Annotated in this window: 45 protein-coding genes (2 of these 45 running past the window's edge); 15 read left to right on the top strand and 30 right to left on the bottom strand. The window is 59.4% G+C overall.

Annotated features, from left to right (window positions below):
• The 4 genes from J7447_RS00825 to J7447_RS00840 form a co-directional block, all read right to left on the bottom strand.
• Positions 1-240, bottom strand: partial view of a glyoxalase superfamily protein gene (locus J7447_RS00825; protein ID WP_023001881.1) — the 5' portion only. It extends 192 nt beyond the left edge of the window; the window shows 240 of its 432 coding nt (coding positions 1-240); it begins with the start codon at positions 238-240; its stop codon lies off the left edge, out of view.
• 418 nt (positions 241-658) lie between these two features.
• The gene (dnaA, locus tag J7447_RS00830; RefSeq protein WP_209168471.1) at positions 659-2,122 is read right to left on the bottom strand and encodes a chromosomal replication initiator protein DnaA; all 1,464 of its coding nucleotides are present in this window, start codon (positions 2,120-2,122) and stop codon (positions 659-661) included.
• A gap of 946 nt (positions 2,123-3,068) precedes the next feature.
• A complete protein-coding gene (locus J7447_RS00835) occupies positions 3,069-4,349 on the bottom strand; it encodes a hypothetical protein (protein ID WP_062490122.1) in 1,281 nt (426 codons plus the stop codon).
• A gap of 303 nt (positions 4,350-4,652) precedes the next feature.
• Positions 4,653-6,065, bottom strand: coding sequence for an FAD-binding oxidoreductase (locus tag J7447_RS00840; RefSeq protein WP_152511754.1), 1,413 nt, complete (start codon positions 6,063-6,065; stop codon positions 4,653-4,655).
• Between the two features lie 169 nt (positions 6,066-6,234).
• Here J7447_RS00840 and fabI point away from each other — a divergent pair, with 169 nt between their 5' ends.
• Both fabI and J7447_RS00850 read left to right on the top strand, forming a co-directional pair.
• Complete coding sequence (fabI, locus tag J7447_RS00845) at positions 6,235-7,053, top strand: enoyl-ACP reductase FabI (protein WP_023001876.1); 819 nt, start codon at positions 6,235-6,237, stop codon at positions 7,051-7,053.
• An 87-nt stretch (positions 7,054-7,140) separates the two neighbouring features.
• A complete protein-coding gene (locus J7447_RS00850) occupies positions 7,141-7,785 on the top strand; it encodes a histidine phosphatase family protein (protein WP_209168472.1) in 645 nt (214 codons plus the stop codon).
• Positions 7,786-7,937: 152 nt separating this feature from the next.
• Here the strand turns inward: J7447_RS00850 and J7447_RS00855 are convergent, their stop codons facing one another.
• On the bottom strand, positions 7,938-8,591 hold the full coding sequence (locus J7447_RS00855) for a hypothetical protein (RefSeq protein ID WP_023001874.1): 654 nt from the start codon (positions 8,589-8,591) through the stop codon (positions 7,938-7,940).
• Positions 8,592-8,804: 213 nt separating this feature from the next.
• Between J7447_RS00855 and J7447_RS00860 the strand changes: the two genes are divergently transcribed.
• The gene (locus tag J7447_RS00860) at positions 8,805-9,989 is read left to right on the top strand and encodes a DUF3095 domain-containing protein (RefSeq protein WP_075283314.1); all 1,185 of its coding nucleotides are present in this window, start codon (positions 8,805-8,807) and stop codon (positions 9,987-9,989) included.
• Here the strand turns inward: J7447_RS00860 and J7447_RS00865 are convergent.
• Complete coding sequence (locus tag J7447_RS00865) at positions 9,980-12,253, bottom strand: bifunctional diguanylate cyclase/phosphodiesterase (protein ID WP_209168473.1); 2,274 nt, start codon at positions 12,251-12,253, stop codon at positions 9,980-9,982. The two genes, J7447_RS00860 and J7447_RS00865, sit on opposite strands and share 10 nt — an antisense overlap.
• Before the next feature lie 312 nt (positions 12,254-12,565).
• Between J7447_RS00865 and aroC the strand changes: the two genes are divergently transcribed.
• Both aroC and yghX read left to right on the top strand, forming a co-directional pair.
• Complete coding sequence (gene aroC / locus J7447_RS00870) at positions 12,566-13,651, top strand: chorismate synthase (RefSeq protein WP_209168474.1); 1,086 nt, start codon at positions 12,566-12,568, stop codon at positions 13,649-13,651.
• 140 nt (positions 13,652-13,791) lie between these two features.
• Positions 13,792-14,679: a YghX family hydrolase gene (gene yghX, locus J7447_RS00875; protein ID WP_031269684.1), complete on the top strand. Its 888-nt coding sequence runs from the start codon at positions 13,792-13,794 to the stop codon at positions 14,677-14,679.
• 133 nt (positions 14,680-14,812) lie between these two features.
• On the opposite strand, the gene J7447_RS00880 is transcribed toward yghX, so the two are convergent.
• The 15 genes from J7447_RS00880 to J7447_RS00945 all read right to left on the bottom strand — a co-directional run bounded on the left by J7447_RS00880 (position 14,813) and on the right by J7447_RS00945 (position 30,663).
• Positions 14,813-15,367 (bottom strand): hypothetical protein, encoded by a 555-nt coding sequence (locus J7447_RS00880; RefSeq protein WP_023001869.1) that lies wholly within the window; start codon positions 15,365-15,367, stop codon positions 14,813-14,815.
• 23 nt (positions 15,368-15,390) lie between these two features.
• Positions 15,391-16,710, bottom strand: coding sequence for a 3,4-dihydroxy-2-butanone-4-phosphate synthase (gene ribB / locus J7447_RS00885; protein ID WP_031269683.1), 1,320 nt, complete (start codon positions 16,708-16,710; stop codon positions 15,391-15,393).
• Positions 16,711-16,781: 71 nt separating this feature from the next.
• Positions 16,782-17,891, bottom strand: a complete 1,110-nt coding sequence (locus tag J7447_RS00890) for a class I SAM-dependent methyltransferase (RefSeq protein ID WP_209168475.1) — start codon at positions 17,889-17,891, stop codon at positions 16,782-16,784.
• Between the two features lie 14 nt (positions 17,892-17,905).
• Positions 17,906-19,138 carry a class I SAM-dependent RNA methyltransferase gene (locus J7447_RS00895; RefSeq protein ID WP_209168476.1) on the bottom strand — a complete coding sequence of 411 codons (1,233 nt, stop codon included), beginning with the start codon at positions 19,136-19,138 and terminating at the stop codon, positions 17,906-17,908.
• Positions 19,139-19,265: 127 nt separating this feature from the next.
• Complete coding sequence (locus J7447_RS00900; protein WP_209168477.1) at positions 19,266-20,006, bottom strand: TlyA family RNA methyltransferase; 741 nt, start codon at positions 20,004-20,006, stop codon at positions 19,266-19,268.
• Positions 20,007-20,013: 7 nt separating this feature from the next.
• Complete coding sequence (locus J7447_RS31195; protein WP_286145701.1) at positions 20,014-20,148, bottom strand: hypothetical protein; 135 nt, start codon at positions 20,146-20,148, stop codon at positions 20,014-20,016.
• A 27-nt stretch (positions 20,149-20,175) separates the two neighbouring features.
• Entirely contained in the window at positions 20,176-20,802 is a 627-nt protein-coding gene (locus J7447_RS00905; protein ID WP_075283310.1) for an SCO family protein, read from the bottom strand.
• Between the two features lie 123 nt (positions 20,803-20,925).
• Entirely contained in the window at positions 20,926-21,444 is a 519-nt protein-coding gene (locus J7447_RS00910; protein WP_023001863.1) for a copper chaperone PCu(A)C, read from the bottom strand.
• A gap of 38 nt (positions 21,445-21,482) precedes the next feature.
• A complete protein-coding gene (locus tag J7447_RS00915; RefSeq protein WP_209168478.1) occupies positions 21,483-21,875 on the bottom strand; it encodes a hypothetical protein in 393 nt (130 codons plus the stop codon).
• A gap of 92 nt (positions 21,876-21,967) precedes the next feature.
• Positions 21,968-23,365: an MFS transporter gene (locus tag J7447_RS00920; RefSeq protein WP_209168479.1), complete on the bottom strand. Its 1,398-nt coding sequence runs from the start codon at positions 23,363-23,365 to the stop codon at positions 21,968-21,970.
• A gap of 225 nt (positions 23,366-23,590) precedes the next feature.
• The gene (gene dxs, locus J7447_RS00925) at positions 23,591-25,510 is read right to left on the bottom strand and encodes a 1-deoxy-D-xylulose-5-phosphate synthase (RefSeq protein WP_023001860.1); all 1,920 of its coding nucleotides are present in this window, start codon (positions 25,508-25,510) and stop codon (positions 23,591-23,593) included.
• 388 nt (positions 25,511-25,898) lie between these two features.
• The gene (locus J7447_RS00930) at positions 25,899-27,065 is read right to left on the bottom strand and encodes a hypothetical protein (RefSeq protein WP_209168480.1); all 1,167 of its coding nucleotides are present in this window, start codon (positions 27,063-27,065) and stop codon (positions 25,899-25,901) included.
• A gap of 452 nt (positions 27,066-27,517) precedes the next feature.
• Complete coding sequence (locus J7447_RS00935; protein WP_006933521.1) at positions 27,518-27,766, bottom strand: exodeoxyribonuclease VII small subunit; 249 nt, start codon at positions 27,764-27,766, stop codon at positions 27,518-27,520.
• A gap of 139 nt (positions 27,767-27,905) precedes the next feature.
• Positions 27,906-28,835 carry a histone deacetylase family protein gene (locus J7447_RS00940; protein ID WP_031269678.1) on the bottom strand — a complete coding sequence of 310 codons (930 nt, stop codon included), beginning with the start codon at positions 28,833-28,835 and terminating at the stop codon, positions 27,906-27,908.
• Positions 28,836-29,667: 832 nt separating this feature from the next.
• The gene (locus J7447_RS00945) at positions 29,668-30,663 is read right to left on the bottom strand and encodes an L-threonylcarbamoyladenylate synthase (protein ID WP_209168481.1); all 996 of its coding nucleotides are present in this window, start codon (positions 30,661-30,663) and stop codon (positions 29,668-29,670) included.
• 314 nt (positions 30,664-30,977) lie between these two features.
• On the opposite strand from J7447_RS00945, the gene J7447_RS00950 reads away from it, so the two are divergent.
• From J7447_RS00950 to J7447_RS00960, 3 genes are all read left to right on the top strand, one after another.
• On the top strand, positions 30,978-32,759 hold the full coding sequence (locus tag J7447_RS00950) for an acyl-CoA dehydrogenase (protein ID WP_209168482.1): 1,782 nt from the start codon (positions 30,978-30,980) through the stop codon (positions 32,757-32,759).
• A 21-nt stretch (positions 32,760-32,780) separates the two neighbouring features.
• Entirely contained in the window at positions 32,781-33,524 is a 744-nt protein-coding gene (locus tag J7447_RS00955; protein WP_206904754.1) for a crotonase/enoyl-CoA hydratase family protein, read from the top strand.
• 73 nt (positions 33,525-33,597) lie between these two features.
• Positions 33,598-34,461: an NAD(P)-dependent oxidoreductase gene (locus tag J7447_RS00960; protein ID WP_209168483.1), complete on the top strand. Its 864-nt coding sequence runs from the start codon at positions 33,598-33,600 to the stop codon at positions 34,459-34,461.
• 67 nt (positions 34,462-34,528) lie between these two features.
• On the opposite strand, the gene J7447_RS00965 is transcribed toward J7447_RS00960, so the two are convergent.
• On the bottom strand, positions 34,529-35,095 hold the full coding sequence (locus J7447_RS00965; RefSeq protein WP_209168484.1) for an NADPH-dependent FMN reductase: 567 nt from the start codon (positions 35,093-35,095) through the stop codon (positions 34,529-34,531).
• A 135-nt stretch (positions 35,096-35,230) separates the two neighbouring features.
• On the opposite strand from J7447_RS00965, the gene J7447_RS00970 reads away from it, so the two are divergent.
• The 3 genes from J7447_RS00970 to J7447_RS00980 all read left to right on the top strand — a co-directional run bounded on the left by J7447_RS00970 (position 35,231) and on the right by J7447_RS00980 (position 38,262).
• On the top strand, positions 35,231-35,641 hold the full coding sequence (locus tag J7447_RS00970; RefSeq protein WP_023001852.1) for a helix-turn-helix domain-containing protein: 411 nt from the start codon (positions 35,231-35,233) through the stop codon (positions 35,639-35,641).
• A 170-nt stretch (positions 35,642-35,811) separates the two neighbouring features.
• Complete coding sequence (locus J7447_RS00975; protein WP_209168485.1) at positions 35,812-37,359, top strand: ankyrin repeat domain-containing protein; 1,548 nt, start codon at positions 35,812-35,814, stop codon at positions 37,357-37,359.
• A gap of 96 nt (positions 37,360-37,455) precedes the next feature.
• Entirely contained in the window at positions 37,456-38,262 is an 807-nt protein-coding gene (locus J7447_RS00980) for a mechanosensitive ion channel domain-containing protein (protein WP_023001850.1), read from the top strand.
• 60 nt (positions 38,263-38,322) lie between these two features.
• Here the strand turns inward: J7447_RS00980 and J7447_RS00985 are convergent, their stop codons facing one another.
• From J7447_RS00985 to J7447_RS00995, 3 genes are all read right to left on the bottom strand, one after another.
• Positions 38,323-41,307, bottom strand: a complete 2,985-nt coding sequence (locus tag J7447_RS00985) for a cation:proton antiporter (protein ID WP_209168486.1) — start codon at positions 41,305-41,307, stop codon at positions 38,323-38,325.
• Between the two features lie 96 nt (positions 41,308-41,403).
• Positions 41,404-42,912, bottom strand: coding sequence for a hypothetical protein (locus J7447_RS00990; protein WP_209168487.1), 1,509 nt, complete (start codon positions 42,910-42,912; stop codon positions 41,404-41,406).
• A 139-nt stretch (positions 42,913-43,051) separates the two neighbouring features.
• Positions 43,052-43,963, bottom strand: coding sequence for a DMT family transporter (locus tag J7447_RS00995; protein ID WP_209168488.1), 912 nt, complete (start codon positions 43,961-43,963; stop codon positions 43,052-43,054).
• A 229-nt stretch (positions 43,964-44,192) separates the two neighbouring features.
• Here J7447_RS00995 and J7447_RS01000 point away from each other — a divergent pair, with 229 nt between their 5' ends.
• Together J7447_RS01000 and J7447_RS01005 are read left to right on the top strand one after the other, a co-directional pair.
• Positions 44,193-46,355, top strand: a complete 2,163-nt coding sequence (locus tag J7447_RS01000) for a malate synthase G (RefSeq protein ID WP_209168489.1) — start codon at positions 44,193-44,195, stop codon at positions 46,353-46,355.
• A gap of 298 nt (positions 46,356-46,653) precedes the next feature.
• The gene (locus tag J7447_RS01005) at positions 46,654-48,756 is read left to right on the top strand and encodes an EAL domain-containing protein (RefSeq protein WP_082809826.1); all 2,103 of its coding nucleotides are present in this window, start codon (positions 46,654-46,656) and stop codon (positions 48,754-48,756) included.
• 94 nt (positions 48,757-48,850) lie between these two features.
• Here J7447_RS01005 and J7447_RS01010 read toward each other — a convergent pair whose 3' ends face one another.
• Genes J7447_RS01010 through J7447_RS01020 form a run of 3 tightly spaced genes read right to left on the bottom strand, consistent with a single transcriptional unit; the run spans position 48,851 to position 53,173 of the window.
• The gene (locus tag J7447_RS01010; RefSeq protein ID WP_209168490.1) at positions 48,851-50,062 is read right to left on the bottom strand and encodes a mandelate racemase/muconate lactonizing enzyme family protein; all 1,212 of its coding nucleotides are present in this window, start codon (positions 50,060-50,062) and stop codon (positions 48,851-48,853) included.
• 10 nt (positions 50,063-50,072) lie between these two features.
• Positions 50,073-51,560 (bottom strand): aldehyde dehydrogenase family protein, encoded by a 1,488-nt coding sequence (locus J7447_RS01015; RefSeq protein WP_209168491.1) that lies wholly within the window; start codon positions 51,558-51,560, stop codon positions 50,073-50,075.
• Entirely contained in the window at positions 51,557-53,173 is a 1,617-nt protein-coding gene (locus tag J7447_RS01020; protein ID WP_209168492.1) for a GMC family oxidoreductase N-terminal domain-containing protein, read from the bottom strand. The genes J7447_RS01015 and J7447_RS01020 overlap by 4 nt, the downstream gene beginning before the upstream one ends.
• Positions 53,174-53,352: 179 nt before the next feature.
• On the opposite strand from J7447_RS01020, the gene J7447_RS01025 reads away from it, so the two are divergent.
• Complete coding sequence (locus J7447_RS01025) at positions 53,353-54,246, top strand: LysR substrate-binding domain-containing protein (RefSeq protein ID WP_023001841.1); 894 nt, start codon at positions 53,353-53,355, stop codon at positions 54,244-54,246.
• A gap of 245 nt (positions 54,247-54,491) precedes the next feature.
• On the opposite strand, the gene J7447_RS01030 is transcribed toward J7447_RS01025, so the two are convergent.
• Together J7447_RS01030 and J7447_RS01035 are read right to left on the bottom strand one after the other, a co-directional pair.
• Positions 54,492-56,864 (bottom strand): fatty acid cis/trans isomerase, encoded by a 2,373-nt coding sequence (locus J7447_RS01030; RefSeq protein ID WP_209168493.1) that lies wholly within the window; start codon positions 56,862-56,864, stop codon positions 54,492-54,494.
• Complete coding sequence (locus tag J7447_RS01035; RefSeq protein WP_208984440.1) at positions 56,854-57,084, bottom strand: hypothetical protein; 231 nt, start codon at positions 57,082-57,084, stop codon at positions 56,854-56,856. The genes J7447_RS01030 and J7447_RS01035 overlap by 11 nt, the downstream gene beginning before the upstream one ends.
• Before the next feature lie 202 nt (positions 57,085-57,286).
• Here J7447_RS01035 and J7447_RS01040 point away from each other — a divergent pair, with 202 nt between their 5' ends.
• Positions 57,287-57,671 carry the 5' portion of an FAD-binding oxidoreductase gene (locus tag J7447_RS01040; RefSeq protein ID WP_209168494.1) on the top strand. Its footprint extends 941 nt past the window's final position, so the window shows 385 of its 1,326 coding nt (coding positions 1-385); its start codon is at positions 57,287-57,289; its stop codon lies beyond the right edge, outside the window.

Below are 57,671 nucleotides of genomic sequence, written 5' to 3' on the forward strand. Positions count from 1 at the left end.
CAGCACCTCTCCTTCGAAAGGCTGCTTCATGTAGGTGCCCGAGACACGGTTGCCGACGGCAAACTGCATCTGGTTTGGTCTGGCGGCTGTCGCGGATACGGTGTTCCAGTCCTTGAAGCCGTATTGGGCGGACAGGAGTTCGAGCGCCTGGCTGTGGGAGATATCCTGCCCCTTGGCAGCTAGCGCGGCGCGCAGGCGCTTGGCCTGTGCTTTGAGATTGGCAACGCTGGGCAGCGTCATGGGATTACCTTTCCAAGAAAGGCAGGCGGTAAGGTGTTCGCCAATTGGCGGCGACCCTTCATGGGGCCCGCGTTGCCATCAGCCTGCACTGTCTCGTGAAGGTCGATCAAAGCTGCAAGATGTCTTGCGCAAGGGAATTCACCATGGCCGAAGCCTGCGGGCGGCCGGTTCCCTCAAACCGGCGCAAGGCATACGCCCCGGCTCCAGGTCTGTCAACACGGCAAAAAGAAAGCCGCTGGCGCGGCTTCAAGGAGAGGGAGGTTAAGATGAAACACCCGGCGGTTCTTACCGCCTGAGTTCGACCGCGCCCCGTCGGACGCAGAAGGGTGATTGCCCTGAATTGGGGGCAGGGCAATCGCGGAGACGGGCAAGCCCGCCGCCGCAGGTTTTCCGAGGGAGGGGTGTCCCCGGAAACAGATCAGGCGTGGACCAGCCGCTTCAGGAGTTCGACTTCCTGTGCAAGGGCCTTGTCCTTGGACACCATGTCCTCGATCTTGCGGACCGCATGCAGCACGGTGGTGTGATCACGGTTGCCGAACCGCCGGCCGATTTCCGGCAGCGAGCGTCCGGTCATCACCTTGGCGATATACATCGCGATCTGGCGCGGACGGACCAATGTGCGCGCCCGGCACGACGACAGGAGATCCGCCTTGGTAACGCTGAAATGCTTGCACACCACCTGCTGGATCTCTTCCACCTTGATGGAGCGCGGCTCGCCGATCCGCACCAGGTCGTGCAGGGTCTTTTCCGCCAGGTCCATCGTCACCGGCTGTTTCGTAAGCTGGTTGTGAGCGAACAGGCGATTGAGAGCGCCTTCCAGGTCGCGGGCCGAAGCGATCACGTAGCGGGCAATGTAGTCGGCTACATCTTCGGGAACGGAGAAGCCCGGATGTGTGCGGCGCGCCGCGGTGATCCGCTTCTTCAGGATGTCGTGGCGCAGCGCATAATCGGTTGACTGGATGCCGACGACTTCACCTTTCTGGATCCGGTAGCGCAATGCATCGCCAAGCGTATCGAGGTCTTCAGGGGAGCGGTCGGCTGCCATGATGATCTGGGTCGGCGACTCCATGAGCAGTTCCAGCGTCTTGCTGAACTCGTCCGCGGCCTGCTTGCCATGCAGGAACTGGAGATCGTCAACCAGGAGCAGGTCGATGGAGCGCATTGCCTGGCGCAGCACCGGGAAGGCCGGCGTTCTGAGAGCAGGCACCAGGTGGTACATGAAGAATTCAGCCGACAGATAGGCAACCTGCCGTCCCGTCTTGCGAGCTTCGGCCGCCGCTGCTTGCAGCAGGTGGGTCTTGCCGATGCCGGTGGACGAATGGATATAGAGCAAGTCCAGCGTGCCCTGGTGGCCGGCAGCCATCTGGCGCACGGCGGCACAGGCAAGGCTGTTCGAGGCGCCTTCGGCAAAGGTGTCGAAGGTCAGCTTCGGATTGAGAGACGCACCGTTCAGGAATTCGGCCGCCGCATCCTCGTTGCTGTCCGCAAGGCACGGAATGACCGACATGCCATGGGACGCGCCGAATTGAGGCGTGCTGCTGAAGGGGCCGGGACGGCCGCTGATCCGCCGGGCGGAGATCGCCTTGGGGGCAAGACCGACATTGAGTTGACGGGGACGCAGAGCACCGCGAACGGTCAGCTCGATACGGTTGATATCGTCCTGCTCGCGTTTCCAGAGGCCGACGAGCTGCTTCTCGTAGTTGTTCTGGATCCAGTTTTTCAGGAAGCGGGTGGGCACCGACAGGCGGACTGCATCGCCCGTGGTTTCTTCGTGGTTTACTCTGCCGAACCAGTTGGAAAATACATCGTCACCGAGCTCGTTTCTCAGTTCCTTTTTCACACGATCCCATTGATCCGAACCAGCTAAGTTCTGAACCTGCATTGTGGCCTCCATTGGAGGGACCGTTTGGAACCGCTCCCCCCCTGTGCACTGTCTATGAGCAACGACGTTCCGCCTCGCTGCCCGTTTCTTTCGTTAGGTCTTTTGCCCATTTTGGGTCTCCAGACCGGATGGCTTATTAGCGCCTATGAAACACCATTAACCTTTTGCTTACCATATTTACAAATAGCTTATTTTTATGAGGTCATAGACGTTTCATATTGTAATTTTTGTAGATGACGGGCGCTGCGCATGTAAATTTTACATAGCGAATCTTGCGTTTCGTCATCGTCAGGACATGCCGCAAGTCCCGACTCAGTTGTTCTCCTGTTGCTGTTTCCGCTCTGCCTGTGAGCTTGAAGACGATTTTAGGAAAAAATTAACTTTTCAGGATTTTTTCTGCGAGTTTTCAAAAGGACGCTGTCAAATTAAGAAGTTTAGCCAAGGAAAAAGCCGGCTTAAATCGAAAGATCATGTCGTTTATGACAGGGGTGCGTACGCGCCGGTTCTCCCGTCACATGGTCACTGAATCGGCAAACGTCCCACCTAACCGGTCTGTCAGGTCCGTATGGTGGTGGAAGCTGGGGAAAATGGGGCGCCTGAAAACAGGCTTTATGACCGGCAAAACCAGAACCCGGGCCTGGTTGCCGTTCCCGTAAACTGCTGACAGATCAGGATCCTGGCCGTATCAATGCATACGTTGATGGGGCGTCGTATTTGGCAGATCGAACGAACCTTATCCCCAGCACCGAAGAAACTTCGGCAACATGCCAGTTTTGACAATTGATCCCTTGAGGCTGTTGCGGGCGGGGCAGGCCTCCTCGGCACTAGGTGCTTTTACATAGCTGAGACCTGGCGCCTTCCAAGTAGAGATCAGTAAATCACGAAGTTCGGCTACGCCGACGTGGCGAAACCGGCTTGGGGTGCGCCGGCTCCGCAGCTTGTCAGCTCAAGTTGTCGTCTTGAAAACATTCGCAACAGTCGAGAACAGATTGTTTCTGTTCGTGTGCACATCTATCGGAAACTTTGGGCCGGTGTTCTCCCAGATGGGCGCGTCGTTGGGCAGGCCGGGACCCCGTTGCACCGAAACGAGGCCAAAGCCGTCGTTGTCCCAGTATCCGTTCGGGAAACCGGGCGCAGGCGGACCGCCCCACCAGGTGTAGATGTTGGGGGCTTCAGGCTGGTTCCACAGTTCATCGCAATATTCGAAGTAGTAAAGCCCGATACAAAGCGGATGAGCAAAGGCCTGAGGCAGCATTTTCTGCGCAACTTGCGCCGCCTTGCTGCAGGTCTGATCGTCGGCATAAATGGTTCCGGGGTTGTTCGGGTCCCGGTGACTGGTTGCCGGCATGCCCCACTCGGTGAAGAGAACGGGTTTCAACGCCTTTGGCGGCAGGCTGCCGTAGTCCTTGAAGATGCTTTCAAAGGTCTCGGTCTGGTAGGTGTTGACGCCCCAGAAGTCGATGCTCGGGCAGTTCTCCATGTAGGAGGACGCCTTCAGGGGAATGTTCGGGTCGTCGTGGGTGGCCATGCCGGCCAGCTTGCCAGGAGCTTCTTCCTTGACGATGGCGGCCATTTTCTCCACCTGGCCCCACCAGAAAGTGGCCCATTCCGGATTGTTGTAGCAAACGTCGGCGCCGTCCTGTTCGTTCTGAATGGTGAACCCCATCACCGCCGGATGATCTGCTACGGATCTGACGGTCTCCCGCAGGACATTCGTCCAGTAGTCGATCTCTACCTGTGAGGCCTGGTCGTATTGGGTCTTCCAGAACATCGTGGCAGGCAAGGGGATGCCGACCAGGACAGACCGGCGCATCTTTGCTTCTGGCGGAGCAGACTTGTCCCAGGCCAGGTCCAGAAAATTCTTATGCGTGAAATAGTGACCGTTGTCCCAGGGGGAAGGGAAGGTTCCGTTGCCTTCCAGCTGCCGTGACAGCATGCAGTAGACCCGCAGTGCATTGTTGTGGAGGTTCCTGAAATTGGGGAAGTCGCGGGACAGCAAGGGTGACCAGCTGGAAATGAAAGTGGAGCCTGCTTCGAAGTCGTCCCAATACCAGTCACCCAGGGCGGGGGCATAGGAGTTGGAACCGTTGATTGGGGCCGGGGAATAGCAGACCCCTTTCAATTTGACCTTCTCGGTCGTGGGCTGTTGTCCGTCTTCGGTGAGTTCGCAGTAAAGATTTGCGGTTCCATTGCTGTCGACGGAACATGTCCATTTGGTTGTCGTCATGGTGGGTCGCCTGAAATAAAGGGTTTTTGCGGAAGTCTTGCGCTCAGAAATGAGATACTTTTTCGTGCAATCTCACAATTATGCAACCAAAGAGTGCTGAATAAAGCTTTAAGAATACATCCCTCATTGAAGCGGATTTGGAATGCAGGCCACGCTGGCAAAGCCGCTTTGACAAGAGAGGTTCGGACAGCAAAAAAATGCCGGCGCTTTTGGCACCGGCACTTCTTGTTTGTCGATATCTGCCGATGACCGGCTTTCAAACGTGCGGACGTAATGTCTGCCTTCAAGAGCAGGCGAAGCGCCCTAGAGAACGCGGCCCGGGTTCAACAGTCCCTTGGGGTCGAATGCGTCCTTGATCCGCTTCATGAGATCCAGCTCAATCCCCTGCTTGACGTCCTTCAGGAGATCGCGCTTGAGGCGGCCGATGCCATGCTCTGCGGAGATGCTGCCGCCGAACTCGCCGACGATGCCATGAACAATGGTGTTCATCTCATCCCATTTCGCCAGGTAGTCTTCCTTGTCGGCGCCCACCGGCTGGCTGACATTGAAGTGGATGTTGCCGTCGCCGATATGACCGAACGGAACAGGCCGGCATCCGGGCACGAAGTCCTCTACCGCGGCCATGGCCTTGTCCAGGAAGTCCGGGATCGAGGCAACTGGCACGGAAACGTCATGCTTGATCGAGCCACCCTCGGGCTTCTGCACTTCCGACATGCCGTGGCGGATGTGCCAGAAATCCTGAACCTGGGTCAGGTTCTGGGCAAAGGCGGCGTCTTCCACCAGGCCTTCTTCAAATGCTTCGCCGAGAATGCTCTCCATCAGGTCCCGCACCGGAAAGGCTTCAGAACCACTGGACAGCTCCATCAGCACGTACCAGGCATGTTCGCCCTCGAGCGGGTCTCGTGCGCCTTCCAGGTGGCGCAGGCAGAATTCGACGCCAACGCGCGGCATGATTTCAAAGCCGGTCAGAACCGGCCCGGCCTGTGCCTTGGCAAGGGTGAACAGCTTGAGGGCGGCGTGCGGGTCCGGCAGGCCGACAAAAGCGGCCTCCAGCTTCTTGGGCCTGGGGAAAAGTTTCAGCGCTGCGGCTGTAATGATGCCCAGAGTGCCTTCACCACCGATAAATAATTGTTTCAAATCATAACCGGTATTGTCCTTGCGCAGGGTTCTGAGACCGTTCCAGATCTCCCCTGTCGGCAGCACCACCTCGAGGCCCAGAACCAGATCGCGCGTGTTGCCATAGGCCAGAACGGCGGTGCCGCCCGCGTTCGTGGAAATGTTGCCGCCGATCTGGCAGGAGCCCTGAGCCCCGAGCGCAAGCGGGAACAACCTGTCGACGTTTTCAGCTTCATTCTGAAGCGTCTCCAGCACCACACCGGCCTCGGCCGTAATGGTGAAGCCGGCCGGATCTACCGCACGAACCTTGTTGAGGCGTGACAGCGAAAGGACGATTTCATCCCCGGTTTCCTGCGGAATCTGGCCACCGACAAGGCCGGTGTTGCCGCCTTGCGGCACGACCTTGAGATCGTTCTGATACGCATAGGTCATGACGGCGCTCACCTCTTCGGTGCTGCCCGGGCGCAGCACCATGGGAGTGACGCCCTGATACAGGTCGCGCCATTCGGTGAGGTAGGGAGCCTGGTCGTCCGGACTTGTCAGAACGTTGGCTGCGCCGATCATCTCGGCGAAGCGGTCGGCATGGGCAGTACGCTCCATGAGCGGGGTCCTCGTGAAGTTTGACAGTAAAATTCGGGCGCCAACATAGTGTCTGAAAGCGCTGGCGTCGACGGTTCATTCCGTCACCGTGTCTCTTGAAGGAACAAACCCCTTGTGCCATAGGAAGCCAGCCCGCTGGGGTGGTATTGGAATTCTTTCGGAGACGACGATGGCGGAAACGCGCGGACTGATGAATGGCAAACGCGGCCTGATCATGGGTGTGGCGAACAACAAGTCAATTGCCTGGGGCATTGCCAAAGCACTGGCCGACGCGGGAGCTGAACTGGCTCTGACCTACCAGGGTGATGCGTTGAAGAAGCGCGTGGAGCCACTGGCAGACCAGTTGAACGCGATTGTTGTCGGCCATTGCGACGTGACCGATGGCGCCTCCATCGATGCGGTCTTCAAGACGCTGGAAGACAAATGGGGCAAGATCGATTTTCTCGTCCATGCCGTTGCCTTCTCCGACAAATCCGAATTGACCGGCCGTTTCGTCGATACGTCTTCCGATAACTTCGCCCGCACCATGGACATTTCCTGCTACTCGCTGACGGCTGTCACCCAGCGCGCCGAGAAGCTGATGCCCGACGGCGGCTCCATTCTGACGCTGACCTATTACGGCGCCGAGAAGGTTATGCCGCATTATAATGTCATGGGCGTTGCCAAGGCCGCGCTGGAAACCAGCGTAAAGTATCTGGCGATGGACCTCGGCCCGCAGAACATTCGCGTCAACGCGATTTCTGCCGGACCGATCAAGACGCTGGCTGCCTCCGGTATCGGCGACTTCCGCTACATTCTGAAGTGGAACGAATACAACTCTCCTCTGCGCCGCACGGTGACGATCGAGGAAGTCGGCGACAGCGCGTTGTTCCTGGTGTCAGACCTCGGCCGTGGTGTTACCGGCGAGATCCAGCACGTCGACTGCGGCTACAACATTGTCGGCATGAAGGCGGTGGACGCCCCGGACATTTCCGTCGTCAAGGATTGACCGTTTCGAATGGCCGGTTTCACACCGGCCATTTTCATATTGTCCGGCCCCGCCCGCCAGGGGTGATCCCGCATACCGGAAACTGAAATGACATCTGTGCTGAGTGCCCCGAAATCCGACCTGCTGCCCAGGCTGCACGATCCGGAGTTCCTGATCTTTGTCCGCCATGGCCAGACGGACTGGAACTTCGAAGGGCGCATGCAAGGGCAAAGGGACATTCCGCTGAACGACACGGGGCGCGGCCAGGCCAGCGGCAATGGCACGCGTCTCAAAGCGTTTCTGGAGCAGGAGATGATCGATCCCACCGGTCTGGATTTCGTATCCTCACCGCTCCACCGCACACGGTCGACAATGGAGTTGCTACGCCAGTCCATGAACCTTCCGGTGGAGGCCTACCGCCTTGAAGACCAGCTCAAGGAGATCACCTTCGGCGACTGGGAAGGCTTCACGCTGGAAGAACTGGCAGAGGAAGAGCAGGATCTGATCCTGCAGCGCCGCGCCGACAAGTGGGGCTTCGTTCCCCCCAAGGGCGAAAGCTACAAGATGTTGGCCGAGCGCATCGGGCGCTGGCTGGTGACTGTTGATCGGCCTTCGGTCGTCGTGTCGCATGGAGGCGTCTTCCGCGTTCTGCGCGGCTTGCTGGAAGGGCTGGACACGGTTTCCGTTCCCAAGCTGGATGTGCCGCAGGACAAGGTCTTTGTCTGGCGTAAGGGCGCTTTCGAGATCGTTTGACAGCCCCTTCGTCGGCGTTCGGTCGTAGTTTGCGACAAGCTGTTGCAGGTCTGCATGCGAGAAAGATCTGTCTGCGGAACTCGCCAATCCGGTCTTGAAACAAGCCGGAACCAATCTGCCATATCAAAGATCTGCGGTATGCCTCCATTGGCTCAGTAGATACCCTGGGCATACAGAGAAATCTTCGCTTTTGCGACAACGCTATTGGCGGCTTGCCCCATGAGGGTGGCGTAATTCGTGAGCGTCGCACGGTCGGCCTTCTGCTTGTTGGTGCAGACAAAGGTCATCACACTTCCCCATTCCCGTTCCGGCTCATAGCCGAACTTGCTCAGGCCATAAAGCTCACGCCCTGTCACGATGAAGAAGCCGCGTCCGTAATCGTAAATTTCACCCGGATTGCGGATTTTGGTAACGAGGCAGAATTTCTTGTGGGTGTGAATCGCCCCCAGGATCCAGCAGTCGTTGATGCACACCGACCAGCGGGCAAGCTTCTGGACATTGATCGGAAGACCGGGGGTCAGGTTGAAATGCGTCGGGTCTTCCAGGTTGAAGCGCCGGTAAAGCTGTTGGGTCTGCGCCAGTCTCCCGACATACATCTCGCCACCGGAACGGGCGACCTTGTCATAGACGGCCCACGCGGTGTGTCTTGATATGTGTGACAGGCTGATCTTGCTGTTTGCATCTCCAGGTGATTCAAATTGGGTCCGGTTAGTGTCCCAGGGGTTCTGCCTCAGCTCGTTCAGCTCATAGTGATTGTAGGAAAGTGTCAGTAGATCCTGATCGAAAGCGGTTCTTGAATACGTCATTTCGGTTTCCTCTGGTACAACGGGCCATGAGCGTTTGCTGTTCGAAATGTACGCATGTGAAGGCCGCTTTACGTGTGACCTTGGGCACTGCAAAGGAGCCCCCGACCATCCGTGCCTCGGGCTTGTCCAGTGACGGTGATCGGGCGAAGCAGCTGCGGCGTAGATGTTTACAGCGATTGCGAGGGAACCTGGAGACAATCCGGGTCAGGTGCCGTGTCCGCCAATGAATTTTATAGCGAACTGCCAAGCTTTTCAGATTTCAGCACGGTCGGGGATCTGGCCGATTACCGGCCGGTGCCGGACGACTGGTACGTTCTTGCTGCCGACATAGTCCGCTCCAGCGATGCGGTCGCACAAGGCCGGTACAAGGAAGTCAACATGGTTGGCGCCGCGGTGATCGCCGCGGTGTTGAACCGGATTGGCAGCGACCGTGTACCGTTTGTCTTCGGGGGAGACGGCGCAATGCTGGTCGTGTCCGAACACGATGTCGAGGCAGCCAGCGACGCGCTGGCCGGTGTTGTCGGTCTGGCGCGCCAGGTCATGGAACTGGAGCTGCGCGCCGCTGCGATTCCGGTCGCTCATCTGCGGGATCTTGGAGGCGACGTCCGTGTGCGCAAGTACCAGCTCAGCCCGGGCAATCACCTGGCCATGATCCTGGGGGAGGGCCTGGCCGTCGCGGACAATATTCTGAAAGATCCGGAAAAAGCACGGCCGTTTGAGATCTCTCTCCCCGATGCCGCGTTACCGCCGCTCGACGGGCTTTCCTGCAGATGGGAACCGCTTCCTTCACGAAACGGACACATCGTTTCCCTGATCGTCAAGCCGACCGGACGTATTCCAATGCAGGATGTCCTGCGGGGGCTGGCCGATAAACTCGGCTATGATCCCTCGAGGGATGACAGCCGGATGAGACTGGCGGACAAGACGCGTCTTCGTTTTCGCTTTCCGCCAACCGGTACGCGTCATGAGGTGCGCCTCGGTTCTCCGGGAAAAGACTTCCGCGGATGGGCAAAGGCGTTGCTGGAGGCGATGGTCTTCGTCATCAGCTATCACACGGGCTGGCGCATCGGCCCTTTTGACCCGAAACGATACTTTCCCGAACTTGGCCTCAACACTGACCATCGCAAGGTCGGCGACAGCCTGCAGCTCGTGCTGGATCTGACACCGGAGCAGTTTGCAGGGGTCGAAGACTATCTGAAAGCTGGCTATGCCGCCGGGGATCTGGTGTTCGGGCTGCATGTGTCCACGTCCGCCCTGATGACCTGCTTTGTCGAGGATATCGGCAAAAGCCGGCATATCCATTTCGTCGACGGGGCTGACGGCGGGTTTTCTCTGGCAGCTGCCGAATTCAAGAAACGGCAGGCGAACATGGTGCCGAAGGCGGTCGGTCAGGCCTGACTGCGCAGCGGGCCGTGTCGTTCCAGGGCGGGCATCGGGTGTGCAAAATTCTGTTTCAGAATCATCATCGCAAGGTCGCTGTCGGGAACGGCCTTTGATATGAGGAACCCTTGGATGACGTCGCACCCGTGGCGTTTCAGCCAGTCACGCTCGGCTTCGGTTTCCACACCTTCGGCAAGGACACTGATGTCGAGGCTCTTGGCAAGATTGATCAGCGCACTGGTGAATTTCTGCAGGGCGGGATCGGCATCGACGCCGGAAATGAAGCTCCTGTCGATCTTGACCCGGTCAACCTTCAAATCGCGCAGGCTCGAAATGCTTGAATGGCCGGTTCCAAAGTCGTCCAGTTCGATGAAGAACCCCAGTTCCGACAGGCGGGCGATATTCTGCTTGATGGGGGCGGCCGTGATTTCGTCGATCATCACCGCTTCCAGGATTTCCAGGCTGACATCTGCAGGCTGAAGTCCCAGGTCAAGTACCTGCCTGTGGAGCGCATCCACTGCCTTTGCGCTTGTCAGCAGACTGGCGGTCACGTTCAGGCCCAGATGTATGGCTGGCCTTGTCTTGCCGCTCAGGCTGGCGGCAAACTTCAGCGCCCGGCTGCGCACGGCCTCCTCGATCTCCTCCAGATACCCGACTTCCATTGCGGCGGGCAGGAAAGAGCCTGGATACCGGATCTCGTCTTCATCAATCCACCGGGCGAGGGCTTCTGCGCCGACAACTTCGCCCGTGTGAATATTCACCTGCGGTTGGAACCAGGCAACGATATTGCCGTTCTTGAGCGCATTCTGCAGCTCTTTGGCAATCTCGTCGCTTTCCTCGAAGGCAGCGCGCATTGCCGGGGTGAAGCGATCGAACTTGCGCGGCCCCTTTTGCTTGGCCGCCCTCAGGGCCAGAGCCGCATCGGTCAGCAAATGATCGAAGACCTGCTCGCCCGGACTGCTGATGAAGATGCCCGCATTCGCCTCGATCGCCGATCTGTTGTTGCCGATGATCCGGTCGGTCGCAATTTCCTGGAGAAGTGTGAACGCCAGTTGCTCGAACTGCGCCGCCTTCTTGAGGCGTGGACGCAGAAACAGGAACTCCGTTCCGCCAGTCCGGCACAGGAAGTCTTCCGGTTCCGCGTGCTGGGTCAGCTGTTCGGCCACCTGGCGCAGAAGTGAATCGCCGTTGTGGTCCCCGAACCGGTCGTTCACCTTCTTGAACTGGCGCAGGTCGATCAGGATCGCACCCGTGCGCGTTCCCGGCTCTGCCGGTGGCAGGTTGCGTATCGTATTCAGAAGGGCGCGGCGGTTCGGCAGTCCGGTCAGGGGATCGTGAAATCCGAGATTTTCAAATTCCTGCTGCGTCCGGTCGGCAAGTGCGCGCGACAGGGCGATGGCGATTGCAAAGGCCGCAACAATGACCAGTCCGCCGACAAGACCGGCAAGTGTTACGGCAAACAGTGTCTCGGATCGCTGCCTCTGCAGGTCCATCAGGAGATAGTCGACGGTGGACTGCCAAAGGTCGAACGCGGCACTGACCAGGGCCGGCTGCATCTCCACCACGGGCAGGGCAATGACATCCGCCCCCTTTGAGGCGGTGATTGTGGAAGAGAGCAGTTTCGAGCCTGCGGTCTGAAAGGCGACGTTCGTTGTCCGGAAGGCTCTCGCCTGTTTTTGCAGCAAATCGGCTTGCTCACCGGTCAGGTCGTTAAAGTAATCAACCGTGTCCCGCGACGCCCCGTCGGCGGCTATCTTGTACTGGCCTCCCTGCACGGGGATCAGCATCTTGTCCCAGACATTGATCTCGCCCCGGCTGGAAATGCTTTTCGCATTGCTTGCCATGATCGCGGATTCGATCACGACGGTCGGCATGGTGTCGGTGATCAGATGCGGAAGTTTTGCGGTCTCGAAAGATGAAGTCGAACTCAGCCTGGTGACCTGGGAGATCATCGAGGCGAGGATACGGGCCTGCCGAAGCGCGAGCGGAATGTTGCCTTCGTTCAGGAAGGTGTCGAGTGGCTGAACGAGGTCGGCGGAAAGCTCATCTCCCCCGAGTGTTTCCAGGCGTTCGCGCAGTTGGACCGGCGTCTCCCTGATCTTGCCGGTGAGCGCTTTCTCCTGCATCAGCGGCCCGAGTGCCTCGATCAGGTGCAGCCCGGCCAGGCTGTGGTCGATCGAGTTGACCTTCTCGAATTTATTATGAAACCAGAGTGAGGCAAAGAGCAGGCTGGGTGCCAGCAGAAATACGATCAGTCCAGTCAGCCAGCCCCTGATCCGCAACGTTTTGCCTCTTGGTGTTTATTAGATCCCAACGTGTAATAACGGTAGAGGTTTAAGGATTAGCAAATCAAGGGTCGAATTTTTGCGAACGGTTCGCGCGATTTCCTAGGTCGTTAATTCAAGACACCGTGAAACGCGTACCAAGGACGCCAGCTTCCATTCGAAATCTACTTGTCTTTAATTTTGACAAGGGTGGTGGACGAATGGACTTGCCAAAAATACCTGTATTCCCGGCTGCGGGCTTGAGCTTGCGGGCGCGATGGCGTATCGCTCGGCGCCTGACAGTTCAATTGCAAGCCTCGGTCACCGTTCATGTCGCATAACAGTTTTGGTCATCTTTTCCGGGTCACCACCTGGGGCGAAAGCCACGGTCCCGCTATCGGTTGCGTGGTGGACGGCTGCCCGCCGCTCATTCCCCTGAGGGAAACCGATATTCAGGGCTTCATGAACAAGCGCAAGCCGGGCCAGTCCCGCTTCACCACGCAGCGGCGCGAGCCGGATGAAGTGAAGATCCTGTCCGGCGTCATGGTTGACGAGGACGGTATCCAGAAAACGACCGGGACGCCGATTTCGCTGTTTGTCGAAAACACCGACCAGCGCTCCAAGGACTATTCGGAGATCAAGGACCGGTTCCGTCCCGGCCATGCCGATTTCACCTATGACGCGAAATACGGCATCCGCGACTATCGTGGCGGTGGACGGTCCTCGGCGCGCGAAACCGCCATGCGCGTTGCCGCCGGGGCCGTCGCACGCAAGGTGTTGCAGGGCGTAACCGTTCGCGGCGCTTTGGTGCAGGTTGGACCGCACAAGATCGACCGGGCTAACTGGGACTGGGCGGAAGTCGATAACAACGCCTTCTTTTCTCCGGACGCAAAGGCCGCCGCATTCTGGGCGGACTACCTGGACGGCATCCGCAAGGCCGGGTCTTCCGTCGGTGCCGTCATCGAAGTCGTTGCCGAAGGTGTCCCCGCCGGTTGGGGCGCGCCGATCTACGGCAAGCTGGACACGGATCTTGCTGCTGCGATGATGTCGATCAATGCGGTCAAGGGGGTCGAGGTCGGCAACGGGTTCGATGCCGCAAGCCTGACCGGTGAAGACAATGCAGACGAGATCCGTCTTGATGATGTCGGCCGGCCCGTGTTCCTGAGCAACAATTCCGGCGGCATTCTGGGCGGGATCTCCAACGGCGATCCCTTGGTTGTCCGGTTCGCGGTCAAGCCGACGTCATCGATCCTCACCGAGCGCAAGTCGATCACCAGCAAGGGTGAAGAGGTCAACGTCATGACGAAGGGCCGGCATGACCCTTGCGTCGGCATTCGCGCAGTGCCGGTCGGCGAAGCGATGATGGCTTGCGTTCTGGCGGACCATTTCCTGCGTCATCGCGGCCAGATCGGCTGACGGGCAGCTTCGCAGCGTTACAACTCGTTACAATTCCGGAAGGCAAGGGCCATGGACCTTGTCCGTCATCTCTCTAGTTTTATCTCCAGCATGACGTCTCATGCATTTCAGGGAGTAATGACATGAATGAAATGACGCCTGTGCGCCGTATGACGGCAAAGGACTTTCCTCAGGAGCTTCTGGATCTTTATGATTTCTACGCGCATGGAAAGATTACCAAGCGCGAGTTCATGAACGGGGCAGCAAAATTCGCGGTTGGTGGACTGACGGCGGCCATGCTGCTGGATCAGCTTTCGCCCAATTATGCGCTGGCACAACAGGTTGCTCCCGATGATGCGGGGATCGTCACCGAACGCATCACTTACCCGTCACCAAACGGCCATGGCGAGGTCAACGGTTATCTGGTGAAGCCCGCAGGTGCGACCGGCAAGCTTCCGGCGGTGCTGGTCGTGCATGAGAACCGCGGTCTCAATCCATATATCGAGGATGTCGCGCGCCGCCTCGGCAAGGCCGGGTTCATGGCGCTGGCGCCGGACGGACTGACCTCGGTCGGCGGTTATCCGGGTAGTGACGATCAGGGCCGCGAATTGCAGCGTACGGTCGATGGCACCAAGCTGATGAACGATTTCTTCGCCGGCTTCGAGTATCTCCTCAACAGTGACGACAGCACCGGCAAGGTTGGGGCGGTTGGTTTCTGCTACGGCGGCGGTGTGGTCAATGCAATTGCGGTCGCCTATCCGGAGCTTGCCGCGGGCGTGCCTTTCTACGGACGTCAGCCGGATCCTGCGGATGTCTCCAAGATCGAAGCGCCCCTGATGCTGCAATATGCCGAGCTGGACGAGCGTATCAATGCGGGCTGGCCGGCGTATGAGGAAGCTCTTAAGGCCAACGGCAAGACCTACGTGGCGCATATGTATCCGGGCGTGAACCACGGCTTCCATAACGACACGACACCGCGCTACGACGAAGAGGCTGCAAAGCTCGCAGAGCAGAGAACCGTCGACTTCTTCAAGGAAAACCTGATGTAGGGTTGCCTGGGTCTGCTCGTCTCACCTCATCCCGGTTCCGGCTTTGCCCGGCCGGGATGATCACGATGAGCAGGCTTGGTTTGGTCGTCTTCCAATAAATTGCGGCCCGGCTTGGTTCCAGGGCCGCGATATCTCAGACAAACTTGAAGGCGCGGATGCGGCTCAGGATTTCTTCCGGGTCGGCTGCAAGCGTGTGGAGGTTGATCGCAATCAGCTCCCGGCCATGCTCGCGGGGCGTGCGCTTCCAGTTGCGCATCATGAACTTTTTCCAGACCGGAAAGGTCTGTGCCTTGGTGACGGCGTCATCCAGTGAACGGGTCAGGAGGACGTCCAGCCGGACCAGCTCGATGTTGCGGACGGACGTCCGTTTGACGTCCGTCATCCGGATTGCGGCCCAGTCGATGAAACCGATGCGTTCCACATAAAGCCCGTCTTCGTTGGCGCCGAGCTGTGGCTTGCCTTTTTCGATCATCGGATAGTGCCAGAAGGCAATTGCGAGCGGGGCGAGGGCGGCGAGGGCCAGCAAGGGAAGATTGCCGACAATCCCGATCACGGCGAACAGAATGCCGAGGATGAGGCTGCCGTAGACAATGCTTTCGCTCTGACTGCGGTTAAAGCCGACGGTGAAGGGCACCGGTGTCGGCTTCACGTTTTCCTCTTGTTTGACTGCCTCTTTCTTCGCCGCCATGAAAGGCCCCTTCCGAAGGATCCTCAGGTGTCGAGGATCTCTGTTTCGTCAATCTTGATGTCGAAGCCTTCCAGCCCAACGTAATGACGCTCACGGGAGGCCAGCAGGCGAATTGAACTGACGCCCAGGTCCTTCAGGATCTGTGCACCAAGCCCGACCTCACGCCATTGTTCCTGTCTAGCTTGTGCGGAGCTGTGTTCCTCGGAATCAGCGGCTTCAAAGTCGGATCTCGGCCGCTTGGACTGACGGGCAACGCCCACCGACCCTTCGCGGAGATAGACGATGACACCCCGGCCGCGATCCGCAAAGTGTTTCATGATCTGGTCGAGTGGCTGGACGTCTCCGAAGACATCATCGAGCACGGATTCCAGTTGCAGGCGCACCGGCACGCTGCGGCCGTCCAGAATGTCGCCGTAGACGATGGCCAGATGGTGCATCGGGTCATACGGGGTGGAATATGTGGTGGCATAGGCCGGGCCGAAAACCGTGTCGACGGGCTGTTCGTTGACCCGTTCCACCAGTTTCTCGGTACGCTGGCGCCAGGCGATCAGGTCGGAAACGGAAACCATCTTCAGGTCGTGCTCGGCTGCAAACTCGGCAACCTGCTGGCCGCGTTTCACGGTGCCATCGTCGTTCACCAACTCACTGATGACGCCAACCTGCTCCAGTCCGGCGAGACGGCACAGGTCGACGGCAGCTTCCGTATGGCCGGAGCGGATCATGACACCGCCTTCCTTGGCCACCAGCGGGAAGATGTGCCCGGGGCGGACGAAGTCGTCAGCGCCGACATTGGGGTTTGCAAGTGCGCGTACGGTAGAGCAGCGCTCTTCGGCCGAAATGCCGGTGGTCAGACCCTGGCGGTAGTCCACGGAAATGGTGAAAGCGGTCGCAAGCGGAGCATCATTTTCGGCAACCATAGGGTCAAGACGCAGACGCCGTGCATGGGCAACCGTCATCGGCGCACAGATGATGCCTGAGGTGTGACGCACCATGAAGGCCATCTGTTCAGGCGTGACCTTGGCGGCGGCAACAATCAGATCGCCTTCGTTCTCGCGGTCGTCATCGTCAGTCACGACCACCATTTCTCCACGTTCGAATGCGCGGATTGCTTCTGCGACACGGGCCTGGGACACGGGATGCTCCTTGGTTGTAGACAGTCCGAGAAAGTCGTTGGGGGTTACGGCGCCATTGGTGGCAATGGCGATCTTGCGGGCCATATCCCGCGAGACCCAGACATTTGGGTCATTGCATAGGGCGGTTACGGAGGCAGGCGACAGGTTGGCGCGGCGCGCAAATGCGCTGCGGCTTTCCCCTGTCTGCAAGAGCCATAGATCCAATCTCATGGCGTTCGATATACGCCTGATTGTTTTCAGCCTCAAGAGAAGGAATGAGATTTTTCAGTATTACTGAAAGATCAGTCGCTTTTGATAAACTCCGCGACGCGGGAGACAAAGGCAGGCACCATCCAGCTCTCTTCGAGCCCTGCCGCCTTGGCGATACCCGTCAGGTTTTCGCTGAGATAAGACGTAAAATAGGGCTCGTGGAAAAGCTGCGGAAAGACCGACAGAAGGCCGTCATATTCCGGCACGTCTCCGGTTTGCAGGCTGTCGACGAAAAGGAAGGAGCCGCCGGGTTTCAGAACGCGTGCGACCTCCAAGATGACCTGACGCCGGATTTTCGGCGGCAGTTCATGGAACAGGAAGACGCAGGATACGACGTCGAGAGAATTGTCCGCAAACGGCAGGGTTTCGGCCAGGCCGCAGATATAGCCGGCACGGCGCGACGGCAGGCGCTCACGGGCAACGTTCAGATAAGGTTCCGACAGATCGAGCCCCGTGCCCTTGAGGCGCGGAAATGCGGCCAGGGCAGGCCGCAAGAGACCGCCGGTACCGCAGGCGATATCCAGATACGAAACGTGGCGTTGGTCCTTGCGGCGCAAGATCCTGGCGAAGGGTACCAGGGCCCGTCGGCGCATGGCGGCAGTGGCACCTGAAAAAAGCACATCCACCTGGAAGTCATAGAGCCTGGCACTTTCCTCCGACAGCCAGCCATCGGTCTGAAAGTGAAAGTTCTGCCGGTAATAGCGCGGCAGTGCAGCGGCAAACCCCTCGGTGGCATTGACCTCCTGATGTGCACCGCTTGCACGACGGCGTGCCACCTCCGGCACGTCCTTGAAGAAGGCACGGCTGGTCGCGATCAGCTCGCCCGGCGTCATGGTGCCATCGGAAGGCAGCGGATAAATCCCGTCCTCGACGGACTTCAGATCATCCGCAAACAGCTTGACGATGTCCGACAGCATGCGCCTTTGGCTCGGCACCGGGCCGGTCGGCACCACCTTCGGCGTTTCCGGAAGCTGTTTCTGGAGATCCCGGTTCATCCGCCGCATGGCTTCGGAATGAAGGGTGTAGAGCGCGATTCGGCTGCCCTGGTAAAGCGCATAGCGCGTTCGCCGGGCAAGGCTCAGGAGGGGCGGCAGGCTGCGGGTTCCCTTGACAGGTCCGAATTCCTCATCCGCCGCGCTCATGGCTCACTCCCTGATCAAGGTCTGGTCAACACCGCCACTGCTTCAATATGGGGCGAATAGTGGAACTGGTCCACTGGTGTGACGCTTTGCAGCACGTAACCGCCGTCGAGCAGGATGCGCAGATCCCGGGCAAGCGTCGCCGGATTGCAGGAGACGGCAACAATCGTCTTGACCTTGGATAGCGCCAGTTGCTCTGCCTGGGCTTGAGCGCCTGCGCGCGGCGGGTCGAAAACCACGGCGTCGTAAGGCTCCAGCTCTTCCTTCACCAGCGGCCTGCGTGACAGGTCTCGCCGTTCAAAGGTTACCTTCTTCAGGCCTTGGGGTTTGCGCAGGGCCTTGTCAAAGGCGGCCAGTGCCGCAGCATCGCCTTCGACCGCATGCACATTTGCCTGTCGGCCGAGCCTGAGCGCGAATGTGCCGACACCGGAGAAGAGATCTGCAATTGTCTTGGCCTTGCCGACACCGTCAATTACCAGCTTGGAAAGCGCATGTTCCGCTGCCAGCGTCGCCTGGGCAAACCCGCCGGGCGCGGCAACAATACCGATGCCGCCCATGTCGAGCAGCGGTGGGCGGAGCTCCAGAATGACTTCGCCGTTGACCGAGAGCCGGGCAAGGTTCTGATCGACGACCTTTTGCGACAGGGCCGGGATCTTGCGCTCGTATCCTTTGTCGGCCTTGTCGAGAGCCACATCCAGACCGGTGGTCGTTACCAGGACGGTCATCCGCAGTTCACCCTTTTTCGGCAGCACTTCCGAGGCAAGGGACTTGAGGCCGGGCAGCGCTTCAACGATGACCGGGTCGAGCACCGGGCATTCGGCGATATCGACCAGCCTGTGGCTGGCCTTTTCATGGTAACCGAGCAAGGTGTGGCGTCCGGCGCGGGTGGCCGTCAGTACAGCCCGGCGGCGACCTCCCATGGTCGCAGCTATCGTTCCGGAAACTTCGGTCTCGATGCCACGATCGCGCAAGGCCTTTTCGACCAGCCCGCTTTTCCAGACAAGGTATGGCTCTTCCGCAAGGTGCTGTACGGAACAGCCGCCGCAGGCGGAGTAATGACGGCACACGGGTTCGACCCGGTCCGGTGACGGCTTTTCGATCACAGGCTTTTGGGCGCGCCCGTCCACGACTTTCGCCCGGACGATTTCCCCGGGCAGGGCCCCGGCCACGTAGATCGGCCCGGTCTCCGTCTCGGCAACGCCGTCGCCGCGGTGACCGAGCGTGGTGATTTCAATCTCTCTCTCGCTCATGGGCGAGCGATAACGCCAAGTAGGGGTTTGGGCAAGTCTTGATCATGGGACGTGCTTTCCGCTCCCTTGATGGCAACAGGCTTTTGTGCACTCATCAAGCGTTGAAGGAGATGAGAGGCGACGGCCCTCAGTCGGCTTTCTTTCCGTAGAGCAGCCATTCCGCATTGCCGTCACCACCCTTGACCGGCGAGGGGACGAGGTCGCCTGCATGCCAGCCGGGAATGGTGCCCAGCCATGCTTGCAGGGATTTTGCGGTCTCTTCGGCAATTGCCGGATCGACCAGACCGCCTTTGCCGATTTTGTCCTTGCCCGCCTCGAATTGCGGCTTCACCAGAAAGACGCCTTCAGCACCCGGTGCAGCCAGCGCAACAGCGGGAGGAAGGGCAAGCTTTAGCGAGATGAAGCTGACATCCGAGACAAGCAGAGCCGGGGCGTCTCCTCCAAGGTCCTGTGAGGTCAGGTCCCGGGCGTTGAGGCCGTCGCGCGCGGCCACCTTCGGGTCTGATCGCAGACTGTCGTGCAACTGACCATGCCCGACATCGATGGCGTGAACCTTGTTGGCCCCACGTTCCAGCAGAACCTGGGTAAATCCGCCTGTGGACGCGCCGATATCGAGGCAGATCCGGCCTGCGGGGTCGACCGTGAACCGGTCGAGGCCTTCGATCAGCTTCAGCGCGGCCCGGCTGACATAACCGGAAGCGGGATCTTCAACCGTGATGCTGGCGTCCGCCGAAGTCTTCTGCGCCGGTTTGGTGCATAGATGACCATCGACGCTCACCGTTCCGCGCAGGATTGCGTCACGCGCCCGTGCGCGGCTCGGAAAGACACCCGTATCGACAAGATGCTGGTCGAGGCGTTGTTTGGACATTCGGTCTTCAGAAGCAGCCGGCGATCGCCGAGATCAGGCGGTCGGCATAAACCCGCTCACCGGCGTACAGCCACAGAAACGCCGAAAGCGCGACGAGGCCCGTCGCGCCGGCGGTCAGTCCCATGAAAAGCGGCAGGCGCATCGTGTCCGGCTTGCTCCAGCTATCGCCTCAGGAAGAGGCAGGCGCGTTGTCGATCAGCCTGCGCAGCTTCTTCAGGGCATTTTCCTCGGCCTCGCCATAGGCAATGGTTCCGACGAACTTGTTGTCGGCGCTCATCAGGTAGACGGCAGCGGAATGGTCCATCGTATAGTCGCCATCGTCAAGTGGCACCTTCTTGGAATAGACCCGATAGGCCTTCAGCATCGCATCGATCTGTTCCCGCGAACCGGTCAGCGGAACGATACGCTTGTCGAATGCCCAGACATAGTCACGCATGACTTCGGGCGTATCGCGTTCCGGATCCACGGTGACAAAAGCATAGTTCAGCTTGTCCGCATCCGGTCCGAGTTCGGCCATCCAGCCCTGAAGTTCGGAAAGCGTGGTCGGGCAGACGTCCGGACAGAAGGTGAAGCCGAAGAACATCACTGTCGGCTTGGTGGAGAAGGTCTCGTCGGTCACCGTTTCGCCGGTGCCGCTGACAAGTTCGAACGGGCCGCCAATGGCCGCAAGCGGCTCGATCAAGGCACCGGTGCCCTTGTTGCCGGCAGTCTGCTGATAGACCAGAACACCGGACACGACAGCAAGCACGGCAACGGCAGCCCAGGCCACGTACCGGAAGAGTTTCAAACCAGACATCGGTTTCGTCCTGCTTTGGCCAGAGCCTTCAGTGCCGGCTTCGAGGCGGGCTGGAGGCTCTGGCGCTTGGAAAAGAAATTGCTGGCGTTGCGTCTTCACCGAGGCAACGCCCGCTGACGGGTCTCAGTTCTTGCCGTGATCCATCTTGCTGTGGTCCATCGCACCATGCGCAGCTTCGCCATCAGGTGCCTTGGCGCCCATCTTGGCAACAGGAAGTTCAATGGCAACGTCCCCGGCCTTTTCAAAGGTCAGGACAACCGGAATGCTGGTACCTTCTTCGAAGGATTGGTTCAGGCCCATGAACATGATGTGGAAGCCGCCCGGCTGAAGCGCAACCGTTTCGCCAGCCGGGATGTCGATGCCATTTTCCATCTTGCGCATTTTCATCACGCCGTCAGTGACTGCCATCTCGTGGATTTCCACCTTGGCGGCAACATCTGAACTGACCGCGACAAGGCGGTCTGTGTCGGTGCCGTTGTTGACGATCTCGACGAAACCGCCACCGGCCTTTGCTTTGGGCGGTGTCGCGCGGGTCCACGGTTGGGTCAGCGTCAGTTCACCAACCTTGTAGTCACTGGCAAGGGCGGACAGGGAGACAAGCGAAAGGGCGGCTGCAGCCGCAACGGATTTCCAGAGTTTCATAATGCTATTCCTTGAGGTCTGAGAAGTTGGATATTCTTTCAGATCAAGGAAGGAGGAGCCCTGATGGCGGTGGCTCGATGAGGAGGCGCCAGCACAGCCTGTTGCCCTGCCGGAACACGGTCAGTGGCGGAAATCTCGGGTGACAGGTTCAGAGGGGCGAAAGCACTCGCAAGGCAGGGCGCGATAGCACAGCCATGAGCGCAGACCGGGCCGCATTGGCAGGTCAGCGGGTTGTGCGGACCAGGAAGGCTTTGTTCCTGCCCGGAGGGCTGGCAGAGACTGGTAAGGCCCGCGGCAACAGCTGCGTCCGGCGTCAGTGCGCTGGCGAGAACCAGCAGAACAAGCCGCATTGCAAAGGCAAGGGTTGCCAGCGCCACCAGAGGGTGGCGCTCCTGCCTCAGCTGTTGCAGCTTTGTGACGCGCGCATTCATGCTAGCGGCTATAAGCCGGTTGCAATGCCGTGTCGAGGGGCGAAACCGCGCAGGTGCATGGGCTGACGCCTGTCACCCGCGGCGTGGCGGTGTCAGCTCTTTGGAGTTGTCTTGTCTGCAGAGGCATCCGGCGCTTCTTCCGTCGCGGCGCCTTCAGCGGACGCGTTGTTTTCTTCTGCCTCTGCATCGGATGACGATTCGAAATTATAGATGTCGTCTTCGTAGGCGGGGAAATCTTCAGGCGCGATGACGTATTCTTCTGCTGCTGCATCCAGCGGTTCAGCCGAGATAACCGAACCGACCTGTGCCGTGGAGGCGTATTCGAAGTCGGTCTTTTCTTCCGCTGTCGGTGCCTGACGGGTCAGGACGCGGGCAAGGATGAAGATCACCATCAGGATATTCGAACCGATGATCATGATGTAGAGCCCGGACGGGCCGGTGTTGCTCATGATCATCGAGGCGGCCAGCGGCCCGATGATCGATCCGATCCCGAACGACAGCAGCATGCCGGACGACGTGGCGACAAAATCTTCCGCTGCCGCGTGGTCGAAGGCGTGCGCAACCGCGATTGCATAAAGCGGTTGGACGACCATGCCCATGGCCACGGCGCTCAGTATGGCAACCGTGAAGTCCTTCGGCGAGAAGAACACGATAGCAGCCGAGACGGCAGCGGTTGCGATCCCCAGCCCTGCGATCACAAGACGCCGGTCAATGCGGTCGGACAAACGCCCAACCGGCCACTGTGCGATAAGCCCGCCGCCGACGATGGCTGCCGCATAAAAGGCGGCTTCCTTGGTCGAGAGGCCGATCTGGGACCCATAGAGCGAAGACAGCGTCAGCAGGGCTCCTTGCGAACTGCCGATAAACAGCACGCCGATGAAGGCGGCAGGGGAGTTCTTGTAGAGCTTGACGGGCTGGAACCGCACCAGCGTGATCGGCGCAGGTTGGGTTGAGGTGGTCAGCGATACGGGCATCACCGCAAGGGACACCATCACCGAGGCGATCGCGAAGGGGATGAAATCGGCAATATTCATCGACGCGATAGAGATCTGGCCCAGCATCAGGGCGCCGAACAGGATGACGATGTAGAACGACATCACCGTGCCGCGGTTCTCGTTGGATGCGCTTTCGTTGAGCCAGCTCTCGACGATCATGTAGAAGCCGGCAAGGCTGAAACCGGAGATCATGCGGATGATCATCCAGGCGTAGGGATCGATGAGCACGGGATGCAGGATTGCGGCGGCCGACATCAGCGAGACAAGTGCGGCAAAGGCACGAATGTGCCCGGCCCGCATGATCACCAGAGGCGCGCCGAGACAGCCAAGCACCATGCCGAAGAAATAGGCCGAAGAGACCAGACCGATTTCGAAGTCGGTAAAGTAAAACCGTTCGGCGGCCAGCGGCAGCAGTGTCGTCTGCAGACCGTGCCCGAATATGAGCAGGGCAACGGACAACAAGAGAGCGGACACGGAAAGAAGGGTCTGAGCCATGGCTGCATCCTGACGATGGATCGCCGCAGCTCCAACAGAAGCGTCGCGGCCGGTATCGTGCTCCAGAAATAAAACAAAAGCGCCGGATTGATCCGACGCGTCTGTTTCTTTCGACCAGCCTTTTCAGGTATGGCGGCCTGTGTCAATCAGGTTTGAAACCCGCTCCCCAATCGACTTTGTCCATTGCAGCATGTCGCATGCTGGAGCCGGTGACCTGAAGACCGGTCAGGCGCGTTGCGGCGCGCTGACGGAGGCCGTTCCGAGTGCGGTGAAGACGGTCTTCAGGATGCCGTCGCAGGTGAGGCCTGCCCGGGCATACATCAGGTCCGGCTTGTCGTGGTCGAGATAGGCATCCGGCAACGCAAGGGCCCGCACTTTCAGTCCGTTGTCCAGCAAGCCTTCCTCGGCAAGCCGGGTCAGCACATGGCTGCCAAAACCACCGGCGGAGCCTTCTTCGATCATCACGAGAACTTCATGCTCGCGGGCAAGACGGCGGATCATGTCCATGTCGAGCGGCTTTGCGAAGCGGGCATCAGCGACTGTGGTCGAAAGACCGGCCGCATCCAGTTCGTCCGCAGCCTTGAGGCATTCGCTCATGCGGCCACCGAAGTTGAGAAGGGCAACCTTGGTGCCCTCCCTGCGGATGACCCCCTTGCCGATTTCAAGCACGCTGCCGCGTTCCGGCATCTCCAGGCCGACACCTTCGCCGCGCGGATAGCGGAAGGAGATCGGGCCTTCGTCATAGGCAACGGCAGTTGCCACCATGTGGCGCAGCTCCACTTCGTCCGAAGCCGCCATGACGACAAAGCCGGGAAGGCAGGTCAGGAAAGCGGTGTCGAAAGCACCGGCATGGGTCGGGCCATCCGCACCAACGAGGCCTGCACGGTCAATCGGGAAACGCACCGGCAGACCCTGGATCGCCACATCGTGGACAACCTGATCATAGGCACGCTGCAGGAACGTGGAGTAAATCGCGCAGAAGGGCTTGAAGCCTTCGGTGGCAAGACCCGCGGCAAAAGTGACCGCGTGCTGTTCGGCGATACCAACGTCGAAGGTGCGTTTCGGATAGGCTTCGCCGAACAGATCAAGGCCTGTTCCGTCCGGCATGGCAGCTGTAATCGCGACCACCTTTTCGTCCGTTTCCGCTTCCTTGATCAGGGACGTCGCAAAGACGTTGGTGTAGCTGGGCGCATTGGCCTTCGGCTTGGACTGCTTGCCGGTGACAACATCAAACTTGGCAACGCCGTGATACTTGTCCTTCGCCCCTTCGGCAGGAGCATAACCCTTGCCCTTCTGCGTGACCGCATGGATCAGGATCGGGCCATGGTGGGTGTCGCGGACATTCTTCAGAACAGGCAGCAGGTGTTCCAGGTTATGACCGTCCACCGGACCGACATAATAGAAACCGAGTTCCTCGAACAGCGTGCCGCCCGTCCAGAACCCGCGGGCATATTCTTCAGCCCGGGCCGCCTTTTCGAACATGGGTTTGGGCAGGTTCTTCACCAGGTTCTTGGCCGCATCGCGCAGGGTCTGGTAGGTCGGGCCTGAAACGAGCCTGGCCAGATAGGCGGACATGGCGCCGACCGGCGGCGCAATGGACATGTCGTTGTCGTTCAGGATGACGATGAGGCGCGAGCCGAGATGGCCGGCGTTGTTCATCGCCTCGTAGGCCATGCCGGCGGACATGGCGCCGTCACCGATCACCGCTATGACGTTATTGTTTCCGCCCTTCAGATCCCGTCCGGCGGCCATGCCGAGGCCTGCCGAGATCGACGTCGAGGAATGAGCTGCACCAAACGGGTCAAAGTCGCTTTCGGCGCGTTTCGTGAAGCCGGACAGGCCATCGCCTTGGCGAAGCGTGCGAATGCGGTCGCGGCGTTCCGTCAGGATCTTGTGCGGATAGCACTGGTGGCCGACGTCCCAGATGAGCTTGTCTTCCGGCGTGTTGAACACGTAGTGCAGCGCGACAGTAAGTTCCACGACGCCAAGCCCGGCGCCCAGGTGTCCGCCAGTAATCGACACGGCGTCAATCGTTTCCGCACGCAACTCTTCGGCGAGCTGCTTGAGTTCGCTTTCATCGAGCAGGCGCAGATCGGCCGGGGACTTGACCTTGTCAAGAAGCGGGGTATCGAGCTTGGAAGTCACTCTGGAGATAGCTCCACGATTTGAAACATGGCGGGCAGGCATACACCAACCGGATATAGGGCGCAAATCGGGCAGGGGGTATGCGCCAAATTGGCCTCATGATTTCGGTCGAAAATTTACCCCGCCTTTGCCTCAAAAGACTTAAGACGGTGTTTGGCAGAAACCGTGCAATTTTTAGTGAAAATACGCGCAATCACCCCATTGGGTGATGCAAAGCATTTGGAACTGGCCTAGGGAATGGGTGTGGTCGATGGGGCCACGTGCACAGTGATCAACTGGGAGTCGTAATACACGGCTCCATTTTTTTGTGCGTTGGCCGCTTTCCGGTTGCTGAAACAATAGTGATAGCAACTGGCTTCAACACAAAATTCTGCGTTCCTGAGTACTTTCAAAACAGGCGGGCGATCCGGTGGACGAGCCGTGCGAGTTGAAGTTGTGTGTGCGCTCCGGTCTTTTCGTATATCCGTCGCAGATGTGTTTTTGCAGTGTTCTGCGTGATGCCGAGATCCTGGATCGTGGTGCTCAGTGCGCCGGTCATGGTCAGATGCCAGGCCAGACGTGCTTCGGAATGTGAAAGTTCGTAGTGATCCTGAAGGCAAATTTCGACCTCTTCCGGAGGGTCTTTTGATGTTGTCGTGCGGATTAAAAACAAAGGTTGTGCGCAGGCGTCCGGCGGCAGGCCCGGGCACGAAACGGTCTCCAGTGACACCCGGCAGACAAGCCCGCTCTCCGGTGCGGGACAAAAAAGGACGCTTGTCGGGTCTGCGATGCCGCCGTCTTCGAAAGTCGCCAGTTGTTCCTGCAGGGCAATCTCAAGGCGTCTGCTGTTGATCGCCAGGTGCCGCTGCCGACGGACGGCGATATCCAGTTCGTTCAACCTTTCCAACCCTTCTGAAGTTTCGGCAAGTATCACCCGGTTGGCGTCGACAAGAACCGCAGCGCTCTCCTGTTCCAAAAGCATCAATTCCTGGAGCTGGTTTTCGAGCCGTTGTTTTTCCAGTTGGAAATGCAGATCGAGTGCGGGCAGCAGCGCACTGACGAGGGTGTGAAAGGTCGCGCTGGCCCGGTCCGCGTCAATCCTTTCGGTGCTGTATCCTCTGAAAAGGCAGCCAAACAGGACGGAAGAGTGTGCAGTGCGCCTGACTGGGGTAACCAGCCCGGGAGCATTTTTCAGCCAGTTGCCTGCCATATTCGCATCGCCGTGCGAAGTTTCCTGCGATCCGGTGGCGGGGGCGGATGCCGCCTGTCGATGGTTCGCCAAGGATGTCTTTGAATAGGGGTAGAGCGGGGCGGCTTCGGTGAGCAGGAACTCGAATGCGGAGTTGCCGCTCACCGTTTCAATGCGGCTAAAAAGGGTCGCGAGCTCTCTGGCCTGGTCTTCGCCGCCAAGGGACCTTAACGGTGTCCCGTCTCCATCGTATTCGGCAAGAAAGGTTCTGCAGTTCAGTTTGCCGTCGATGAAGTTCAGTACTGGGGGCCAACCTTCAGGTTGTAGCGGACGCTTGAGAATCCGCATAAGTAGTTCTATGTGGTCGCGTTGGCTGAGTGCCGGCATGCTCTGCTGTGTCTATTAATGATTACATTGTCGAGGCTCTATTTTGACAATATTTTTATCAACTTATCGAATAAATTGCAATAAATCTGCCAATAGTAACCTAGGGTACGCGTGGTCGAATGATCGTTGAATAGTATGAAATTTATTATGTCAGAATATGGGTGGAACTTGGGCTTACTTCAAAATGAATACAGTGGATGCTGGCTTGTGCTGGTGGATTGGCCGCAGTTGACGCCGTCTTCTCGATAAAGGCGGCCGACACATCAACGAGGCGACGCGCTCGCAATGCCGGCGACATTCCGGTTGGCGATTGAGCAGTCGCAAGCCGGTCAAGACGATGAGGTTTGACGTAAGCTAAGCGCCTCTGTCGGCCGAACAGGCCACGTAGAAGGGGAGCTGATCGCGATCTGACGGTATGGCGTCTGGTCGAACTGGAAAATGCCCTGGTCGGATTACTGCGGGTCGAGTGCTTCGGTGCCGCTGGCTTCGCCATTTTGACCCAGTTGGATCTTCTCGACCTTGGCTTCCGCCGATTTCAGGAGTGTGTCGCAATGTTTGCGCAGCGCATCACCGCGCTCGTACATGTCGATGCTTCGCTCCAGCGGCACGTTCCCTTGCTCGAGTTCCCGCACAATGGTTTCCAACTGCTTCAGCGCTTCTTCAAAGGAAAGGCCGGCAATATCGTTGGCAGCATCGGTCATCGGTCGGATCCCGTTTGTCTGGATGGCATCTGGTCTTGAGGGAAACTTGCGGTCTGAGGGCCGAAGGTCAAGGTTTCATTTGGGCCTTCAGACGGTCATCCCCGTGCTTTTCGATCTTGCCGCGCCGAAGCGGGATCGCTTAGCCCGTCATCAACGTCATGACATGGGCTGCGACCGATCGCGCCAGGCCCTCGAGATCGTATCCGCCTTCAAGGACGGAGATCAGGTGACCGTTGCTATGGGCATCGGCAACGTCCATCAGCGCCCGCGTTGCCCAGGCAAAGTCGGCTTCGACAAGATTAAGGCCCCCAAGCGGGTCGCGCATGTGCGCATCGAAACCTGCGGAAATGATAACCAGCTCCGGCGCGAAGTGATTGAGGCGAGGCAGCAGCAGGACTTCGAACGCTTCCTTGAAGCCGGTTCCATCCTCCCCCGGGGCCAGAGGTGCATTTACGATCGTGTTGGCTTCTCCGGTCTCCGAGGCGGCTCCTGAGCCCGGATAGAGCGGCATCTGGTGGGTGGAGCAATACATTACCGTGGGATCGTCCCAGAAAATGTCCTGCGTGCCGTTGCCGTGGTGAACGTCGAAATCGACGATGGCCACCCGCTCCAGTCCGAACTTTGCCTGCGCATAACGCGCGGCCACCGCTGCATTGTTGAAAAAGCAGAAGCCCATGGCGCGGTCTTTTTCCGCGTGGTGGCCAGGTGGGCGCGAGGCGGAAAAGGCGTTGTTGACCTTTTTCGTCAGGACCTCGTCGACCGCACGGCATGCACCGCCAACGCCGCGAAGCGCTGCTTCCCAGGTGCCGGGCGACATGGTGGTGTCCGCATCAACCCGGGCTGTTCCTTCCGCCGGCGCCAGCCGGTGGATCTGGTCGACGTAGCTCATCGGGTGGGCGCGGGCGATGTCCTCAACGGTTCCCATTGGGGCGAGGTCGCGTTCCACGGACTGGAATTTTTCGTGCTCCAGGATCCTGTCGATCGCCCGGATCCGGTCCGGTCGCTCCGGATGCCCCACGGGTGTCAGGTGGTCGAGATAGGACGAATGATGCAGAAGCAAGGTAGACAAGGGGGGCGTTTCCGGAAGGTCGATTGTTATCTTTTGTCGGCTCTGCATCAGAACGGTTGCCGGACAGGCTGTCAATTCCCGCATTGGAATAACGACTGCGGCAAAATTGGTGAACCGCGGAAAGGAAAGCCGGGAGTTCGGGCGGGCATTTTAGAAAGTCAGGTCTGACTGAACTTGGACCCCGTTACCGGTTCCACATGGGGCTTGTCCCGCATCGCGGGAGAGGTGGCTTAAGTCTGAGCTGGGAATTCTCTTGAACTTCGCTTGAAAACTTTCGCCACCGCGTTGAGCGCGTTTGAGGCAGGTGTCGTACATGAGGCAGCTGACTGGGCGAGTGTCGCACGCGTCCCGGTGTGCCGGCTTCAACTTCGGCTGATCGGACTTGGGTCATGGAAAAGGAGGGTCAAAAAAAGGGGCCGGCTCTTTGCCGGCCCTTACCGAGGTGCGAGCACCGCAATGCCCGAGGGGAGGTCCGCTGCATCTCAAATCTGATTCTTAAACTACGTGATTCCAGTAAGGGAATGCGAGCTTTTTACCGTAATCCATTTGGGGCATGGTGTTGATAAGTTTGCAGTAGAGGGTCGTATCTCGATAGATATTGTATGATTTGCTTAACCAAAATCGAGTTGCGAAGGCGACGGTTGCTTGTCCGTTAAAGCGGAAACTTGCGTCTCTTTTCGGTTAACTTAAGGCGATCCGGATTCAGCTTGAATTTTAGCGCCTGCTTCCGAGTTGCTGTTTTTTAAGGCCTTTTGTTTTGGTGCCGAAGAATGCGCCAAAACATTGCCGGATGAATTTAGCCGGCTCATTCCATCGCAAGTGTTGATCGGGGTCAGTCGCGCGGTGCTGCCGCACGGCGCAGCCGATCGTTGATCGCTTCGCCCAATCCAAAGCTGGGGATAAACTGCACCTTGATGACGCGGACACCCTTGGCGTCCAGAAATCGCATGGCGCGAAACAGATTTGCGGCAGCTTCGGCAAGGTCACTTGCCGGGCTCAGGTTGAATTCAGCCTGTGCACGATCAGCTCCTGGCAAACGATCAGCCCCGAAGGAGAGCAGTCCGTCTGCGGCGTTCACCTCGCTGGCGTTCAGTATCATCGCAGCGTCGGGGGCATAGTGAGACGTCAACATGCCGGGGGCCGCGGGAGCGTCCGGCCGCATGTCGGGGCTGGCGCCTTGCAGCGATTGGCCAAGTACGCGTTCGATGTCCTCGCGAGCAAGGCCGCCTGGCCGCAACAGGCGCGGTGTGCTGTCAACCAGGCCGACAATGGTGGATTCTATACCGACGGCACAAGCGCCCGCATCAATGACGAAGCTGAGCGAAGGGCCGAGATCGGCAACGACGTCTTCTGCGCGCGTCGGACTGATCTTGCCTGAGCGGTTTGCGCTTGGCGCCGCGAGAGGCCTGCCGGTCTTTTCCGCCAGAAATCGCATCACCGGACCGACCGGAACCCGAAGCGCAACAGTCTGAAGTCCGGCAGTGGCCAGATCGGAAATCGTGGAATCCGGACGTTTGGGCACGACCAGCGTCAAGGGGCCGGGCCAGAAGGCTTCAGCCAGTGCAAGTGCGCGTTCGTCGAAAACACCATGTTCCAGTGCTGCATCCAGCGTCTGGACGTGGGAGATGAGCGGATTGAACTGGGGCCTGCCCTTGGCGGCAAAAATCTTCGCACAGGCCGTGCCGTTGGTGGCATCGGCGGCAAGGCCATAAACGGTTTCGGTCGGCACCGCCACAAGGTCACCCGCCATCAGCGCAGCGCACACCGCATCTGCTTCAGGCGCTTCCTTCCAGTCAGGTGCCGCGATGTCGAGCGTCCAAGTCCGCATGTGCCTCACTCGCTTGCGTATCCGGCAGTCGAGAGCTGCCCGGATGTGCGAAGATTTCGGTTCCGACTGTTACGGTACAATGAGTTCCGGAAGGGCTCGAGCCGACCGGACATGTCATTTCCGCAATTGACCAAAAAGACGATGACCTGCCGCTGCGATACGGGTTGACGTTAACGTCAACGGGTCTATTGTCCTTTCAAACCGCTGTCGATAGCGCCTTTTGCGGAGTAGCCTTGCCGCCGTCAAGCTCGGAACAGCGAAAACCGCCATCCGGCGGCAAGAATCGAAAGCCAATTGGTTTTGGGAGGACCTGAATGTATCGCGCACCCGTCGATGAGATTGCCTTCACTCTGAAACATGTCTGCGGTCTGTCCGACCTGCAAAAGAGTGCCCGTCATGCCGAACTCGGCGACGATCTCGTCGATGCCATCCTGACGGAGGCGGGCCGGTTCGCCGCCGAGGAAATCGCACCTCTCAATGCAGTTGCCGACAAGCACGGCACACCGCTTGCCGATGGCAAGGTGTCTACTCCTCCGGGGTGGCGCGAAGCATATCATGCATGGATCGAGGGCGGCTGGAACAGCCTGACCGCCGATCCGGAGTCCGGCGGCCAGGGCCTGCCGGTCATGATGTCGGCGGCGGCTCTGGAAATGTGGAACTCCGGCTCAATGGCATTCGCCATCGGACCGACCCTGACCATCGGCGCTATCGAGGCGATGGAAAAACACGCTTCGGAAGAGCTCAAGGAAAAATACCTGGAGAAGCTGGTTTCCGGCGAGTGGATGGGCACCATGAACCTCACCGAACCGCAGGCCGGTTCGGATCTGAACGCGCTCAAGGCAAAGGCCGAGCGCCGGGACGACGGCACCTACCGCATCTTCGGCCAGAAGATTTTCATTACCTACGGCGACCACGATCTTACCGACAACATCGTTCACATGGTGCTGGCGCGCCTGCCGGATGCGCCCGCAGGCACCAAGGGCATTTCGCTGTTCCTTGTGCCGAAGTTCCTGGTCAACGACGACGGTTCCTTGGGCGAGCGCAACGACGTGAAAGTGGCCGGTGTCGAACACAAGATGGGCATTCACGGTTCGCCCACCTGCACCATGGTCTATGGCGACGAGGGCGGTGCCATCGGCTGGCTGGTCGGAGAGGAAAATCGCGGTCTGGCCTGCATGTTCACGATGATGAACAATGCTCGCCTTGCAGTCGGTATTCAGGGGCTTGGCGTGGCCGAGCGCGCCTATCAGCATGCGCTTGCCTACGCGCTGGAGCGCAAGCAGGGCAGGGCTCCCGGCGAGACCGGCGAAGGCATGAGCCCGATTGCCCGCCATCCGGATATCAAACGCATGCTGCTGGGCATGAAGGCGCGCACGCAGGTCGCCCGCGCCATCTGTTACGCCTGCGCCCACGCCATCGACATGTCGAAGATTGCCGAAGACGAAGCCGGCAAGACCTTCTGGAACGAGCGTGCAAGCCTGCTGACGCCGATCGCCAAGGCGCTGCCGACCGACTTCGGCGTCGAGGTCGCTTCGCTGGGTATTCAGATACACGGCGGCATGGGCTTCATCGAGGAAACCGGCGCCGCACAACATCTGCGCGACGCCCGCATCGCCCCGATTTATGAAGGCACCAACGGAATCCAGTCCATCGACCTGGTCATGCGCAAGTTGCCGCTGTCCGGCGGTGAGCACATCAAGGGCTTTATCGCGGAACTGCAAACGGTGGCCGACGAGGTTGCTGCCTCCAACCGCCCGGAATTCGGTGCCACCGCGGATCGGCTCTCGGCCAGTATCCGGGATCTTGAGGACGCAACAAGCTTCATGCTGAGCGCGCAGGCGGACGGCAGGGTCGGCGATGCCCTGGCCGGGGCGACGCCCTATCTGCGACTGGCCGGGCTGACCCTGGGCGGCGCCTTGCTTGCCAAGGGGGCGCTTGCCTCGACAGGTGAACCGGCACAGCGGCTGTCAGAACGTACTCTGCTTGCCCGCAGTTTCTGTGAAACTACAATGGGGGAAACCGCCGGTTTGAAGTCGGATATTCTTCTGTCCGCCGAAGCCATTCAGGCGTTCGACGCCGAAGCCCTGGCGTCCTGAACCGCCTGATCGGAGTAGATGATGATCCGCAAGTCCCTTGAAGACGGTGTCCAGACCCTGCGTCTGGACCGGCCGGAAAAGAAGAACGCCCTGACCGGGCAGATGTACAGTGATCTCGCCGAAGCTCTGGAAACAGGCAATACGGATGCGGATATTCGCTGTCATCTGATCTGCGGCCTGCCGGAAGTTTTTACCGCCGGCAACGATATTGGCGACTTCCTGCAATACGCTGGCAAGACCGGGCTTGGTGAAACACCGGTCGTCCGGTTCCTGAGGGCTCTGGTTCGCAACGAAAAGCCGTTGGTTGCCTCGATAGACGGTATCGCCATCGGTGTCGGCACGACCTTGCTGATGCATTGCGACATGGTGTTTGCCAGCCCGCGCGCCCTCATCCGTTCCCCCTTCGTCGATCTTGGGCTTGTTCCGGAGGCGGGGTCCAGCCTGCTCGGACCACAGATCATGGGGCCGGCCCGGGCCTTTGAGCTGCTCTGCCTCGGCAACGCCTTTTCGGCCGAAAAGGCGGCACAGGCCGGACTGGTAAACGAGGTTGTCGAAGGTGACGTCGACGCGGCAGCACTTGCCTGTGCGAAGGAAATCGCCGCAAAGCCGCCCGAAGCAATGGCGCTTTCCAGAAAGCTTCTGCGCGGCGACACAGCTCAGCTGTCCGAGCGCGTAGAGGAAGAAATCAGGATCTTCGCCAGCAGGCTGAGTGCGCCGGAAACGATAGCTGCCTTCCAGGCTTTCATGACGAAAAAGAAGGCCTGAGCCACGTTTGCTCGGATGAGAAAATTTCAGACCGCAAGGTTGTCGCCGGAGAGCGGCTTACGGAGGAACCACCATGTCCCTGAAGGGCAAGACACTTTTCATCACTGGCGCGTCGCGCGGGATCGGCAAGGCTATTGCGCTGCGGGCCGCGCGTGACGGAGCCAACGTTGCCGTTGCCGCCAAAACCGCCGAGCCACATCCCAAACTGGAAGGCACGATCTATTCCGCTGCCGAGGAGATCGAGGCGGCAGGTGGCAAGGCACTGCCGGTGCTGCTCGACGTGCGCGACGACGAAGCGGTCAAGGAAGCAATGGACAAGACCGCGGCGCATTTCGGCGGGCTCGACATTCTGGTCAACAACGCCAGTGCCATTCAACTGACCCCGCTGCAGCAGACCGACATGAAGCGGTTCGATCTGATGCACCAGATCAACACCCGTGGAACGCTTGCCTGTTCCAAGCATGCCATCGAACATCTGAAACAGTCCGACAACCCGCATATCCTGATGCTGTCACCCCCTCTGGACATGCAGGAGAAATGGTTCGCGCCCTTCACACCCTATTCGATCGCCAAATACGGAATGAGCCTGGTGGTGCTGGGGCTGGCAGGCGAGCTGCGTTCCAAGGGGATTGCGGTCAACGCGCTATGGCCACGCACGACCATCGCGACGGCGGCGATCAAGAACATCATCGGTGGTGACAAGATGATGCAGCAGAGCCGGACGCCGGACATTCTGGCCGATGCAGCCTATGAGATCTTCACCACACCGTCGAAGGAATTTACCGGACAGTTCGTCATTGACGACACGTTCCTGGCCAGTCGCGGTGTCACCGATTTCGACAAGTATCGGGTGGACCCGAGCCTGACACTGGCACCTGATTTCTTCGTCCCTGACGAGAGCAAGGCGCCGTGCGACCTGGGGCCGGTCAAGAAGTAGAACCTGGTCTTCCAGACTGTTCAAAAGGTTTGGGGGCCGCCGGATGTCGATCCGGCGGCCTTGTCATTTAACCGCGCATGGTCTTCAGGGCGGTCGCCCATTTGGTCAGCTCGCCCAGAAGCTGGGTGGTGCCTTCGCTCATCTTGTCGTTCGGCGTGAAGACGCTTTCATCGTTGATGAATTCCGGGAAGAAGGGAACCGGAACCACCTGCGGCAGAGCCATCACGTTGACGTTGCCAAGCAGCTCGCGCAGCGTCTGCGACGCGCGCAGGCCACCGGAAATGCCGCCGTAGCTGATGATGCCGGCCGGTTTGTAGTTCCATTCGCGGTAAAGCACCTGCACGGCATTCACCAAGGATGCCGGTGTGAAATAGTCGTATTCCGGGGTCAGGAACAGGAACGCGTCTGCGTCGGCGACAATACTGCTCCAGCGCTTGGTGTGGTCGTGGGTGTATTGCTGGGCAGCCGGATGAGCCGGCTCGTCCAGAAGCGGCAGGTTGATGTCGGCGAGATCGATGCTTTCCACCTCGAAGCCGCCATGCGCTTCGGCGGCACTGGCTGCCCATTTCGCGATCGTCGGCCCGACCCGGCCAGGCCGGGTCGACCCGGAGATGATCTTCAGTTTCAGCGACATGATGAATTCCTTAAGAAACAAAAGCTTGGGAGGAGTATCCAGACGATACCTCGGTATACGTTGGATACTGGTATGAAATGATGTAAGACTGAGCCGGCCGCAAGACGGCACTTTTTGGAAACCGAGGTATCCTTGATGAAACCGCTGGCGAAACCCGTCGAAGAGCTGCCGCGCGAACAGCTGCCGCATCACGAGGATCCGCGCTGCGTGCCGGTACGAAGACTGCTGCAAACTGTCGGCAGCAAATGGTGCAGCCTGGTGGTTGCCCATCTTGAGTATGAACCGCGCCGGTTTTCCGATCTCAAGCGGTCGATTGGCGGCGTGACCCAGAAATCCCTGACAGCGACCTTGCGGGAACTTGAAAAGGACGGCCTGGTCAACCGCGTCGTGACCCCCAGCATTCCCCCGCGTGTCGACTATTCGCTGACGCCGCTCGGCCGGACACTTCTGGTGCCGCTGAAAGCGCTCACCAACTGGGCGATCGAGAACGAAGCCGCTGTCTCCTCGGCTCGCGAACGGTTCGAGCGGGAGAACGGTCCGGACTGACCTCCGGGGTTGCAATCCGTTGTGTCCTCATGCAATTTGGCGTCGCCGACGAGGGCGGCTGCCGGATCCGCGGAAAGCGAAAGCACCCTGACTTCTGACGACATATGCCGGTTTTTCACCTGCGCCCGACACCAGCGGATCGCCCGGGCTTTCGACACAGGAGAAAAGCCATGTCCGCAGGACCTGCAACTTCCCTCGACGACTTCAAGAAATCCGCACGCCGTCTCAGAAAAGCCTTTCTGAAAGGCGAGGCGAGAGCCACTGAACGTGTATCCGCCCACGTAGACCCGGCAAAGCCCTTTCGCCACGCGGATTTTCTTCATGTCATTGCCCGTGAAGCCGGTCATGACAGTTGGCCGAAGCTGAAATTCACCCTCGAAGCAGCATCTCTGAGCAGGGAAGAGCGGGCAGAGCGTTTGAAACAGGCGCTCTATTTCGGCCAGCATTGGGTTACGGAAAAACTGCTTGCCGATGACCCGACGCTGAAGGACGACAATTTCGGCCTTCAGGTTGCCCTGTACGACCTTGACGCCGTTCGCGGGGTGGTGGCAGCGGACGCTGCAGCCGCCACGGGGCTGGTCGGTGTGCGCTCGCCGATCCTGCATCTGGCATTTTCAAAGGAAATACATCGGCGTCCGGAACGGGCGGCAGACATGATCGCCATTGCCGAACTGCTGGTCGCTAACGGAGCGGACGTGAATGACGGTTACCCGGAAAGGCCGGGCTACAAACACATGCTGTCCGCACTCTACGGCGCGTTGTGTCACGCGGATAATTTCGAACTTGGCCGTTGGTTGCTGGAACAGGGAGCCAGTCCCAACGACAACGAAAGCCTCTACCACGCCACCGAGCTTGAGCATCCGCGTGCACTCGAACTCCTCCTGAAGCATGGCGCGCAGCCGGATGGGACCAATGCCTTGCCGCGCGCACTCGACTTTGATGATGAAATCAAGGTCCGTCTGCTTCTGGAAGCCGGAGCCGATCCGAACATCACCGTACCGGACCATCCAAGCGGCCAGCCCATGAACACGATTCCTTCCCTGCATCAGGCAGCCCGGCGCGGTGGCTCGGTGAAGATTGTCGAGCTGTTGCTTGCCCATGGCGCCGATCCGGACGCGGTTTGGGACGGCCATACCGGATACGCCATGGCGTTGATTTACGGCAATCTGCCGGTCGCCAAATACCTGGCGGAGAAAGGTCATGGGCACAAGCTGGACCGGAACGAACAGGTTCTGGCCACCTGCGCCGAGGGAAAGACAAATCCGGGTAGTCTCGATGCCGCGCGTCTGAGCAAGGAAGACAAAAGCCTGCTGACGCGGCTCGCCTTCATTCCAGGCAAGCTGGAACACATGAAGGCGCTGATTGCGGCCGGACTGGACCCGAATGAGCCCGACGACATGGGGCTGCCGCCATTGCAGGTGGCAGGCTGGAACGGCCTTGCGGATGAAATGGCCTATTTCCTCTCGCTTGGACCGGATCTTACCCACAAGAACCGCTTTGGCGGCGATGCTCTCGACACTGTCGTCCACGGTTCGGAATTTGCCCCGAAACGCCGTGAAGCCGATCATATTGCCTGTGCACGTCTGCTGCTTGAAGCCGGCAGCTTGCTTGATCCGCGCTACATCAGCGGATGCGGCAACGAGAAAATGGCACAGTTTCTCGAGGATTGGCTTGCCGGTTCAGCCGATGAAGCCGGCTCCCCGGCAATATTCCGGTAAGTTACAGCAATCTCAGGGTGCATTGCTGGCCAGTGCCCAAATCTGCTGTTAGTACTTCCACGTATTCAAGTGATTGTACGGGAACGGAGGGACTTCATGGAAAGCGCAATCGACCAGGTGAGTGTCTATACGCCACTGATCATCAACGCAGTGAAAGCCATCATCGTTCTGGTGATTGGCTGGTTTCTGGCCGGTTTCCTGTCGAGCATCGTCAAGAGCAGGATCGTGGCTCACCCGCGCATCGACGACACGATCGGCAGCTTTGCCGCATCCATCGTTCGCTGGCTCATCCTGCTCATCACGGTTATCGCGGTTCTGCAGCTCTTCGGCATTCAGGCCACCAGTCTCGTTGCCGTGCTGGGCGCCGGTACACTGGCCATCGGCCTGGCGTTGCAGGGAACATTGAGCGACATCGCCGCAGGGGTGATGCTGATCATCTTCCGGCCCTACAAGATGGGCCAATATGTTGATATCGGCGGAACCTCCGGAACGGTGAAGGATCTCAACATCTTCGTCACCGAGCTTGTGACGCCGGACAACGTTCAGATCATCATGCCGAACGGCAAGGCCTGGGGCACGGTCATCACCAATTTCTCGGCGCATTCTACCCGTCGTCTCGATCTGACCTTCGGCATCGACTATGGCGACGATATCGACAAGGCGGTGCAGATCATTCTCGATGTCGCCAACACGGACGAACGCGTTCACAAGGATCCGGAGCCCTGGGTCCGGTTGACCAATCTGGGAGACAGTTCGGTCGATCTTGGCGTCAGGCTGTGGTGTGATGCCGCAAACTACTGGGAACTGAAGTTCCACATGCTGAAGTCGGTCAAGGAAGCGTTTGATGCCGGTGGCATCTCCATTCCCTATCCGCATTCGGTCGAAATTCAGAAAGCTGGATAATACGGCGTACCATCGCCGCAGGGGAACGTCCGCTGCGGCGATTGTATTCCGATCAGAGGCCTATGCCGTCTCGCGGGTCTTGGTTTTCGGCTTTCGAGTTTCCTCAGGCTCGCTCGTGGCGGTGGCCTCTTCAGTCGGTTCCGACTTGCCCTGGTCCGGCGTTGATGTGTCCGCTGCAGAAGCTTCGAAGCCTTTCGAGTGTGGCTGCGTGCCTTCAGCGCCACCCTTTTCCGGTTCCGCATCGGCAGAGCCGGCGTCGCTCTTGGCGACTTCCTGTACTTCTTCGTCGTGGCTGTCTTTGTCCTTCTCCAACTGAGACGGCCCTTCAGGCGTTGCAGTGACGGTATCCGCCGCGCTCAACTTCTCCATCAGCGACGGGTCATTCTGTGCGTCCGCCTCATCGAAGGTGAGAATTTCGGTTTCTGTTTCTCCTGCATCAGGCTCCGCAAGAACGGTGTCCGGGGACAGCTCCTCGCCGGTCTGGTTGCTGGTTCTGATCTCGGTGAAAATGGGAAAGACAGGGTCTTCCATTTCCGTTTCACCGTCGTCCAGGTTCATCAGCTGACGCCGTTTGGTCAGCATGGCAACGTGGTTGCGCAAGTCCTCGTTTTCGGCCAGCAGCGCCTTGAAGTCTTGCGCCCTGAGGCTGAGCAACTGGCAATACCCGAGTGCGACGACATCCGCGCTGCGGCGGCCGCCGGTCATCAGCGCGATTTCACCAAACACGTCACCGCGGCCAAGACGGATGTTGTGGCTGGGTGCACGCACTTCCACCGCGCCGGACGCAATGAAATAGGCAGCATCACCGCGGTCGCCCTTGCGGATCAGTTTCTCGCCCGGGGTTGCGAATTGCGGCCGCATCATCCGGCGAATGGCCTTCTGCTGCTTGCGGGTGAGGTCCGCAAATAGCGGATGCGCGCTGACGAGTTCGCGGGTCTTCAGGCCAAGATCGAGTTTAGGCCGCGTGTGACAGGCTTTTCGGGTCCGCTCGACATCCCGTAGAAGGTCGCGATGCAGTTCGGTGCCGATCAGCATCTGCTCCTTGGCTTCGTCATAGGCGGTTTCTTCCAGCCGGACGCCGGCCTTGCGCAGGAACTGTCCTTCCAGGGCGTCGGCGTAATCCGGATACTGCAGACGCAGGGCATCGATGGCTGCAAGGGTCTCGTCCTGCCGGATCGCCAGGGTGTCCTGCAGAATGTCTGCAACACGGTCACCGAGCAGGGGGCGTATCCGCTTGTTGTTGAAGTCAACCAGCTCGTCGGCAAGGATCCGGTAAACCAGCAGGAATTCGAACCGGTCGGCAAGCCGGATGGCCAGCGGCCGGGCAATCCTGAGCCGCCGCTGCAGTGTCTGGGCGAGGCGGAAGCCGAGGCCGAATTTCAACGGCTGACGTGCAGCCTGATTGTAGCCGGACCGGCCGTCGCTTCGTGTCAGGTCGCCGGTACGTCCGGTCAGGGCCAGGAACCGCGAAACAGACCGTCCGGAGATGGTCTTTTCATGGAAATGCTCCAGCACGAGCTGCTGTTCCCGGTCGGCCAGGGCAATCAGGCCAATGCGCACGCGGTCCCAGTCCTTCAGTTCTTCCAGCTTGTTGGTTTCCGCAGCTGCGGCTTCCGCACGGCTCTCGTAGTCTTTCAGCACATCGTCCGTGACGCGCGGTGCAATGTGATAGTTGCGGGCGGCGGTTTCCAGTTCGTGCCGGACGTCTGACAAAGCCAGGGCCAGGAACTGTGTTCGCAAGGCCTCGTCGCGGGCATTCAGCTTGTCGAGGCCGAGCAGCCGGATCAGCGGCTTCAGACTGGTGCCGTAAACCAGCAGCGTGAACAGGACGAAGCCCGTCGCCAGTTTGGTGACGAAGACCGACACTTCGTCCGAGAGCATCGCATGCTCGGACACGCTGAGCGCCAGCGTCAGCGTGACGGCGCCGCGCATGCCGCCCCACAGGATCACCGTCTTGTAGCGGTCGTTGACCGCCTGTCCCATCCGGAACACGCTGAGCACCGGCAGCAGTCCGAAGATGACGACCGCGCGGGCGGCCAATGCGGCGACGATGACGACGAACAGCAACAGGATGTCGACAGGCGTGAAGCCTTCCACGAAACGCGGGATCAGGATGGCGGACAGGAGGAAGATGAGCGAAGCAGCCCAGAAGGAGATCTGCTCCCAGACCGCATGGAGAAATTGCCAGCTGGCCGGCTGAATGCGGGCCGGGCCGTAAAGGTTGAACACAGTGCCCGCACAGACGACGGCAACAACGGCGGAAACATCAACGAACTGATCGCTGAGCACATAGGTGCCGTAGGGCAGTGCCAGGCTCAGGGTCACCTGTGCCAGCGGTATGTCGCGCATGATCGGCAGAAGGGAAACCGCGATCCGGCCAAGCAGCGCACCCACGATGATGCCGCCGGCGAAAGAGCGGCAGAAGGCAATGGCGGCTTCGCCGACGGTCATGGTCTCGTGACCGGCCAGCATGTGCAGCAGGATGACGAAGATCACGATGGCGGCAGCATCGTTCAGCAGGCTCTCGCCTTCCACGATACGGCCGAGCCGCGCGGGCGCGCCAATGTCCCGGAAGATGGCGACAACGGCAACCGGGTCCGTCGTGGCGACAATCGAGCCCAGCAGCAGGCAGGCGATCAGCGTGATGTCGGTGAGCGAAAACAGCGTTGCCAGCGGATAGAGGGCAAAGCCGATAAAGGCTGTTGCGACGAAGACGGCGACAACCGCCATCAGCAGGATCGGGGCAATGTCCTCGACGATCCGTCGAACTTCCAGGGTGAGGGCGGTTTGAAACAGAAGGATGGGCAGAAAAATGTAGAGGATCATCTCCGAATCCAGCGGGGGATTGATGAAGACGTCCGCAATAGCGTTGAAGGCATTCGTTTCGGCAGTGTAGCGCAGATAGATCGCCAGAATGCCGATCATGGTGCCGACCGTGGCCAGCAAAACGCTGGGCGCCAGCCCAAGCCGTCTGGCAAGGGGCTGCAGCAGGGAAATCGTAATCAGGAGCAGCGCGAAAGCGCCTGTAATTAATGGAGTTTCCATGTCGTTATGGTGCACCGCGATTGCGGCAATTTCAAATTGGCCTTCCAAAATTATTGCCGCCACGGGCAATAGGGCACAGGATTACGCGCAAATGCGTTAACGTCCGAATGCTTTTCGGAACGGCCATGTAAGAAATCTCACCCAGTCGCCGATAAAGAGCCAGATCATCGCCGGAACCAGCATGATCAGTGCAAACGGCAGGAAGAAGACGATCTTCACGAGCTTGAGCGGCAAAGAGGGAGCATCGGCGGCAGCCCGGTTCCCCAGCACGAAGCGCCAGAACCTGTTCCACCAGCGCCAGAGATACCAGCTCATGAACAGCGTTACGACGGAAAGGACCGAGAGCAGGATCAGGTCGAAATTTGATATCCAGGGTATCCAGCGGCTTTCGACTTCTTCCGTGTGCTCGGGGTCCTCGCCATTGCGGTGAACGGTCCTGACACTTGTGCGCAAGCTTGCGTCCAGCAACCAGCCTGCGAGCGTATAGTCGTCTCCGGCAGTGGCAGACACCTGAGGCGAGGTCGTTACGGGGGTCGCCTCCGGGCTGAAACGGTTTGCCGTAACAAGGCGGAAGTTTCGTTCATCGGCAGCGTGGATCAGTGTCGTGCTGTTCGGAGGCGAAAGTGCCTTGAGCAGCTCCGCCTGGGTCATTGACGACTGCGCGGCCTCGAAGCGCTTTTCGAGTGCTGTTCTTGAAAACCAGCTTTTGCCGGGCTGCACCAGTGACTTGCTTTCCACAAGCATCAGGTTGACCCGCTGGCTTTCAGCCGCCTTCTGAAATGCGTCGAGGTCGATTTCCCGCACGGACTTGCCGTCACGCACGCTGAGCTGAGGGCGACCGGTTTGCGGGTGCGGGGTGATGCGGCCGGTGACAACCAGCGTCCTGTTTTTGTACTTCGCCAGGCTGGAGGCCAGAATGTCGGCATTCAGATCGGCAATCATGTCTCCAAGACCTGAAGCATTGACTGCTTCGGAACTGTTGAACCGCGCCATCTTGAGATCCGCGCGTTTAACCGGCCGGGACAGGAACCTGATGTTTCCGTCGAGCGCCCTTGCGGTTGCCGGGTTGATCAGGACGTCTGGAGAAAGCGCAACGGCAAGCCGCGTGCCATTTGAAGTGCTGATCGGTTTCAGGTCGTAGGTCTTGCCATTTGGCCTCACCATCACCGCCCGGGCTTTGGGGGGGAGGCTATCCAGTTGGTTCCGAAGTTTGAAAAAATCGGTTTCCCGAAGCGCAAGTTGCAGGGCGTCGGGCACAGGAGCCTTGCCCGGGAGATCACCCGCCAGTGGCCGGTGGGTCTGTCTGGCGGCATCATCCAGGGCATTCGGCAAGTCGTGCAGGGAGGCGAGCTGAAGGCTTTTCCCGTCAGGCGTGACAAGCTGCCAGGCGTTGCCTGGTGCCGGCATCAGGGCAAGGGATGCAGCACCAGTGACCTTGGGCAACCGCTTTGCAAGGGAAGCGCCTTCATCGAGAAGATGCTTGGGCGTGTCGATATGCTTGCCTGCGGACCCCGCCGCATCGCCTGCTTCCCGCGCAAGCCGCGACAACAGCCCGGCGTCGGCGGTCGAGACAACACACAAGGTGGCTGCCACGAGGGCAAACACGCGGAGAGAACCTTTGAAACTGCGCAACACGCCTGAAATCCCGGTCAGATAGAAAAGGTGTATCCAAAAAACTCAAAACGGCAGCAAGGATAATGGGCCTCGACCCGGTTGCAACTGCGTCGGCACTGTGCCGATCCGCTTAACCTGCCTTGCGCTCCGACAGCCAGATGCCGCCGATTACCAGCGCCAGAGCGGTGCCGTGGTACCATTTGAATGGTTCTCCGAGGATGGAGACCGCCAGTATGGCCGCAAAGATCGGCACGAGGTTGATAAAGACCCCCGCGCGCGCCGGCCCGATCAGTTCGACACCTCGCATGAAGAAAATCTGCGCGAGGCAGGAGGGAAACAGCGCGATATAAAGGACCACGAGCCAGCCCTGGAGTGACGGCCACTGAACGGTGCCGGCAGCGATGTCGTATGCAAGTCCGGGCAGAGATGTGATGGCCGCAATGCCGGACAGAACCGCAAAGAAGGCCAGTGGTGAGACCTGGGGCCGGTCACGCAGGGCAAGCGTATAGCCGGAATAGAGCACACAGGCGATCAGCATGACGCCATCGCCCGGATTGACGGCAAGCGCCAGCAGCACCTCCAGGCTGCCCTGGGCTGCAATCAGCGTCACCCCGGCAAGCGTCAGCAGAATGCCGATCACCTGCAACGCTCGGATTCTGCTGCCGAAGGCAATCATGGAACCGATCAGAACGAGAATCGGGACGGATCCCTGGATAATGCCAAGGTTGACGGCCGTGGTTTCCGTCGCAGCGATGTAGAAAAGGGTGTTGAACCCGATGAACCCGAAGACGGCCATCAGCACCATGCGGAAGGAATAGGGCCGCATCAGGGGCCACTCCGCACGTATGTGCCGCCATTGCAGCGGGACCAGGATGCCGGCAACGATCACCCAACGCAGGAACACCACCACCATCGGAGACACTTCCCCCACCGCAAGGCGGCCAGCGACGGTGTTGCCGCCCCAGAACAGCGTGGTCAGGGCCAGCATCAACAGGGCGTTGCCGTAGGTCAGGTCGCCTACACGTTTAACCAGCGAAAACATGAAAACCGTTGCGTGGAAGATGGAGTGGAAACCCATCGGTAACGGATTGGCGGGCGCAGGCAAAGGGCTATCTTTTTGTATACCGACTTATACTGTTGGAGATAATGATCTGGATCTTTTCCAAAATGGAAAAAGTCATCCAATCGACCCGGCAATTGACGATTGCGTGTTAAGACCCCAAAACACGGGCTAATATCAGACATTCAAGTTCGTTTAGGGGAGCTGACAGATGACAGGCCGCGTCGATGCCCATGGATTGCAAGTTGCCAGGGTTCTTTATGACTTCGTCAATGAAAAGGCCCTTCCGGATACCGGCGTCGATCAGGACCATTTCTGGAAAAGCCTGTCCAGCCTGATCCACGATCTGGCACCGAAGAACCGGGCACTGTTGGCAAAGCGCGACAGCCTGCAGGAAAAGATCGATATCTGGCACAAGGCCAACCCCGGGACTCCGGACATGGACGGCTACAAGACCTTCCTGACGGAAATCGGTTACCTGGTGCCGGAAGGTGCGGACTTTGCCGTTGGTACCGCCAACATCGATCCGGAAATCGGCTCTGTCGCGGGCCCGCAGCTTGTCGTTCCGGTGATGAACGCGCGCTATGCGCTGAATGCCGCCAACGCCCGCTGGGGCTCTCTTTACGACGCGCTTTACGGCACCGATGCGATGGGCTCTTTGCCGGCAGGCAAGGGATTTGATCCGGCACGCGGTGCCGAGGTGATCGCCTATGCACGCAAGGTCCTGGATGAGGCTGCACCGCTGGCTGATGGGAGCTGGTCCGACGTGACCGGATTTGCCGTTGAAGGCGAAGCTCTGGTTCTTTCCACCAAGACGGGCTCCACGCGCCTTGCCGACGGTTCGCAGTTTGCCGGCTATTCCGGGGACAACGCTGCCCCCTACAAGGTCCTGCTGGTCAGAAACGGTCTGCACCTTGAAATCGACATTGATGCGCAGCATCCGATCGGCAAGACCGATGCCGCCCACATCGCCGACGTGATCCTGGAATCGGCCATGTCGACGATCATGGACTGCGAGGATTCCGTTGCCGCTGTCGACGCGGAAGACAAGGTCGTCGTCTACACCAACTGGCTTGGCCTGATGAAGGGCGACCTGGAAGAAACCTTCGTCAAAGGCGGCGAAACCGTTACCCGCCGCATGAATGGCGATCGCAATTACACCGCTCCCGACGGCTCCGCGCTGTCGCTGCACGGTCGCTCGCTGCTGCTCATCCGCAACGTCGGCCACCTGATGACCAATGATGCCGTGCTCGACAAGGACGGCAACGAGGTGCCGGAAGGTCTCCTCGACGGCATGATCACTTCGCTGATTGCGCTGCACGACATTGGTCCGAACGGCCGGGAGCTCAACAGCCGCGCGGGTTCGGTCTATATCGTCAAGCCGAAGATGCACGGACCGGAAGAAGTGGCATTCGCCTGCGAGATCTTCAACCGCGTTGAAGATGCGCTGGGCCTCGAGCGCAACACGCTCAAGATGGGCATCATGGACGAGGAACGCCGCACCACGGTGAACCTGAAGGAGTGTATCCGCCAGGCCAAGGACAGGGTGTTCTTCATCAACACCGGCTTCCTCGACCGGACCGGCGATGAAATGCACACGTCCATGGAAGCCGGCCCGATGATCCGCAAGGGCGACATGAAGGCCGCGACCTGGATTAGCGCCTACGAGAACAACAACGTCGATGTCGGACTTGCCTGCGGCCTGCCGGGCCACGCGCAGATCGGCAAGGGCATGTGGGCGATGCCTGACCTGATGCATGCCATGCTGGAGCAGAAGATCGGCCATCCGATGTCCGGAGCGAACACGGCCTGGGTTCCGTCACCGACCGCTGCAACGCTCCACGCGCTGCATTATCACAAGGTCGCCGTGAAGGAACGTCAGAACGAGCTGAAGAGCCGGGCTTCCGCGAAGCTGGAAGACATTCTCTCCATTCCTGTTGCCGAACGTCCCAACTGGGCACCGGAAGACATTCAGGCAGAACTCGACAACAACGCCCAGGGCATTCTGGGCTACGTCGTCCGCTGGGTTGAACAGGGCGTTGGCTGTTCGAAGGTGCCGGACATCAACGATGTTGGCCTGATGGAAGACCGCGCAACGCTGCGCATTTCTTCGCAGCACATCGCCAACTGGTTGCACCATGGCGTTGTCGGCCGAGAGCAGGTTCTGGAAACCATGAAACGCATGGCCGCTGTCGTTGACGGCCAGAATGAAGGTGACCCGCTCTACCGGCCGATGGCGGCGGATTTCGACGGCTCGGTCGCCTTCCAGGCAGCTTGCGAACTGGTGTTCGAAGGCACCAGCCAGCCAAATGGTTACACCGAGCCGGTGCTGCATCGCCGCAGGATCGAGTTCAAGGCGAAAACCGCAGCCTGACATTTGTCACCAGGTCTTGAAGTTTCGGCCGCCGGGAGCGATCCCGGCGGCCGAAATCGTTATGATCCCCTGTTCCCGCATGGCGTGTTGCTTCGCTTTGTGCTGCGCAATACGGGAATGGTAAACGGGTAAAAATCGAAGCAAACTGTCTTGGATCGAAAGCGTACAGTTTCCGGAAAATACACTCGCATTTACAATCAGTTAAAACAATTTACCAACTGTTATCCATATTGCATGGGATATAGGTGTTTTTACTACTTTAGAGCAGAAAAACGCTATCTTGCATCATCTGGAGTTGATGATGCTAACCGTCCTGTCTTGCATAGCTTTCGAGCATGACCCGTTGTTTGTTGCCCTGGCGGTAATAATCCTGACGGTCGGTGCCGTTTTGACTATGCGGCTGTTCGCCCGTGTCCGGCGGACGCAGGGCGATCTCAAGTATCTCTGGCTGCTGTTGTCCGGCCTGATTGCCGGCGGTACGATCTGGAGCACGCACTTCGTTGCCATGATCGCCTACAAGAGCCCGTTCATTCTGGGTTACGATCTCAAACTGACGGCCTTCTCGCTGGTTATCGCCATTGCCGGGACGACAGCAGGACTTCTCGTCAGTAGCATCTCCCAGCGTTCGGCACTTATCGAGGTTGGGGGTGTCATCTTTGGCGCCTCTATTGCGGCGATGCATTTCATCGGAATCAAGGCGCTTCAGATATCCGGTATCATGATGTTGTCGACGCCTTTCGTGGTGGTTTCCGTCGTTTTGGCCTGCGTCTTCTGCCTCATTGCCACCAGCCGTGTCGCCCGCCCGGTGACACGCTACTGCAAATACGGGGCTGTACTCAGCCTGATCCTGGCAGTAGCCAGCCTGCACTTTGTTGCGATGGCTGGTGTCGAAATTCTGCCCCTGCGGCTGGATGGCAGCGTCAAGGACCTTGTCTCCAACCAGTTGATCGGCATCTCGGTGGTCTTCACCATGAGCGTCCTGTTGCTGTCGGCGATGATCACCTATTCGATCGACAGTGCAAACTCCCAGGTTGCCGAAAGCAGGGTCAACCACATTACCCATCACGACCCGCTGACCGGTCTGCCGAATCGTCGGGCACTCGACCGCCATCTCGATAGTTTCCTGACAAGGTATGCTGCCGACAATGCCCGGGTCGTCGTGCTCAACTGCAGTCTGAGCCGGTTCAAGGAAGTCAACGAAGTTCATGGCCATGCGTGCGGAGATGCTCTGCTGCGGCACGTTGCCAAGCATCTGTCGGAGAACCTGGAGGCCGATGAATACATCGCCAGGAACGGCGGCGTCGAATTCGTGATCGTCGGCAAGCCGGTCTACTACCGGGGCTATATCCTTGACCTTTGCAAGCGCATCCAGAAGCTGGTCGCTCGGCCACTGCTATGGCAGGGCGAAGAAATCCGCGTCAGTTGCAGTGTCGGCTACGCGAACTATCCCGATCACGCATCGTCGGGTGCGCAGCTGATCGAAGCCGCGGAGCGGGCCATGCACCGTGCCAAGGCTGCCGGCGGCAATGCCGCGCTTTGTTATGACGTCGAGCTAGATCAACAGACCCGCGAGCGCAGCGCCCTTGCCATGGACCTGCGCAATGCCCTGAAGAACGGCGAGTTCGAGCTTTATTATCAGCTTCAGAACGATGTCATGACCCGGGAAGTCACCGGCACGGAAGTTCTGCTGCGCTGGAACCACCCTCAGCGCGGCATGATCCCGCCGTTCGAGTTTATCCCGATTGCGGAGGAGACCGGCCAGATCCGAGAAATCGGCGCCTGGATCATCCGTACCGCCTGCCGTGAGGCGGCTTCCTGGGACAACCGGGTCAAGATCGCGGTCAATGTGGCGCCAGTGCAGCTTGCCGACAGCAGCTTTCCGGATATCGTTGCCCACGCCTTGAAGGAAAGCGGCCTGTCACCGGAGCGTCTCGAACTGGAGATCACCGAGACCGGCATCATCGCCGACACATCGCATGCGCTTCAGATCATCCACCAGCTGAAACGTCTCGGCATTCGCATCGCCATGGACGACTTCGGCACCGGCTATTCGTCGCTTGCCACACTGCAGGCCTTTCCGTTCGACAAGATCAAGATCGACCGGGAGTTCGTCAAGGATCTCGGGGGCAACAAACAGTCAGAAGCGATCATCAAGGCAACGATCATTCTGGGTGAAAGTCTCAATATTCCGGTGCTGGCCGAAGGTGTGGAAACGGAAGACCATCTCGGCTTTCTTGCTTCGCAAGGGTGCAACGAGGTTCAGGGCTTCCTGTTCGGCAGGCCCATGCCGGTGGCCGACGTCCGCCGTGCCTTGATGGCATCAACCGCCATCCGGGTCGAAGAACCGGTTCCGCCCGCTGAGCCCGCGCAGGACATGACCCTGATCAGCAAGGTGGCCTGAGGCAACCTTTTTTCCCGTCACCCCATGGCTTGACCATGAGATGACAAAGGCAAGGGCCGGGCAAAGGAATACCGCCTTGCCGGCCCTGATCCCATTAGAGCGGCAAAGCCGGGCTTTCCTGAAACCCGAGATGCAGTTCGTTGCCGGTATAGGGATGGGCCCGCGCGACGTCTTCGTTCAGATCATGACCGAGACCCGGTTCGCTTGACGGAATGACATAGCCGTCTTCCCATCGAATAGGCGTCTTCAAGAGGTCGGCATAGAACCCGTCGAAGGTCCGGATGGATTCCAGCAACAGGAAATTCGGGCTGCAGGTTGCCAGCTGGATGTTTGCGAGCGCCACCAGCGGTCCGCAATAAAGGTGAGGGGCGATCTGCGCTGACCGGCATTCCGCCATGGCGGCAATCTTCTTGGCTTCCAGAAGGCCGCCGACGCGGCCGAGGTTCATCTGCAGGATACTGGCCGCACCGGTTTCAAGCACGCGGGCGAATTCATACTTGGTACACAGACGCTCACCCGTCGCAATTGGCATGGATGTAAACCGCGCAACCTCGGCCATGTCTTCCGGCTTTTCGGGCGGGATCGGTTCTTCAAACCAGAGCGGATCATAGCCCTCTATCCGACGTGCAAGCCGCTTGGCTCCGGAAACGGTGAACTGTCCGTGGGTACCGAAAAGAAGGTCGGCCCTCGTGCCGACGGCATTGCGGATCTGCCGGCAGAAGGCTTCCGAGCGTTCCAGATCGTCAAGGCTCGGCTGGTGGCCATCGTAGATCGTATAGGCTCCAGCCGGATCGAACTTCACCGCCGTGAAACCCTGGCCGACGGCCTTGACCGCCGCTTCGGCCGCCATGTCCGGATCGTTGTAGACATTGGGTTTCGACGGGTCCGGATAGACATCTCCATCGGAGGGATAAAGGTAGGTGTAGGAGCGCAGGCGCTCATGCACCTTACCGCCCAGAAGCTGATAGGCCGGCTTGCCGGCGGCTTTGCCGATGATGTCCCAGCAAGCCATTTCCAAACCTGACAAAACGCCCATCACGGTCACATCAGGACGTTGCGTATATCCGGCACCATAGGTCTTGTGCCACAGCTTCTCGAGATGATGCGGATCTTCGCCCTCGAACTGGCGCTGGAACACGTCCTTCGCCATCTCGGCCACCAGGTGCGGGCCGAAGGTGGCGTTGTAGATCTCGCCATAGCCTATGATGCCGCAAGCGGTCACCAGCTTGACGAAGATGAAGTAGCGCCCGCCGTGGCGCGGCGGGGCGTTTTCGACGACGAAGGTCTCGATTTGGTCGAGTTTCATGTTGGTCCGCTTAGCTCGCGTTGCTGATCGTGATGGACTTTACCTTGGTATAGGCGTCGAGGCCTTCCCAGCCTTTTTCGCGGCCGTAACCTGATTTCTTGTTGCCGCCGAAAGGCAGCTCAAGCCCTCCGGCCCAGTAATCGTTGACCGACACCTGGCCGCAATCCATTGCGCCGGCAACCCGCATCGCCCGCCCGACATCATTGGTATAGACGCTGGCAATCAGGCCGAACTCCGTACCGTTGGCAAGGGCGACGGCTTCTTCCTCGCTTTCGAACAGTTGCACCGACAGGACCGGGCCGAAGATCTCTTCCTGGATTGCCGGATCGTTCGGTGCAAGGTCCGCAATTACCGTTGGCTGGAAGAACCAGCCTTTGCCCGTCTCTGCGTCGCCGGTCGCGTCGCCGCCGGTCAGGATGTTGGCACCGCGCGCCTTTGCGGCATCCACATGGGCCTTGATACGGGACAGGTGAAGCTCGGAATTGATGGCCCCCATGTCCGGAGCCATCAGTCCGTGACCGGTCCTGATCTTGGCGGCTCGTTCGGCAAGGATGGAAAGCACTTCGTCGCGGATCGATTTATGCAGGATCAGCCGGGATCCGGCCGAACAGATCTGACCGGAGTTCGAGAAGATTGCCCAGTAGGCTCCGTCGGCGACCTTTTCCGGATCGGCGTCGGCGAAGGCGATCAGCGGTGACTTGCCGCCAAGTTCCAGCGTCAGGCGGGTCACGTTCGGAGCGGCCATCTGGGCAACATTGATACCGGTGGTGACGGAGCCAGTGAAGGTCAGCTGCTTGATGCGCGGATCGCGCGCCATCTGCGCGCCGACATTACTGCCCAGGCCGGTGACCACATTCACCAGCCCTTCCGGCACCCCGGCCTCGCAAAGCAGTTCCGCCATGACAAGTGCGGTAAAGGGCGTGGTCTCGGCCGGCTTGGCAACAACGGAACAGCCCGCGGCAAGGGCAGGGGCGACACCACGCGCGAAGGTCGAGGTGGGATAGTTCCAGGGAATGATGTGCCCTGTAACGCCGACCGGTTCGCGCACGGTGAAGGCGGTATAGGCCGGACCAAGATTGACCGATCGGCCATCGAGCTTGTCGGCAGCGCCGGCGTAATATTCGAAAAGGCGCGCGGAGGACTGAACGTCACCCTGGGCCTCCGCCAGCGTCTTGCCGCTGTCGACCACCTCTATCACGGCCAGCCGGTCTGCGTTGTCGCGGAAGACCCGGGCAACATTGTTGAGGATACGGCAGCGCTCTGCCGGTGAGACTTGCCGCCAATGCAGGGCTGCTTTCTCGGCAGCGTCGATGGCGTTATTCATATCGGTGTCGGACCCGAGAGAAAATTCGGCAAAGGCTTCCGCCCGGCCCGGATCGAAGCTTTCCATCTTCTTGTTCGAGGCCGGAGTGCGTTTGCCGGCAATGAAATGCCCGTCGGGCAAGGCATCCAGCTTGCCGGTGGTCAGATAGTCTTGGGCGATGTCCTGAACGGTCATGAGAGGGCTCGCTTCTGGTCTTCTAGAATGAGATCGGCTCCCTTGAGAGCCAGCATCATGGTCGGGGCGTTGGTGTTGCCGGAGGTGATGTTCGGAAAGGCGGAGGCGTCGGCAACGCGAAGCCCTTCAATTCCGTGCACCTGCAGCCGGCTGTTGACGACGGTTGTCTCGCGGTTCTCGCCCATGCGGCAAGTCGATACCGGATGGAAGACGGTGCTGGCCCGGGCGCGGAAGTCCGCCAGGATGCCGTCGCCGTCAAGGTCTCCGAGGTTCGGAGCGATGGGGTTTTCGACAAGTGCGCTCAAGGCCTGGCTTGCCATCAGCTTCTGGCAGAGCTTGCCGCCGTCGATCACGGTCTGGCGGTCTTCCTCGGTCGCCAGCGAATTGGGCTGGATCGAAGGCGCCGCATTGGCATTGGCACTTTTGATGTCGATGCGGCCGCGGCTCGTCGGGCGGGCCGGCTGTGCGCAAATGATGAAGCCGTTGAACGGATCGATGCTCAGCCGCGTCTTGTCCTTGTAAGGCCTCAGGCGATAGCTGATAGGATTGAAATAGAGCTGCTGGTCCGGCCGGCTCAGCTCGGGGCGCGAGCGCAGGAATCCGCCGCACTGGTTGACGGATAGAGCCAGAGGACCCTTGCGGGTTGCTGCGTATTGCATGGCGGACAGGGCCTGACCCAGCAAGGGACGCAGGATCGCATTGAGTGTCGGTTCCTTGGCGCGGAAGGTGAAGTTCGCAGCCAGATGATCCTGCAGATTGCCGCCGACATTGTCATTGGCCTGGATCACCGGAATGCCGAGCTCGCTCAGCAACCTTCCCGGGCCGATGCCGGAAACCTGAAGCAGTTGCGGCGAACCGATTGCACCTGCCGCCAGGATGACCTCTCGGCCGGCAAGCAGGGTTTCCCCGCTCAGGAGTTCGACGCCGACAGCCGTTCTTCCTTCAAACAGGATGCGGGCAACCTGGGCCTGTGTCCGGACGCTTAGGTTCTTGCGGGCAAGGGCAGGATGGAGATAGGCGCGTGCGGACGAACACCGGCGGCCATCTTGCGTGTTGATCTGGTAAATGCCGCCACCTTCGGGAGCATCACCGTTGAAGTCGTCACTCCAGGGCAGGCCCACTTCACGGATCGCGGCAAAGAAGTGCCGGTTCACCCTGTGGATCTGGTCGGACACATTCTGGATATGGATCGGTCCCTCGCCTTGCTTCACACCCTCGCAGGTCACCCGGGTTTCAAGGCGCTCGTAAGTTGCCTTTACATTCGCCCAGCCCCAACCTGCCGCGCCGGAGGCCTCCCAGTCTTCGAAATCTCCAGGCAGACCTCGGCAATAGACCATGGCGTTGATCGAGCCGGAGCCACCCAGCAATCGACCGCGGGGCCAGTAGACACTGCGCCCGCCGAGGCCTTCGTCTGGTTCGGTCATGAAGCGCCACGTGCGTTTTGGGTCGGAATTCAGCTTGCCATAGCCGAGTGGCAGCGACACCCAGGGTGAGGCATCGGACCCACCGGCCTCCAGCAGCAGAACACGCGTCTGCGGATCTGCGCTCAGGCGTTCCGCCAGGATACATCCGGCCGAGCCGGCTCCCACAATGATGTAATCGACCTTGTCCATGATGCGCTGCCGGTTGACCGCTGTTTCGGAGAAGTGTCTGCGAGGATGGAAAATTCCTGAAACGAAAAAATATTTGGTATAGCTTTGAAAAAATTTGAAGGAGATGCTTGTTGCACAGGTGCGAATTCGTTTCAGAAAATGAAAACAGCTTCCGCACCTGATGATGGAAGGAAGACGAAATGGCCTACAGCCTGCCACCGCTCACATGGCTGCGCGCCTTCGAGGCGGCTGCGCGCCTGGGGAACTTCACCCGGGCGGCGGAGGAGCTGCTGATCACTCCGGCTGCTGTCAGCTACCAGGTTCGCCAGCTGGAACAGCTCCTCGGCTACCCGCTGTTCGACCGTGTTCACAGGGAACTGGCCCTGACCAGACTAGGGCAGACTTACCTGCCGACGGTCGAGAAGGCGTTTTCGGATCTTTCCATCGCCACCGTCTCGGTGTTTGGCGAGCGGGACAGGCAGCCGGTTCGTTTTCGATGCCTCAACAGCTTCGGCCAGCTCTGGATGATCCCGCGCCTGCGCTCTTTTCAGGAGGCCCATCCGGGCATCGACCTGCAGATGATCTCGGCCTCCTGGGCGGAAACTCTCAGCCCGGAATTGTTCGACATCGATATCCGCTTCGGCGACGGCAGCTGGACTGACGGAGTGGTGGCGTTTCTTTTGAACGACCCGATCATCCCGGTCTGTCATCCGGATCTGGCGCTTGACCCAGGCAAGCGTGAAATCGAGGCGCTGGCGGAAGCAACCCGGCTCGACATCATGGGCGTGATCGACACCTGGGAAAGTTTCTTCCGCAGCCACGGGCATGCGGTTCCAAAACGCAACGGCCTGCAGGTCGACCAGACCCTCTCGGCCCTGGAACTGGCTGCTCTTGGCCACGGACACGCTCTGGTTCTGGAAACGCTGGCCCAACCGTATCTCGACAGCGGCCGGCTGATCCGTTCATCAGACAAGAAGATTAAGAGCCGGCACAGCTACTATCTCGTCACCGACGGCTCGCGTCAGGCACTCGGCCCCGACGCCCAGATCTTTTGCGACTGGATGTTCCGGGAACTTGGCGGCGAAGCGGGATGAGGAATTTGTCCAGGGACACGAGCTGCTTGCCTGGTCGATCGCAACAAATTCCGGTTCATTCTTCGAGACGCCGCTCCTCATAGTTTGGTTTGAAAGTATCAGAGGACGCAGTTGACGTGGGTCGTGTAACGAACTTGCGCCTTGCTCAGTTGTCATAGTCGCCCCGGGCATCACTTTCGGATCAGACACTCAGGATGAGGACGAGAGTTTGGCTGAGCAAAAGCTCACCCGCTCGAGCTGCAAGATTAATCCAGCGAGAAGGTGAACTCGAACAACCGGTCAATCGGGTCAAGCGGTTTGGGATCGCGGTATCGATTGAGGTCCAGCAGGCCCGCCTGAAGGGTGTCCTGGTCTTTCAGGGCGGTCTGGATCCGGTCGAAGTCGGTCCAGAATTCCGGGTCGGTTCTGCGGACGCCAAAACGGTCAACGAGCTTGAGGAAATCATCTTGTGACCTGATCTCCCGAACCGTCTCCACGAAGGCCGGCAGGTGATCCTGTTTCACCTTGAACATGAAATTCGGATAGCTGCTGAACTGGCCGGGCACGACCGTCACGCTGTCGTTCTGGGGTTCGCGGCGCAGATCCTCGTTGAAGATGAAGGCAACGTTGCTGTGGGCCATGTCATGCACCAGGGTAAAGACCTGCGTGTCCCGTTCCGTTTCCACGAGCAGAACCGAGATATCAGGCAGGAACTTTGCATATGGCGCAGGTTTCTGGGCAAGCGGGCGTAGTTGCCCGGCAGGCGTGTCACTGGACGCACAGGCATTGCCGGTGCAGCGGTTGATAGGGTCTTGTTCAGCCCACAGGCCAGCAGGTTCGCGCAGCAGCTCGGTGAGGAACTCCTCCTTGGGATCGCTGGTGGAAAAGTCGATACCTGTTGGAGACCTGGTGTCGAGCGCGCTTTCCTTCCAGAGATCGACCATGCTGACAAGCGGACCCTGATACCAGCTTTCGTGCATGGGTTTGCGCACTTGTGGCGGCAGGAACGACAGGAAGGTTCGCTCTCCTTCACGGCGCAGGCTGTCCATATAAAGGCGTGTCGTGAGCTGGTGTTCCACGTTGCCGAAGACATCGAACCCGGCAACGAGATTGTAGTAGATCCGCTCGAACAGCGGGAAATCGATTACCCAGGCGGTTTCGGGCACCGAGCCGACGAAGCCTGTCACCACCGAGGCGGAAGAGAAATTACGGTAGACGGTCAGACGGGCATCGACTTCGGAACCGTCACCTTGCCAGATGTCACCGTAGTCGGGGCCGCCTTCCGCCAGGAACTTGCGTTCATACCGCCCCTTGCGAAACTCCTGATACTTGACCGGTCCGAGCGACAGGAAGCCTTCCAGACGCTTGGACAGTTTTCCCTTTGACTGGGCGACCGGCAGTTCGAGGATCGGGGTCGCGGCTTCCAGGAAGCTCGGGTCGGTGACGGAGAGATCGGCGTCGGGTGTCAGGAAGGAGACCCAGAAACGGTCCTCGATCACGTTCACCGCGACCTGGCCGTAGCAGACCGGACCACGAATGAAAGAGCGGACAAAATAAAGCGCTTCGTCCAGCAGGAACTGGTAGCGGCTGCGGGCAGGAATGGCGCGGAAGGTCGACAGCGGGTTGCCGCCTGCAGCCGTTGAATAGGGCGGCAGGCTCGCAATCTCCCAGTCGCTTTTCAGGAACAGGTCTTCATAGCGCTTCAGGCGTTTGGGGCCGATCTCATAGACCATGTGCTCCTTGTGCAGGATGGTGCCGTCAATCGGGATGAGCCTGTAATGAAAGGGGCCACCTGGATCGTCAAAGGGGCGGCGCGAGGCAATCTCATCTGGAGGCGAGCCGGTCGCGGTTCTGGAACGGATTACGCGGAAGAAACGGTTCTGGTCATCGCCTTCCAGGTGCAGATGGGCCAGGAACAGATGTTCATAGATATAGCGCGCGACAAGTTTCGACCGTTTGTCGCCGCGGTTGAAGAACGTTTCGACGGTGTGCACCGACTGTTCGACACTCGGTGGCAATCCTTTGCCGGCGTCCGGCGCAGGTGCCCCATCCTTGGCCCAGGACAGCAGGGTCTCGTAGTCGCCATCTGCAAGCGGCGCCATGGCAAAGGGCATGCCGCCCTGCGGGTGTTCCTTGAGATAGTCCTTCACCTTGCCGGGCATGGCGCAGGTATTGGCCCGCAGCGTCGAAATATCGATGTCGTCAGGAAGCGGCGCTCCGAGCTTGAACGAATTCTTGCGGCCGGCCAGCAGCAGTTGTTCCAGAACGGATGGCCCGTCCTGTGCACCGACAACGTCGAAGAAACCCTTGGCGCGCCAGCCCGGAACAGACTTTGCGTCGATCCCGAGGCGTGTCATCGGAGCATCTTCCAGACGCGAGGAATCGTAGACTTTCTGCTTGCTTGCTCCGCGCATCCAGCCCGCGGCGGATGACAGCTTGAGCTGACAAGGCGCGTCATAGCAGCCGTGGCAGACGACGCAGCGCTTGTTGAGGACATCGAGAGCTGACGTATCTTCCTGCGCCGATGCAGCACCGGCACAGCAAATCAGAAGTATGGCGCGAAACGCCTGTTTCAGGATCCGGGACCAGAGAGCCTGAAGGCGGCCGGCCGCAATCATGCCGGAGGCATCAACCTTCATCGTCTTCCATCCGTGGACGGGTCACCCGGCTCGGATCGTCAGGCCCCTTGTAGTTGAACAGGTACGCCCAGGCGGCATAGGCGGTGATTGCCGCCATGATGTAGACCCAGGTGATATTGCCGAACGCATATTCCACACCGGTCCAGCCGGCGCAAAAAGCGACCAGAACAATTCTGCGCCAAAGCGCATCGAACCAGGGATGTTCTACGGGACCAAACACAGTTTTGCCTTCCTTTTGCGTCATCTGAGCCGAGCTGCCCGGGCTTGCTGACGTAGCGGGAGCCTCAAGAGCTTGCAAAATCAGGCAAAACTTGCCTGCCATCACCTGATTACACCTTGAAACTGGCTGCTGAACAAGGGAATGTGGCGTACCACTCCCGGCCACGGAAATTCATGTTGATAAGAGGAGCCTGGCTTCCGACATGCTGACTGCGCTTGATCTCCTGACAGCTAATGACACGCCAGGTCAACACCCACCTTCCTATTACGCTGCAACTGCCAACAGGCAAACGGCTCACTCGGTTCTCGATGGCTCACACACCTGCACGGTCTGCGTCATCGGTGGCGGTTATACGGGGCTATCGGCTGCATTGCATCTGGCTGAACGGGGTGTTGACGTCATCCTCCTGGAAGCCAACCGGATCGGGTGGGGCGCCTCGGGCCGCAATGGCGGCCAGGTCGGTTCCGGCCAGCGCATGGACCAGACGGTTCTGGAAGAACGCCATGGCAAGTCTCACGCCAGATTGCTGTGGGACCTTGCCGAGGATTCCAAGGCGCTGGTCAAGGACCTGATCATCAAGCACCAGA

This window comes from Labrenzia sp. R5_0 (genome assembly GCF_017743835.1).
Taxonomy (GTDB): Bacteria; Pseudomonadota; Alphaproteobacteria; order Rhizobiales; family Stappiaceae; genus Roseibium; species Roseibium algicola.

Bases quoted from the DNA above. Each gene is read 5' to 3' on its own strand.
- dnaA (WP_209168471.1), bottom strand. From the start codon at position 2,122: ATGCAGGTTCAGAACTTAGCTGGTTCGGATCAATGGGATCGTGTGAAA.
- J7447_RS00835 (WP_062490122.1), bottom strand. From the start codon at position 4,349: ATGACGACAACCAAATGGACATGTTCCGTCGACAGCAATGGAACCGCA.
- J7447_RS00840 (WP_152511754.1), bottom strand. From the start codon at position 6,065: ATGGAGCGTACTGCCCATGCCGACCGCTTCGCCGAGATGATCGGCGCA.
- fabI (WP_023001876.1), top strand. From the start codon at position 6,235: ATGGCGGAAACGCGCGGACTGATGAATGGCAAACGCGGCCTGATCATG.
- J7447_RS00850 (WP_209168472.1), top strand. From the start codon at position 7,141: ATGACATCTGTGCTGAGTGCCCCGAAATCCGACCTGCTGCCCAGGCTG.
- J7447_RS00855 (WP_023001874.1), bottom strand. From the start codon at position 8,591: ATGACGTATTCAAGAACCGCTTTCGATCAGGATCTACTGACACTTTCC.
- aroC (WP_209168474.1), top strand. From the start codon at position 12,566: ATGTCGCATAACAGTTTTGGTCATCTTTTCCGGGTCACCACCTGGGGC.
- J7447_RS00880 (WP_023001869.1), bottom strand. From the start codon at position 15,367: ATGGCGGCGAAGAAAGAGGCAGTCAAACAAGAGGAAAACGTGAAGCCG.
- ribB (WP_031269683.1), bottom strand. From the start codon at position 16,710: ATGAGATTGGATCTATGGCTCTTGCAGACAGGGGAAAGCCGCAGCGCA.
- J7447_RS00890 (WP_209168475.1), bottom strand. From the start codon at position 17,891: ATGAGCGCGGCGGATGAGGAATTCGGACCTGTCAAGGGAACCCGCAGC.
- J7447_RS00895 (WP_209168476.1), bottom strand. From the start codon at position 19,138: ATGAGCGAGAGAGAGATTGAAATCACCACGCTCGGTCACCGCGGCGAC.
- J7447_RS00900 (WP_209168477.1), bottom strand. From the start codon at position 20,006: ATGTCCAAACAACGCCTCGACCAGCATCTTGTCGATACGGGTGTCTTT.
- J7447_RS31195 (WP_286145701.1), bottom strand. From the start codon at position 20,148: ATGCGCCTGCCGCTTTTCATGGGACTGACCGCCGGCGCGACGGGCCTC.
- J7447_RS00905 (WP_075283310.1), bottom strand. From the start codon at position 20,802: ATGTCTGGTTTGAAACTCTTCCGGTACGTGGCCTGGGCTGCCGTTGCC.
- J7447_RS00910 (WP_023001863.1), bottom strand. From the start codon at position 21,444: ATGAAACTCTGGAAATCCGTTGCGGCTGCAGCCGCCCTTTCGCTTGTC.
- J7447_RS00915 (WP_209168478.1), bottom strand. From the start codon at position 21,875: ATGAATGCGCGCGTCACAAAGCTGCAACAGCTGAGGCAGGAGCGCCAC.
- J7447_RS00920 (WP_209168479.1), bottom strand. From the start codon at position 23,365: ATGGCTCAGACCCTTCTTTCCGTGTCCGCTCTCTTGTTGTCCGTTGCC.
- J7447_RS00930 (WP_209168480.1), bottom strand. From the start codon at position 27,065: ATGCCGGCACTCAGCCAACGCGACCACATAGAACTACTTATGCGGATT.
- J7447_RS00935 (WP_006933521.1), bottom strand. From the start codon at position 27,766: ATGACCGATGCTGCCAACGATATTGCCGGCCTTTCCTTTGAAGAAGCG.
- J7447_RS00945 (WP_209168481.1), bottom strand. From the start codon at position 30,663: ATGCGGACTTGGACGCTCGACATCGCGGCACCTGACTGGAAGGAAGCG.
- J7447_RS00950 (WP_209168482.1), top strand. From the start codon at position 30,978: ATGTATCGCGCACCCGTCGATGAGATTGCCTTCACTCTGAAACATGTC.
- J7447_RS00955 (WP_206904754.1), top strand. From the start codon at position 32,781: ATGATCCGCAAGTCCCTTGAAGACGGTGTCCAGACCCTGCGTCTGGAC.
- J7447_RS00960 (WP_209168483.1), top strand. From the start codon at position 33,598: ATGTCCCTGAAGGGCAAGACACTTTTCATCACTGGCGCGTCGCGCGGG.
- J7447_RS00965 (WP_209168484.1), bottom strand. From the start codon at position 35,095: ATGTCGCTGAAACTGAAGATCATCTCCGGGTCGACCCGGCCTGGCCGG.
- J7447_RS00970 (WP_023001852.1), top strand. From the start codon at position 35,231: ATGAAACCGCTGGCGAAACCCGTCGAAGAGCTGCCGCGCGAACAGCTG.
- J7447_RS00975 (WP_209168485.1), top strand. From the start codon at position 35,812: ATGTCCGCAGGACCTGCAACTTCCCTCGACGACTTCAAGAAATCCGCA.
- J7447_RS00980 (WP_023001850.1), top strand. From the start codon at position 37,456: ATGGAAAGCGCAATCGACCAGGTGAGTGTCTATACGCCACTGATCATC.
- J7447_RS00985 (WP_209168486.1), bottom strand. From the start codon at position 41,307: ATGGAAACTCCATTAATTACAGGCGCTTTCGCGCTGCTCCTGATTACG.
- J7447_RS00995 (WP_209168488.1), bottom strand. From the start codon at position 43,963: ATGTTTTCGCTGGTTAAACGTGTAGGCGACCTGACCTACGGCAACGCC.
- J7447_RS01000 (WP_209168489.1), top strand. From the start codon at position 44,193: ATGACAGGCCGCGTCGATGCCCATGGATTGCAAGTTGCCAGGGTTCTT.
- J7447_RS01005 (WP_082809826.1), top strand. From the start codon at position 46,654: ATGATGCTAACCGTCCTGTCTTGCATAGCTTTCGAGCATGACCCGTTG.
- J7447_RS01010 (WP_209168490.1), bottom strand. From the start codon at position 50,062: ATGAAACTCGACCAAATCGAGACCTTCGTCGTCGAAAACGCCCCGCCG.
- J7447_RS01015 (WP_209168491.1), bottom strand. From the start codon at position 51,560: ATGACCGTTCAGGACATCGCCCAAGACTATCTGACCACCGGCAAGCTG.
- J7447_RS01020 (WP_209168492.1), bottom strand. From the start codon at position 53,173: ATGGACAAGGTCGATTACATCATTGTGGGAGCCGGCTCGGCCGGATGT.
- J7447_RS01025 (WP_023001841.1), top strand. From the start codon at position 53,353: ATGGCCTACAGCCTGCCACCGCTCACATGGCTGCGCGCCTTCGAGGCG.
- J7447_RS01030 (WP_209168493.1), bottom strand. From the start codon at position 56,864: ATGAAGGTTGATGCCTCCGGCATGATTGCGGCCGGCCGCCTTCAGGCT.